This window comes from Falseniella ignava, assembly GCF_002847645.1.
Taxonomy (GTDB): domain Bacteria; phylum Bacillota; class Bacilli; order Lactobacillales; family Aerococcaceae; genus Falseniella; species Falseniella ignava.
In genome coordinates, this window is the sequence record NZ_PKHE01000004.1 from 1 (window position 1) to 57,671 (window position 57,671).

The 57,671-nt window shown below is 37.9% G+C and carries 57 protein-coding genes and 1 other RNA gene (1 of these 58 running past the window's edge); 14 read left to right on the forward strand and 44 right to left on the reverse strand.

Going from position 1 to position 57,671, the window contains the following annotated elements:
- Positions 1 to 196: 196 nt before the first annotated feature.
- Positions 197 to 340 (forward strand): DUF4044 domain-containing protein, encoded by a 144-nt coding sequence (locus CYJ57_RS02195; protein WP_006701362.1) that lies wholly within the window; start codon positions 197 to 199, stop codon positions 338 to 340.
- A gap of 66 nt (positions 341 to 406) precedes the next feature.
- Here CYJ57_RS02195 and CYJ57_RS02200 read toward each other — a convergent pair whose 3' ends face one another.
- The 5 genes from CYJ57_RS02200 to rpmG form a co-directional block, all read right to left on the reverse strand.
- Positions 407 to 802, reverse strand: coding sequence for a rhodanese-like domain-containing protein (locus tag CYJ57_RS02200; RefSeq protein ID WP_101953903.1), 396 nt, complete (start codon positions 800 to 802; stop codon positions 407 to 409).
- A 15-nt stretch (positions 803 to 817) separates the two neighbouring features.
- On the reverse strand, positions 818 to 1,789 hold the full coding sequence (locus tag CYJ57_RS02205) for an ROK family glucokinase (RefSeq protein ID WP_101953904.1): 972 nt from the start codon (positions 1,787 to 1,789) through the stop codon (positions 818 to 820).
- A gap of 10 nt (positions 1,790 to 1,799) precedes the next feature.
- Positions 1,800 to 2,486 (reverse strand): rhomboid family intramembrane serine protease, encoded by a 687-nt coding sequence (locus tag CYJ57_RS02210; protein WP_101953905.1) that lies wholly within the window; start codon positions 2,484 to 2,486, stop codon positions 1,800 to 1,802.
- On the reverse strand, positions 2,479 to 3,033 hold the full coding sequence (locus tag CYJ57_RS02215; protein ID WP_101953906.1) for a 5-formyltetrahydrofolate cyclo-ligase: 555 nt from the start codon (positions 3,031 to 3,033) through the stop codon (positions 2,479 to 2,481). The genes CYJ57_RS02210 and CYJ57_RS02215 overlap by 8 nt, the downstream gene beginning before the upstream one ends.
- Before the next feature lie 88 nt (positions 3,034 to 3,121).
- Positions 3,122 to 3,274: a 50S ribosomal protein L33 gene (gene rpmG / locus CYJ57_RS02220; RefSeq protein ID WP_101953907.1), complete on the reverse strand. Its 153-nt coding sequence runs from the start codon at positions 3,272 to 3,274 to the stop codon at positions 3,122 to 3,124.
- Positions 3,275 to 3,466: 192 nt separating this feature from the next.
- Here rpmG and CYJ57_RS02225 point away from each other — a divergent pair, with 192 nt between their 5' ends.
- Both CYJ57_RS02225 and CYJ57_RS02230 read left to right on the forward strand, forming a co-directional pair.
- A complete protein-coding gene (locus tag CYJ57_RS02225) occupies positions 3,467 to 3,907 on the forward strand; it encodes a hypothetical protein (protein WP_006701369.1) in 441 nt (146 codons plus the stop codon).
- 14 nt (positions 3,908 to 3,921) lie between these two features.
- Positions 3,922 to 4,488: an endolytic transglycosylase MltG gene (locus tag CYJ57_RS02230; RefSeq protein ID WP_006701370.1), complete on the forward strand. Its 567-nt coding sequence runs from the start codon at positions 3,922 to 3,924 to the stop codon at positions 4,486 to 4,488.
- A gap of 74 nt (positions 4,489 to 4,562) precedes the next feature.
- Here the strand turns inward: CYJ57_RS02230 and CYJ57_RS02235 are convergent, their stop codons facing one another.
- Entirely contained in the window at positions 4,563 to 6,689 is a 2,127-nt protein-coding gene (locus CYJ57_RS02235) for a peptidoglycan D,D-transpeptidase FtsI family protein (RefSeq protein WP_101953908.1), read from the reverse strand.
- A 182-nt stretch (positions 6,690 to 6,871) separates the two neighbouring features.
- On the opposite strand from CYJ57_RS02235, the gene CYJ57_RS02240 reads away from it, so the two are divergent.
- Positions 6,872 to 7,861 (forward strand): DUF1189 family protein, encoded by a 990-nt coding sequence (locus CYJ57_RS02240; RefSeq protein ID WP_101953909.1) that lies wholly within the window; start codon positions 6,872 to 6,874, stop codon positions 7,859 to 7,861.
- Between the two features lie 86 nt (positions 7,862 to 7,947).
- Here CYJ57_RS02240 and CYJ57_RS02245 read toward each other — a convergent pair whose 3' ends face one another.
- The 6 genes from CYJ57_RS02245 to tgt all read right to left on the reverse strand — a co-directional run bounded on the left by CYJ57_RS02245 (position 7,948) and on the right by tgt (position 14,410).
- Positions 7,948 to 9,267 (reverse strand): DEAD/DEAH box helicase, encoded by a 1,320-nt coding sequence (locus CYJ57_RS02245; protein ID WP_101953910.1) that lies wholly within the window; start codon positions 9,265 to 9,267, stop codon positions 7,948 to 7,950.
- Between the two features lies 1 nt (position 9,268).
- Positions 9,269 to 10,249: a DHH family phosphoesterase gene (locus CYJ57_RS02250; protein WP_244896569.1), complete on the reverse strand. Its 981-nt coding sequence runs from the start codon at positions 10,247 to 10,249 to the stop codon at positions 9,269 to 9,271.
- A gap of 10 nt (positions 10,250 to 10,259) precedes the next feature.
- Positions 10,260 to 11,582, reverse strand: a complete 1,323-nt coding sequence (locus CYJ57_RS02255; RefSeq protein ID WP_101953911.1) for a DRTGG domain-containing protein — start codon at positions 11,580 to 11,582, stop codon at positions 10,260 to 10,262.
- Positions 11,583 to 11,652: 70 nt separating this feature from the next.
- Positions 11,653 to 12,762, reverse strand: coding sequence for a DNA polymerase IV (gene dinB, locus CYJ57_RS02260; protein WP_101953912.1), 1,110 nt, complete (start codon positions 12,760 to 12,762; stop codon positions 11,653 to 11,655).
- A gap of 100 nt (positions 12,763 to 12,862) precedes the next feature.
- Entirely contained in the window at positions 12,863 to 13,207 is a 345-nt protein-coding gene (yajC, locus tag CYJ57_RS02265; protein WP_006701378.1) for a preprotein translocase subunit YajC, read from the reverse strand.
- A gap of 57 nt (positions 13,208 to 13,264) precedes the next feature.
- Positions 13,265 to 14,410 carry a tRNA guanosine(34) transglycosylase Tgt gene (gene tgt / locus CYJ57_RS02270; RefSeq protein ID WP_101953913.1) on the reverse strand — a complete coding sequence of 382 codons (1,146 nt, stop codon included), beginning with the start codon at positions 14,408 to 14,410 and terminating at the stop codon, positions 13,265 to 13,267.
- An 86-nt stretch (positions 14,411 to 14,496) separates the two neighbouring features.
- On the opposite strand from tgt, the gene CYJ57_RS02275 reads away from it, so the two are divergent.
- Entirely contained in the window at positions 14,497 to 15,126 is a 630-nt protein-coding gene (locus CYJ57_RS02275) for a lysophospholipid acyltransferase family protein (RefSeq protein WP_006701380.1), read from the forward strand.
- 54 nt (positions 15,127 to 15,180) lie between these two features.
- On the opposite strand, the gene CYJ57_RS02280 is transcribed toward CYJ57_RS02275, so the two are convergent.
- From CYJ57_RS02280 to CYJ57_RS02295, 4 genes are all read right to left on the reverse strand, one after another.
- Entirely contained in the window at positions 15,181 to 16,968 is a 1,788-nt protein-coding gene (locus CYJ57_RS02280) for an ABC transporter ATP-binding protein (RefSeq protein WP_006701381.1), read from the reverse strand.
- On the reverse strand, positions 16,968 to 18,725 hold the full coding sequence (locus CYJ57_RS02285; RefSeq protein WP_101953914.1) for an ABC transporter ATP-binding protein: 1,758 nt from the start codon (positions 18,723 to 18,725) through the stop codon (positions 16,968 to 16,970). Before CYJ57_RS02285 ends, CYJ57_RS02280 begins: the two co-directional genes overlap by 1 nt.
- 75 nt (positions 18,726 to 18,800) lie before the next feature.
- Positions 18,801 to 19,019, reverse strand: a complete 219-nt coding sequence (locus tag CYJ57_RS02290) for a YneF family protein (protein WP_006701383.1) — start codon at positions 19,017 to 19,019, stop codon at positions 18,801 to 18,803.
- Positions 19,020 to 19,116: 97 nt separating this feature from the next.
- Complete coding sequence (locus tag CYJ57_RS02295; RefSeq protein WP_006701384.1) at positions 19,117 to 19,317, reverse strand: DUF896 domain-containing protein; 201 nt, start codon at positions 19,315 to 19,317, stop codon at positions 19,117 to 19,119.
- A gap of 91 nt (positions 19,318 to 19,408) precedes the next feature.
- Here CYJ57_RS02295 and lexA point away from each other — a divergent pair, with 91 nt between their 5' ends.
- Positions 19,409 to 20,026 (forward strand): transcriptional repressor LexA, encoded by a 618-nt coding sequence (lexA, locus tag CYJ57_RS02300; protein ID WP_101953915.1) that lies wholly within the window; start codon positions 19,409 to 19,411, stop codon positions 20,024 to 20,026.
- Between the two features lie 42 nt (positions 20,027 to 20,068).
- Here the strand turns inward: lexA and CYJ57_RS02305 are convergent, their stop codons facing one another.
- The 13 genes from CYJ57_RS02305 to rpsU all read right to left on the reverse strand — a co-directional run bounded on the left by CYJ57_RS02305 (position 20,069) and on the right by rpsU (position 34,144).
- Entirely contained in the window at positions 20,069 to 20,581 is a 513-nt protein-coding gene (locus CYJ57_RS02305; protein WP_101953916.1) for an adenine phosphoribosyltransferase, read from the reverse strand.
- Between the two features lie 3 nt (positions 20,582 to 20,584).
- Positions 20,585 to 22,915: a single-stranded-DNA-specific exonuclease RecJ gene (recJ, locus tag CYJ57_RS02310; RefSeq protein ID WP_101953917.1), complete on the reverse strand. Its 2,331-nt coding sequence runs from the start codon at positions 22,913 to 22,915 to the stop codon at positions 20,585 to 20,587.
- Positions 22,912 to 23,865: a ribonuclease Z gene (gene rnz, locus CYJ57_RS02315; protein WP_101953918.1), complete on the reverse strand. Its 954-nt coding sequence runs from the start codon at positions 23,863 to 23,865 to the stop codon at positions 22,912 to 22,914. Before rnz ends, recJ begins: the two co-directional genes overlap by 4 nt.
- Before the next feature lie 24 nt (positions 23,866 to 23,889).
- Positions 23,890 to 25,734, reverse strand: a complete 1,845-nt coding sequence (locus CYJ57_RS02320; RefSeq protein ID WP_101953919.1) for an acyltransferase family protein — start codon at positions 25,732 to 25,734, stop codon at positions 23,890 to 23,892.
- Between the two features lie 8 nt (positions 25,735 to 25,742).
- A complete protein-coding gene (gene obgE, locus CYJ57_RS02325; RefSeq protein WP_101953920.1) occupies positions 25,743 to 27,050 on the reverse strand; it encodes a GTPase ObgE in 1,308 nt (435 codons plus the stop codon).
- 22 nt (positions 27,051 to 27,072) lie between these two features.
- Positions 27,073 to 29,115, reverse strand: a complete 2,043-nt coding sequence (glyS, locus tag CYJ57_RS02330) for a glycine--tRNA ligase subunit beta (RefSeq protein ID WP_101953921.1) — start codon at positions 29,113 to 29,115, stop codon at positions 27,073 to 27,075.
- Positions 29,116 to 30,018 carry a glycine--tRNA ligase subunit alpha gene (gene glyQ, locus CYJ57_RS02335; protein WP_101953922.1) on the reverse strand — a complete coding sequence of 301 codons (903 nt, stop codon included), beginning with the start codon at positions 30,016 to 30,018 and terminating at the stop codon, positions 29,116 to 29,118.
- Between the two features lie 250 nt (positions 30,019 to 30,268).
- Positions 30,269 to 31,018 (reverse strand): DNA repair protein RecO, encoded by a 750-nt coding sequence (recO, locus tag CYJ57_RS02340; RefSeq protein ID WP_006701393.1) that lies wholly within the window; start codon positions 31,016 to 31,018, stop codon positions 30,269 to 30,271.
- A 15-nt stretch (positions 31,019 to 31,033) separates the two neighbouring features.
- Positions 31,034 to 31,939: a GTPase Era gene (gene era / locus CYJ57_RS02345; RefSeq protein ID WP_101953923.1), complete on the reverse strand. Its 906-nt coding sequence runs from the start codon at positions 31,937 to 31,939 to the stop codon at positions 31,034 to 31,036.
- A 13-nt stretch (positions 31,940 to 31,952) separates the two neighbouring features.
- Positions 31,953 to 32,339 carry a diacylglycerol kinase family protein gene (locus tag CYJ57_RS02350; RefSeq protein ID WP_006701395.1) on the reverse strand — a complete coding sequence of 129 codons (387 nt, stop codon included), beginning with the start codon at positions 32,337 to 32,339 and terminating at the stop codon, positions 31,953 to 31,955.
- A complete protein-coding gene (gene ybeY, locus CYJ57_RS02355; protein ID WP_101953924.1) occupies positions 32,323 to 32,796 on the reverse strand; it encodes an rRNA maturation RNase YbeY in 474 nt (157 codons plus the stop codon). The genes CYJ57_RS02350 and ybeY overlap by 17 nt, the downstream gene beginning before the upstream one ends.
- A gap of 14 nt (positions 32,797 to 32,810) precedes the next feature.
- Entirely contained in the window at positions 32,811 to 33,776 is a 966-nt protein-coding gene (locus tag CYJ57_RS02360) for a PhoH family protein (RefSeq protein WP_180764355.1), read from the reverse strand.
- Positions 33,777 to 33,970: 194 nt separating this feature from the next.
- The gene (rpsU, locus tag CYJ57_RS02365) at positions 33,971 to 34,144 is read right to left on the reverse strand and encodes a 30S ribosomal protein S21 (RefSeq protein ID WP_006701398.1); all 174 of its coding nucleotides are present in this window, start codon (positions 34,142 to 34,144) and stop codon (positions 33,971 to 33,973) included.
- A gap of 167 nt (positions 34,145 to 34,311) precedes the next feature.
- Between rpsU and CYJ57_RS02370 the strand changes: the two genes are divergently transcribed.
- Positions 34,312 to 35,142, forward strand: a complete 831-nt coding sequence (locus CYJ57_RS02370) for a pyruvate, water dikinase regulatory protein (protein ID WP_101953925.1) — start codon at positions 34,312 to 34,314, stop codon at positions 35,140 to 35,142.
- A gap of 59 nt (positions 35,143 to 35,201) precedes the next feature.
- On the opposite strand, the gene CYJ57_RS02375 is transcribed toward CYJ57_RS02370, so the two are convergent.
- Genes CYJ57_RS02375 through hisS form a run of 3 tightly spaced genes read right to left on the reverse strand, consistent with a single transcriptional unit; the run spans position 35,202 to position 39,221 of the window.
- A complete protein-coding gene (locus tag CYJ57_RS02375; protein WP_101953926.1) occupies positions 35,202 to 36,107 on the reverse strand; it encodes a deoxyribonuclease IV in 906 nt (301 codons plus the stop codon).
- A gap of 25 nt (positions 36,108 to 36,132) precedes the next feature.
- A complete protein-coding gene (aspS, locus tag CYJ57_RS02380) occupies positions 36,133 to 37,899 on the reverse strand; it encodes an aspartate--tRNA ligase (RefSeq protein WP_101953927.1) in 1,767 nt (588 codons plus the stop codon).
- 2 nt (positions 37,900 to 37,901) lie between these two features.
- Positions 37,902 to 39,221, reverse strand: coding sequence for a histidine--tRNA ligase (hisS, locus tag CYJ57_RS02385; RefSeq protein ID WP_101953928.1), 1,320 nt, complete (start codon positions 39,219 to 39,221; stop codon positions 37,902 to 37,904).
- Between the two features lie 379 nt (positions 39,222 to 39,600).
- Between hisS and CYJ57_RS02390 the strand changes: the two genes are divergently transcribed.
- Positions 39,601 to 40,971, forward strand: coding sequence for an N-acetylmuramoyl-L-alanine amidase family protein (locus CYJ57_RS02390; RefSeq protein ID WP_101953929.1), 1,371 nt, complete (start codon positions 39,601 to 39,603; stop codon positions 40,969 to 40,971).
- Between the two features lie 42 nt (positions 40,972 to 41,013).
- On the opposite strand, the gene dtd is transcribed toward CYJ57_RS02390, so the two are convergent.
- The 6 genes from dtd to CYJ57_RS02420 form a co-directional block, all read right to left on the reverse strand.
- A complete protein-coding gene (gene dtd / locus CYJ57_RS02395; protein WP_101953930.1) occupies positions 41,014 to 41,466 on the reverse strand; it encodes a D-aminoacyl-tRNA deacylase in 453 nt (150 codons plus the stop codon).
- Positions 41,467 to 41,478: 12 nt separating this feature from the next.
- The gene (locus CYJ57_RS02400) at positions 41,479 to 43,617 is read right to left on the reverse strand and encodes a RelA/SpoT family protein (protein WP_101953960.1); all 2,139 of its coding nucleotides are present in this window, start codon (positions 43,615 to 43,617) and stop codon (positions 41,479 to 41,481) included.
- A gap of 97 nt (positions 43,618 to 43,714) precedes the next feature.
- On the reverse strand, positions 43,715 to 44,359 hold the full coding sequence (gene deoC / locus CYJ57_RS02405; RefSeq protein WP_101953931.1) for a deoxyribose-phosphate aldolase: 645 nt from the start codon (positions 44,357 to 44,359) through the stop codon (positions 43,715 to 43,717).
- A gap of 16 nt (positions 44,360 to 44,375) precedes the next feature.
- A complete protein-coding gene (locus CYJ57_RS02410; protein WP_101953932.1) occupies positions 44,376 to 45,119 on the reverse strand; it encodes a 16S rRNA (uracil(1498)-N(3))-methyltransferase in 744 nt (247 codons plus the stop codon).
- Positions 45,120 to 45,125: 6 nt separating this feature from the next.
- On the reverse strand, positions 45,126 to 46,028 hold the full coding sequence (locus tag CYJ57_RS02415) for a 50S ribosomal protein L11 methyltransferase (RefSeq protein ID WP_180764356.1): 903 nt from the start codon (positions 46,026 to 46,028) through the stop codon (positions 45,126 to 45,128).
- Positions 46,029 to 46,093: 65 nt separating this feature from the next.
- On the reverse strand, positions 46,094 to 46,552 hold the full coding sequence (locus tag CYJ57_RS02420) for a hypothetical protein (protein WP_101953934.1): 459 nt from the start codon (positions 46,550 to 46,552) through the stop codon (positions 46,094 to 46,096).
- A 184-nt stretch (positions 46,553 to 46,736) separates the two neighbouring features.
- Between CYJ57_RS02420 and gpsB the strand changes: the two genes are divergently transcribed.
- The 3 genes from gpsB (at position 46,737) to CYJ57_RS02435 (ending at position 48,682) form a co-directional block, all read left to right on the forward strand.
- Positions 46,737 to 47,093: a cell division regulator GpsB gene (gene gpsB, locus CYJ57_RS02425; RefSeq protein ID WP_006701413.1), complete on the forward strand. Its 357-nt coding sequence runs from the start codon at positions 46,737 to 46,739 to the stop codon at positions 47,091 to 47,093.
- A gap of 15 nt (positions 47,094 to 47,108) precedes the next feature.
- Positions 47,109 to 47,471: RNase P RNA component class B (gene rnpB / locus CYJ57_RS02430), an RNA gene on the forward strand.
- A gap of 65 nt (positions 47,472 to 47,536) precedes the next feature.
- Positions 47,537 to 48,682 (forward strand): THUMP domain-containing class I SAM-dependent RNA methyltransferase, encoded by a 1,146-nt coding sequence (locus tag CYJ57_RS02435; RefSeq protein ID WP_101953935.1) that lies wholly within the window; start codon positions 47,537 to 47,539, stop codon positions 48,680 to 48,682.
- Here the strand turns inward: CYJ57_RS02435 and CYJ57_RS02440 are convergent.
- Positions 48,646 to 49,092: a ribonuclease HI family protein gene (locus CYJ57_RS02440; protein WP_180764357.1), complete on the reverse strand. Its 447-nt coding sequence runs from the start codon at positions 49,090 to 49,092 to the stop codon at positions 48,646 to 48,648. The genes CYJ57_RS02435 and CYJ57_RS02440 overlap by 37 nt on opposite strands.
- Before the next feature lie 100 nt (positions 49,093 to 49,192).
- Here CYJ57_RS02440 and CYJ57_RS02445 point away from each other — a divergent pair, with 100 nt between their 5' ends.
- Positions 49,193 to 50,119 (forward strand): hypothetical protein, encoded by a 927-nt coding sequence (locus CYJ57_RS02445; RefSeq protein ID WP_219525546.1) that lies wholly within the window; start codon positions 49,193 to 49,195, stop codon positions 50,117 to 50,119.
- Here the strand turns inward: CYJ57_RS02445 and CYJ57_RS02450 are convergent.
- A complete protein-coding gene (locus CYJ57_RS02450; protein WP_101953938.1) occupies positions 50,097 to 50,999 on the reverse strand; it encodes a diacylglycerol/lipid kinase family protein in 903 nt (300 codons plus the stop codon). The genes CYJ57_RS02445 and CYJ57_RS02450 overlap by 23 nt on opposite strands.
- Before the next feature lie 194 nt (positions 51,000 to 51,193).
- Between CYJ57_RS02450 and CYJ57_RS02455 the strand changes: the two genes are divergently transcribed.
- Positions 51,194 to 54,139 (forward strand): transglycosylase domain-containing protein, encoded by a 2,946-nt coding sequence (locus CYJ57_RS02455; protein ID WP_101953939.1) that lies wholly within the window; start codon positions 51,194 to 51,196, stop codon positions 54,137 to 54,139.
- 99 nt (positions 54,140 to 54,238) lie between these two features.
- On the opposite strand, the gene ccpA is transcribed toward CYJ57_RS02455, so the two are convergent.
- From ccpA to CYJ57_RS02470, 3 genes are all read right to left on the reverse strand, one after another.
- Positions 54,239 to 55,237, reverse strand: coding sequence for a catabolite control protein A (gene ccpA / locus CYJ57_RS02460; RefSeq protein ID WP_006701419.1), 999 nt, complete (start codon positions 55,235 to 55,237; stop codon positions 54,239 to 54,241).
- A gap of 155 nt (positions 55,238 to 55,392) precedes the next feature.
- Complete coding sequence (locus CYJ57_RS02465) at positions 55,393 to 55,941, reverse strand: YtxH domain-containing protein (RefSeq protein WP_006701420.1); 549 nt, start codon at positions 55,939 to 55,941, stop codon at positions 55,393 to 55,395.
- 24 nt (positions 55,942 to 55,965) lie between these two features.
- Positions 55,966 to 56,550 (reverse strand): DUF948 domain-containing protein, encoded by a 585-nt coding sequence (locus CYJ57_RS02470; protein ID WP_244896570.1) that lies wholly within the window; start codon positions 56,548 to 56,550, stop codon positions 55,966 to 55,968.
- 122 nt (positions 56,551 to 56,672) lie between these two features.
- Between CYJ57_RS02470 and CYJ57_RS02475 the strand changes: the two genes are divergently transcribed.
- Entirely contained in the window at positions 56,673 to 57,548 is an 876-nt protein-coding gene (locus CYJ57_RS02475) for a mechanosensitive ion channel family protein (RefSeq protein ID WP_006701422.1), read from the forward strand.
- Here the strand turns inward: CYJ57_RS02475 and cbpB are convergent.
- Positions 57,545 to 57,671 carry the end of a cyclic-di-AMP-binding protein CbpB gene (cbpB, locus tag CYJ57_RS02480; RefSeq protein WP_083857158.1) on the reverse strand. It continues 389 nt past the right edge of the window, so only the last 127 of its 516 coding nucleotides appear in the window; the start codon falls outside the window, past its right edge — the gene reads right to left on this strand; it ends in the stop codon at positions 57,545 to 57,547. The two genes, CYJ57_RS02475 and cbpB, sit on opposite strands and share 4 nt — an antisense overlap.

Genomic DNA, 57,671 nt, shown 5'->3' on the forward strand with positions numbered 1-57,671 from the left:
TCTACAAGAAAATATATTAAGTTTGATCAATGAGTGACCGGTAAAACATTGTATAGTATTTTACACAGGATTGTGGACTTGACTTATTAAAACTCTCATTTTATTCATATTTTACTCATTATCTTGTTAATTACAAAAATAAATGTTAATTTATTACATAGATGATAAACCTTATTAAAAGTTAGGAGATTATTAGTTGAAATTTAATAAATCAAACAAACGAAAAAAATTAAGTAAAATGGATTATATTGTTAGATTGATTGCGATTGTAATGGTAACGATTATGCTAGGCACGATGTTATTTAGCCTCGTAATGAACGCAATTCCAATGTTTAAATAATTTATCGCATACAAAAAGGCTGCATCATGCAGCCTTTTGTACTTTTCATTTTTAAAATGTTATCGATTATAAATCAGATTTTGTTTTCCCATTCCAACCTTCCATGCCACCTTGAAGAATATATACGTCGGAATGATTTGCTTTACGCAAAAGATTGGCACACCGAGAAGCACTATTGATTCCGAAGTCATACAAAACCACAGGTTGGTCCGAGCGTATCTCATTTAATCGCATTTTAAATTGAGTGCTTGGAATATTCCGTGCGCCTAAAATATGATTGGCTTTATAATCAGCATGCTCTCTTACATCAATCAATTGAACCTTGCGGATAATTTTTGAAAGTTCAACTTCACCAATCATTTCTGCTGAGCGTTGACGCATTACCCATAAAACAAACCAATAAATAGCATAAGCGATTAATAATATTCCAATAAATGTTAATAATATATTTAATAATGTCATCCTTCTCTACCTCTCCTAGTTATTGATATAATTATGAACTAATCTTGCTGCTCCATATATCCCTGCATCATTTCCTAGAGTCGCTAATACCAATTTAGCGTGGTTACGGATGGCTGGGAATGTATACTGCAGCATATAAGATTCTACTTTTGCCCGCATCATTTCTCCCGATTGCGCAACGCCACCACCGAGAATAATACGCGAAGGATTGAGTATACAACTTAGGTGACCACATGCAAGCCCTAAATAACGACAAAATTGATCAACAATTTGTTGACTTAAAGTATCTCCAGATTGGGCACAGTCAAATATTAGTCGAGCATCCAAAGGTAGACCCACTTCAACAGCTTCTTTTAATTGACTCTCGATATCTGTTTCTTCCATATACTTTTTAGCGAGATTTACGATTCCCGTAGCAGAAGCAAGCGCTTCAAGACAACCGTGATTGCCACAAGTACATTGAATATCTGTATCAGGATCCACAATAATATGACCAATTTCACCAGCAGATCCGTAAGTACCGTGTAGCAAATCTCCTTGAACTACAATACCTCCTCCGACGCCAGTTCCTAAGGTGACCATTACTACGTTTTGATGTCCTTTTCCGGCTCCCATCCACTGCTCTCCCAAAGCTGCAATATTTGCGTCGTTATCGATACAAAATGGAGCATCGAAAGCATTCTTAAATTGTTCACCTACATTTTGTTCAGTTTCCCAGTTTAAGTTATATGCTCCAATAACAGTTTGAGCTTTGTGATTAACTGCTCCCGGGCTACCCATCCCTATTCCAATGAGCTCCTCGGCGGATAAATCTAACTCATATATTTTCTCTTTAATTGACTGAATAATATTTGGGACAATATTTTGCCCTTGTTGTTCAATATCAGTAGGAATTGACCACTTTGATAAAATCTCACCCTCTGGTGTAAGGACCGCCATTTTCGAAGTGGTTCCCCCTAAATCAATTCCAATAACAAATTGCGACATAACGATCTCCTTATCTGACAGTATTCATATATCCGAAATAATACAAAGCGCATGTTAATATAATTAGCACGAACACCGCAAATATTCGATGCCGTTGGCTAAAGAATTCTTTTGAAGAAGGTCCAATGACCAGCGTAATTAATGCACCATATACCGCCCCTCCTAAATGCCCCCAAGTATCAATCCCTACCGAGAATAATCCCGTCACAAATTGTAAAATAAGTAAAGTCATAAAAGTGATTGAGCGAGATTTTAAGGTGTAGGAATCAGGGTTCAAATAACTCAAAATAATATAGCAAGCAAACAGACCAAAGATACCTGTACTTGCCCCTGCAGAAACATTCAGATTTGCTAAACTTGAAAATAAATTGCCGCCAACACAGGCGAATAAATAAATACAGCTAAAGTTAAAATGTCCTAATAACGCTTCAATATCTTTACCTAGAAAATAAAGAGTAATCATGTTAAAAATAAAATGTTCAAACCCAATGTGAATAAATGATGCCGTTATAAAACGCCACCACTCATTTTGAAGATAGACGAGTGGACTGTACATTGCGCCAGTTTGAATTAACGCATCAATCGACTCAGTGGTCCGGTAATGGTACAACATCCAGCCATAGACGGCAATATTTAAAGTGATTAAGCCATAGGTTACAAGCGGTACATTAAAGTACTTAGAGATTCGTTTATTCACTGATAGTCTCCCGTTGATCAATTATTACTTGTTGAACTGGTAGATCGAATTCATTTAATTCCCAAACACGTTGTTGATTCCATTGTTCTTTGAATATCAAAGATACCGTAGGTGTATTCAGGTCTTTTAATACACGATCATAATAACCTCCACCAAACCCAACGCGATACCCTGCAGGCTCAAATGCTACTCCTGGAACAATTAATAAATCTAACTCATTCACATCTAAATCTGGAGCTGATTCAATTGGTTGAGGAATTCCCCATTCTTCTTCGAGGGAATCGCCAACTTTATAAAGGTGAAAGCGCAGCTGACGTTTCGGCATAATTCTTGGTAAGTAAAAATCAATTTCTGGAAATTTTTCAAAGAATTTTGTAGTCGTTAATTCCGGAAATTTACCATAGTAGAATCCAATTTTTCGGTATCCTCGTTGCTTAATTAATGTTTCAAATTGGTTCATTAAGTTCAATTCTGCTGCTTCGCGTTCACTCCCTGTGAGATTAGCTAGTTGTGTTAAAGTATTTTGTCTTAGTTCTGCTTTATCCATACAGCTCTTCCTTTCTCATCATATATATCCCTAGTATAGCAAAAAAAGGTATAACAAAAAACCGTTACAAGAGTAACGGTTTGACAAATTATTTCTTAACTTCTCTATGAAGCGTTACTTTACGACGACGTGGACAATATTTCATAACTTCTAAACGATCTGGATTGTTACGACGGTTTTTTGAAGTTAGATAATTGCGGTCTCCACATTCAGTACATTCTAAATTAATATTTACTCGCATTTATGGACCTCCTTTTTGCTGCCTTAAGCATAAGTACTGAAATATTGTATCATAGGTCTTCAAATAAATAAATACTTTTTTATCATTTATTGGAATTTTCACCTTACTGTAAAGTAAAAACAATTGATTCTTTCGTGACATTTGATAATATATTTAATTGAGGTACTATTAATTTATGAGAGAGGTGTTACTATGGAAATTTGGATTTTAATTATTGTATTACTTGCGATTGCCATCATTCTACTTATTGCTTCATTCTTTACTCAAGATACGAATGATATTGATCGTGAATTAAGTGAATTTACGGTACAACAATCAGAAGAGATGTATCAACTGAAACAACGTATTGCTCATTTAGAGCAACATCAAGGAATTACCCCGCCTTCTTTCTCTTTAGAAACTGAGCCAGACGAGTTAATTGTTGGGCAAGAAGAGGCAGTTTTAGTTACCGATAATCATGGCAATGAAGAATTGATCGAACATATTACAATTGATGATATTGATGATAATACGTACGAAGAAATCATCCGTCTTTATTCACAAGGTTATACAATGAGTGAAATTAGTCAACAAATTGACCTATCCACTCAACTCGTCCAATCGGTCATTGATAATTACATCGAGAATAAATAAAGAAGGTGAAATTAATGAAGAAGCAAACATTGCGTATGATGGGCGCTGGCTTTTTAGCTGCTGCAATCATCACCATGGTCTTCGCTTTATTACAAGGACATGTTCCTGTTTCAGGAAATACCGTCGGATCTATTTTCAATTCGGTCGATCAAGAAGAATTTAATCAATTAAAACAACAAAACGATAAATTGACAAAAGAAATTGAAAAACTAGAAAAAAATCGTAATGACTTAAATGCTGAAATTGTCGCACTTCGAGAAAAAAATAAAAATGCACAAAATCAGCCAACACAAAATGAAAACAATACCTCACAGACGACTTCTACTCAAGAAGAAGCCTCTGAGAATATACAGTATGAAAATACTCATGCGTTTACGATCGACCCTGGTGAAACGGCAGATGAAATTGCACAACAACTTGAATCAAATGGAATTATTGACTCAGCCGATGAATTATATCAACTCATCGAAGAGTGGCAACTTGAATCTGTAATGCAAAGCGGAACATTCGAATTAAGTCCAGATATGTCCTTAGATGAGATTGCGAATATTATTACAGGCGGCGCGTATTATTACAACTAAAAAGAACGTTTTATAAAGCCTTAAACGAAAACAAACCCCAGAAGTTTATTCTAAAAACTTCTGGGGTTATTTGTTTAATCAACCGTGGAAGAGGCTGGTGAGTTCATATAGTCCTCTATCAATTGTTTTGTTTCTGCCTTTAATTCAAAATATGCATTCATTACTTCTCGAGCAATCTGGGTACTAATCCGTCCCCAGTTCTCTTCTTCTAGAAATGGAACTACCACACTGATTGCAATTTCAGGGTCATCATAAGGTGCAAAACCAATAAATGTAGCATTCGTTACAGGTTGATTTTGTGCATATTGAATTGGACCTGAATAGAAAGCTTCTGTTGTACCCGTTTTAGACCCGACTGTAATCGGATAGTTTTTGAATAAATAACGTGCTGTACCCTCATCAGCATGAGAAACTTGTCGCATCCCCTCGTGGATTCGCGCCATTTGCTCTGGACTGACTGGGATAATATTCATCACTTTAGGCTCGATGGTTGATTTGACATCACCTAAATTACCATCTGCATCTGTTCCGCGAATTTCTTTAACTAATCGAGGTGCATATCGAATTCCACCATTTGCAATCGTTGAGACATACTGAGCCATTTGTAGTGGCGTATATAAGTCAAACTGCCCGTATGATAAGTCTATTGCGTTAACGAGTTGATCGCTTTCTGGAAGAAAACCAGCAGATTCATTCGGTAAATCAATTCCTGTCTCGACACCTAGCCCAAATAAAGCAAAATATTGACGTATTTTTTCTAATGTTTCAGGCACAATGCTTAAGCGCCCTTCTTCTTCATAAGTATACTGACCACCGATACGCATTGCCAATTTAATCATATAAATGTTCGATGATTTTTGTAGCGCGGTAATTTCATCAAGTTCAATTTTCTCATTCTGTTCAGGCCGGTTAAATACCGAACTCTTCCATTGGGAACCTTGAAATTTTATTGGTTCATCAATGATTTGATTATTGTCGATTGAAATTACATTTTCCATATAACCAATCAGGTCCATCGCTGGCTTGACACTCGATCCCATACCAAAGTTCGAATTAATTGCACCCAGCGTATCATCGATAATTTCATCTTTATTATAATTGTCTGCATTGGCATCATATTCATACCGCTTGCCTGAAATACCTAGAATATCACCATTTTTGGGATTCATTGCAACAACATAAGCTCGGTCGTTCAGCCCTTGTTGCGGCATATCACGTAGAGCATTTTCTAGAATGTCATCAATTCGCTTTTGAAAATCAGAATTAATAGTCATCACGATGTTGTCGCCCTTCGTTCCTTCGAATAGCTGTTCTGATTTAATAATACTATCCGAAGAATCCGTCACAAAATTATAAAGTGATTTTGTTCCTCGTAATGAATCTTCATATTGTTGTTCTAAATAACTAATTCCGACTCGGTCATTCATTGCATAACCTCTAAGTAAGTATTCTCCGGCCACTTCACTTGGAATACCTCGTCGTTCAGAAGAAACTTGTCCTAAAATCGACGTTAACATATCTTCTTGTGGATAGATTCGTTGCCAATCTGTTCCGATACTAATTCCTGGCAGATTTCCTAACTGCTCGGAAACACGGGCAATCTCTTCCGGCGTCACATTTTGGTTTTTAACTGGTACAGTGGAGAAAGCATACGCTGCATTCATTTGTCTGAATAAAGCAGCAATTTTTTCTTCAGCATTTGAAAACTGAATGTCTTCGGAGGTAACTTTATCTAACTGTGCTTGGTAAAGATCTGTTCCTTTTAGTTGTTTTTCTTCTTTAGATAACCGATCATTGACAGTCTTTGTATTTTTAACAATAAAATAATCCTTTAAATCTCGCTCGGTTAAATGAGTATTTGGCACCTCGATCAATGAGGCAAGTTGGGTTGCAATATCTACTAAGTCATTTGGGGAGACCACCGAGTCGCTATTTCTCGTATAAAGTATTGCTTGTTCTGGTCGATTACCGACTAATACTTTACCAAAGCTATCATAAATCATTCCACGTGGCACCGTTCCGGTAGAAAGTGTGGATTCTGTTCGTTGAACCATATTTGAGAATCGTTCACCACTATAGAGTTGGATATATGCTAATCGAACAAACAGTGCTGCAAAACAAAGAAAGGTGACAAAAAATAAAAAATTGAGTCGCCCTGGAATATGAGATTTATTCTGTTTTTTAGAGATGGATTGATTCAATGCTTGACCCCTCTTTACTATAAAAATTAAGCTGTTGCTAGTTTATCAAAGTACAATTGATAAATCAATCATTGCCGTATGTTTGATTAATTAACAAAAAATAGTATAGTAGAACTATTCAGAATATTTATTAAGATTTTATGAAATAATTGTTATCAATCTCTCGAAAGAAGGTTTTGTCAATGCGCAATTTAATTAATATTGTTCGCCATGGTGTGCGTAACCCACGCTATTATATTGAATCACTCAATATTAATTGGTGGATACTGCAACTTGGAATGGCACTTGTTACACTTATTTTAGCTATCTCTACCATGTTAAAAGTAACTCCTCTAATTCAACAAATCAGTACTGAAATGTCTGAAGCCATTGAGTATCTACCGAACTATGAAATTCAAAATAATGTGTTACAGCTTGAAGAAAACAGCAAGCCACTTTATTACGAAGGTAGTTACTTTAAACTTATTATTGATGATGATTTAAAGCGTGATTCACTAAATCAGCGCACGTTGAATGAAGAACGTCCATCCACATTGAACAGTACTAAATTTTTATCACTTTTTATCTTACAAGATGATGTTACAGCCGTATTAAATCAACAAGTTATTACAATTCCTAACGGACAATATCTTGTAGGGAATCCACATCGACTCAAGTTATTATTAGATTATCCACAAACTAATCAAATTAGTATGTTCCTATCCATTGTCTTCAGCTACTTTATGATGTTCTTTATTCGATATTGGTTTGATTTGATTCTAATCAATGGAATTGCTGGATTATTTAACTTTCGTCTCACTCGCCCGATTCTATGGCGCGATCGCTTAAAAATTATGACGGTTATTTCATATGCTCCAGTTTTATTATTAGAAGCGGTATCTTGGATTTTCCCACTAATATCCTCATCTTTTCTTATTTTGTCAACGTTATGCTTGGTGATTTTCTTTATCTGTTTAAGAAATCACACACAATACATTCAATTTATCATGAAAACACTAGATATTGACATCGATTCGGTCCAAGATGAAATTAAACGTCAGATGGATGAACTCAATCAACGCGAAAATTCAAATCAACAAAACAAAAAAACCGATCAAAAACGTTCTACTGATGTTGTGGATCTATATCCTAAAAATGAAGATAATCCCTCGGACAAAGATAGAGATAAATAAATAGAAGACTCAAACTGCATAGTTTAGGTACTGACTTCTCTTATTATGAAGCGAGTGCTTGAACTAAATACAGTTTGAGTCTTTTTTTAACGTTTCTTATTATTCTTTTGTCGACGTAAATGTTGTTGTCTCGATTTAATTTGCTCTTTCATTTTCCGCTTATAACCCGGTTTGACTTTCTTTTTACGTGTCTGATTGATAATTCGGTTAATTTCTTTATCATCGCGATATTGTGGACTGACTGTCGTGTTAACGGGTCCTGGTTTCGAATCGATAGCTTTGAAATCCCCCTGTACAATATCAATCCATTCAAATGGGATACCTCTTGATCGAAGTGAATCAATGTCGTCCATATCGTCAGGAGCAATCAATGTATAAGCTTCACCCGATAAATTATGACGTCCCGTCCGGCCAATTCGATGAACAAAGAAATTCAAATCTGTTGGAATCTCCATATTTATAATCATAGATGTTCCTGGAATATCAATTCCTCTTGCTGCCAAATCTGTTGCAACAACAAATTGATAATCCATATTTCTTATTTGACGCATCACACGCTTACGCTCACGCGAAGAGATGTCCCCATGTATCTTTGCAACTTTCATTCCTTGTTGCATTAAGTAACGATGAATTTCATCAACATATTCAATTGTATTCGCAAAGATGAGGACTAAGTAAGGTTGACCAATTGTTAACAATTCATGGAGTAATGCTAATTTATCCCTACCCCGCACATTAATTAAGTAATTCGTAATATTTGAAGAAATGACTTCTCCAGAATTTAAGCGAATAACCTTCATTGCAGGCATATATTTATTTAAGAAAACTTGAATTTCTTGTGGAATTGTTGCAGAAAAGACCATCATTTGCAAGTCTTGTGGCATTCGCGAAGCAATTTCATCAACAATCGGTAAAAATCCTAAATCCAATGTCATATCCGCTTCATCCACAACAAAAATACAGGTTGTTTGCACATGTAGTGCATTCTCAAACATTAAATCAAAAATTCGTCCTGGAGTTCCAATAACCATTTGTGGTTGGTTTTTCGGCGATAGTCGTTCTATTTGGCGCTGTTTATCTGTTCCCCCCACATAGCAAACGATTGAAACCGGTTCTTCTAAATAATTATTAAGCTGATTTGCCGCTTGATAGATTTGATCTGCCAGTTCACGGCTCGGTGCTGTAATGACGACTTGAACTTCATCTTTTTCTCGATCAATTTTTTGAAAAATCGGAAGCAAGAAAGCGTGAGTTTTACCAGTGCCTGTGTGAGATTGGACCATTAAATTTTCGCCTTGCAATGCTAAAGGCAAAACTTGAGTTTGGACCGGTGTTAATTCTTTAAAATTCAAAACTTTTAAAGCAGCTTGAATATCCTTTGGTAATTCTAACAATAGATTATCCATTTTATTCACTCCTTTCAAATGTATTTAAATAATATTGAACTTGTTCTTTTAAATCTTCTATAAATTGATTGATAACGTCTTCGTTAGCAGCATTTGCACCGCTTGCTTTAGGGTGTCCCCCACCGTCATACTTTGCGGCCAGCTGATTAATCACTGGTCCTTTTGAACGGATTCGCATGCGCCAAGTGCCATCCTTCTGTTCCACCAACATCACCCATGCGTAAACTTCTGCTAAAACACTCGGTAAATTAACAAATGCATTGGTTTCTTCTTCAGTGATATCAAATTTTTGTAGCACTTCTTGCGTAATCTTCATCCAGGCAATTCCTGGTTCACTTACATTCAGTTGATCGAGCAAATAACTTTGGAATTTTAACATCGGAAAAGACAATGTGTTGAAGGTAGTATGTATTTTAAACAAATCGACTTCATATTGCATTAAAAATGATGCAGATTCAAAGGTAGACTCCGTCGTATTATCAAACATGAATCGGCCTGTATCTCCCACAATTCCTGCATAAAGCAGTGAGGCAGCCGCGTGATTCATACGAAACATCGATGGATTTTGTTGAATCATTTGGGTAATTAATTCGCACGTCGAGCTCGCTTGAGGATAGACTAGCGATAAATCACCGTATTCATCCACTAATGGATGGTGGTCGATTTTAATTAAACAATCTCCATGTATATAGCGATCATCATCAATACGAGGACGGTTTGCTGTATCAGTAATAATTACTAAACTCCCAGAATAATCATTTTGATGAATCCGATCCATTTCGCCCATCCACTGTAATGTCTCCGCGGTATTGCCCACCGCATAAACTTCCTTGTGAGGAAAATTATATTGGATCAATTCCTTTAATCCAAGTTGAGATCCAATTGCGTCAGGGTCTGGATTAAGATGGCGGTGAATGATAATTCGATCATATTGATGGATGTAGCTCATCAAGTTTTCTATATCTTGTTTTAAAATATACATGCTAATCTCCTTACATACTTTCAATAATTTGTGCTGTAATAATTGCTTTAGCGCACAATGAATTTTCATAAAAAATATCAATTTGAGCATGCGCATTACGGCGATTTTGATGGAATATATCAACTTTAAAATGAATCTCATTATAAAGTTGAATTAAATTAAATGAGTTGAGGTGAATCTTTTCAATAATACTACTATAGCCTGTTACATAATTAATTTTTTGATTCGTAATATAAGATAGTAATTCGCATAAAACACCATTAGATAAGGTTCCGTATGTATTTAGCATCTGAGGTTGAACTGTAATCGAGAAGTCATAAGGATTCTCATTATCCGTTACCATTAAATGATTCAAATGTGTAATGACTTCATCTTCATAAGTATTAGAATATTGTGGTTGATTTTCAATTGAATGCATGGCGCGCATTACATCTTGTCGTGAAATTACCCCAATTAATTCAAGGTTATCGGCCACAACTGGGAGCATTTCAATGTCTTCACGGACCATCAAATGCGATACGTTGGCAATCGTCATATAATCTCGAACCGTTACGACTTCTCGTGTCATAACACGCTCGATAAGTGTCTCCTCTTGCTTTCCGATGACATCCTTTGCAGTGACAATGCCTACTAAACGTTTGTTGTAATGTACTGGAAACCGAGAAACACCGGTAGATTTTGTTAATTGATTAAAAGTTCGAACTGAATCAGAACCGACTAAAGAATTTGCCTTGTCAATGGGTATATAAACATCCTTAATCGTCATGATTTCCTTTTCAATTTCTTGATTCGTCATCATACGATTGATGCGTGAAGCAACCGTAAACGTATCGAATGGGGACGTGATAATTGGCAACTCTTTTTGATTTGCTAGTGCAATCATCGAATCATTTGGCTTAAACCCCCCCGTAATCAAAACAGCGACATTATGTTCCAACGCTTGTTTTTGAACATTTGAGCGGTTACCAACTATTAAAAGCGTATTGGGCAAATAATATTTTTCAATTTGATCCAAGGTCATCGCACCAATAATAAAACGATTTAAATGACGATCTACCCCCGTCTCTCCTCCTAAAATTTCTCCTTCAATAATAGGTACGATTTGACGATAAGTTAAATAAGTTGGATTTGATTTTTGATTATTTTGTTCAATTCTTATCGTACCCACTCGATCAATTGTTGAAACAAGCCCAATTTGCTCTGCTTCTTTTATCGCTCGATAAGATGTCCCTTCACTCACACTTAATTTTTTTGAAATTCCACGAACAGAGATTTTTTGTCCAATCGGCAAAGATTTAATATGTTGTATCACTAATTCATGCTTAGTTGACATCTGGATGCACCTTTCTTTTATATTTATACGGTCTATTTTTCAGTCTCGTGATGCTTTCGGATGATGTTTATTAAAAAAGACGCATCGGGCTATAAAGTGGATCATCAAAGTTAGATAAAGTAATACCCAATAATCTGACCGATCGAGTAGCATCACCATGCTCTTGCCATAATTTGCTTACCACCTGCACAACTTCTTCGGGTGTGGTAACGGGCTGGAACAATTGTGTTTGACGGGTCAGTGTATCAAAATTTTCATAGCGTACTTTTAAAGTGACGGTATAAGCTCGAAGCTCTTTAATTCTTCCATTACGGTCAAGTAATTGCGCTAGACGTTCTAATTGATCGTTTACTGCAGCCGGTGTCACTAAAAATGGCGCAAAGGTCCGTTCACGACCATATGATTTTCGATGGTTTCTAGGTTTAACTTCAAAGTTTGATACACCTCTAACCTTATAATATAAAGTATAGCCCAATTTCCCAAAATGCTGAATTAAAAATTCTAGGTCTTTTTCATACAGATCGGCACCTGACTCGATTCCCAATTCAATAAATTGTGGATAGGTTTTTCTTCCGACACCGGGAAATTTTTTGATATCTAATTGTTTCAAAAATTCGGCTGCATCAGTGGGTTCTACCACTGTAATACCATGTGGTTTTTTGAAATCAGAGGCAATTTTAGCAATATATTTATTATATGAGACACCCACCGAACAAGTAAGATGTAACTCTTCTTCAATTTGAGATTGGATTTGTTGCGCAATAATGGTTCCGCTATTAATCTTCTTTTTGTTATCTGTCACATCTAGGTAGGCTTCATCTAATGAAACAGGTTCAATTAAATCTGTATATTGTCTAAATATATGATGAATCGACTGCGATATTTGTCGATAATAATCTATATTCGGAGGGATGAATACGGCATGGCGACATCGATCATAGGCTTCTTTAGCACTCATCGCTGAATGAATCCCATATTGTCTAGCAATATAGTTGCAGGTGGTTACAATGCCCCGACCTTGAGTTAGTTGAGGATGACGCGCAATCACCACGGGTCGATTTTTCAAGGCAGGATTATCTCGAATTTCAATACTGGCATAAAATGCATCCATATCGACATGCAATATTTTATGCGATATGTCAGGTTTAGGTTCTTGAAAAGTCAAAATACCATATCGCATCAATATCCTCCTCTACTCATTTTATTTCATAAATAAAACCCAAGTAAACTATCCCAAATTAGGTAATACTTTACTTGGATTATGTGAAAAATCTTTTAGATTATTCTTGAGTGTCTTCAACACCCTCGACATCTTCAACAACATCAACTTCTTCAACAACAATACCATCTACGACGGGCTCAACTGGCTCAACAACTTGTGCAATCGCAGGAAGGTTGAATGTTAAGTACACACCCTCACAGTCAATCACAGCAATGCCTTTAGTATGATTTACTTCATCGACTACACCGTGAAGTCCACTGATTGTGATAATATGATCACCTGGCTTTAAATTGTTAAGCATGTTCAGCTTTGTTTCTTGTTGTTTTTTCTGTGGTCGTATCATTAAGAAATACATAATCCCCATCAAAACAATAAATGGTAAAAAAGCTTGAAGTAATTCCATTTATACTCCTCCTTCACTATATATTAAATTGTAACAAATTTTAAATTAAATGACTATCTAAAAATCTTTTGCATTAGGTTTATTATAACCATAACGCTCAAAGAAATATTCGCGATAATCTAGTAATTGATCGTCTCGAATGGCCTGACGAATATTTGCCATATGATTTAACAAGAAATGCGTATTATGAAGCGAGGCTAATCGCAAACCAAACATCTCATTCGTATGAATCAAGTGACGAATATAAGCTCGTGTATAATGACGACAAGCGTAGCAATCACAATCTGAATCGATTGGGGTAAAATCATCTTTATACTTTGCATTTTTGACAACAAGTCGGCCATCATGTGTCATACAAGTTCCATTACGACCAATTCGCGTTGCAAGCACACAGTCAAACATATCAATTCCACGAATCACACCGTCAATTAAAGAGTCTGGTGTTCCAACCCCCATTAAATAGCGAGGCTTATTTTTTGGAATGACGGGCGTAATATAATCTAAGACTTCATTCATTTCTTCTTTGGTCTCACCGACAGAAAGTCCCCCAATCGAATACCCTGGGAAATCCAGTGAAACTAAATCTTTAGCATGTTGCAAGCGTAGATCCTTATAGCCCGCACCTTGAATAATTCCAAATAAAGCTTGTTGATCTGGTTTTTGGTGAGCTTTCAGTCCCCGCTCGGCCCAGCGTGTCGTTCGGTTAATCGATTTTTCGACATAATCGTGTGTTTGATCAAAGGGCGGACACTCGTCAAAACTCATAATCATATCCGCTCCAAGCGCATTTTGAATTTCAATCGAACGCTCTGGTGTTAAAAATAATTTAGAGCCATTTAAATGATGGCGGAAATGAACGCCTTCCTCAACAATTTTACGATTGGCACTCAGCGAGAAAACTTGAAAACCACCCGAGTCAGTTAAAACTCCTTGCGGCCAATTCATAAAGGAGTGCAAACCACCTGCACGTTCCACAATATCTTCTCCTGGTGTTAACCATAGATGATAAGTGTTACTTAAAATAACTCCTGCGCCAGCATCGATTAATTCCTCTGGTGACAGACCTTTAACAGTTGCTAATGTCCCTACAGGCATATACATAGGTGTTTCATAACTTCCATGTGGTGTATGCAAAATGCCTAAGCGGGCCCCTGTATATTTTTCTTCTTTAATTAATTCGTATGTTACTGCTGGTTTACTCATAGTGACCTCTCAATCATTTGTTTTTATTTGCTAGATATGCTTTAATATAGTCAATATTTGAACCCAAATAAAAAGGTAGGTTATTTATGTATTATATCATACTACACATCTTAAAATTTATAATATTATTATTTCACGGTCAACCTGGTGTGATTGGTCGAAAAAATATCTCAGATCGACCGGTTATTTATGCTGCTACACACCGCTCATGGATTGACCCAATTTATTTAATATTAGTTCTTTTACCCCAAAAAACTGCAATGATGGGCAAAGAATCTCTATTCAAAATACCAATTATTGGTTGGATCATAAAACAGATCCATGCATTCCCTGTTAACCGCGAAAAACCAACCACTCGAACAATTCGACAAGCAACGAAGATTCTCACTGAAGATCAGATGAATTTAGGAATATTCCCTACAGGATCGCGGTATTCAACTCAAATTAAATCGGGTACGGCATTTATCCAAAAACTAAGTAAAGCAGATATCGTTCCGGTAGCCATTCAACCACCAAAAAATTTATGGCAAGTCCTTACCCATCAAACAGGTTGGATTGCCTTTGGCGATCCGATACCCTATAACAGCAATTTAGCTTATAATAAAGAGGACTTCGCCAACATTGATCAACAAATTCAAGCCGAATTCGATCGCCTTGATGCCTTAATCAATCCAAATTATCAATACCATATTCCTGAAGACAAACGACGTGATTAATATGACAAATAATAACAGGCTAAGATTTTTCGTTTAAAATCTTAGCCTTTGTTTTTAATTCATTGTTTGCAATTGATACATTTGATAGTATGTTCCTTTTTGAGCAATTAGCTGATCATGTGTACCTTGCTCAATAATTTTACCTTGATCCAATACAATAATATTATCTGCATCTTTAATGGTGCTGAGTCGGTGCGCAATCGCAATGGTCGTTCGATTCTTACGCATCTTACTTAAACTTTCTTGAATGTATTCCTCAGTTTCAGTATCAATGTTCGCTGTCGCTTCATCAAGAATTAAAATTTTCGGTTGGCGGACCATGGTTCGAGCAAATGAAATCAATTGTTTTTCTCCACTTGAATAACTTGCTCCACGCTCAATTACGCGTCGTTGATAGCCTTCAGAATATTTATTAATAAATTGATCGGCATTGACAAACTCTGCAGCCTCTTCAACTTCTCGATCAGTAATTGTTTGATCGAGCAAACGAATATTCCGACTGACATCCCCGTAAAACAAGAATGAATCTTGTAAAACCAGTCCAACCTCTTGACGCAATGTATCATATGAGAAGTTACGGATTGACTGACCATCGATTAGGACATCTCCAGATTGAAACTCATAAAATCGCATTAAAACATTAATAATCGAGCTCTTACCACTACCGGTATGTCCAACAATCGCTACGGTTTCTCCTGGAGGAACCTCAAAACTAACATCATCTAATACATTTTGTTCCCCATCATACGAAAAGGTTAGATGATTAAAAACGATATGCGCGTTGGTAATCGTGGCAGGATGTGCTGGATCAACTTGTTGATGTGGAACTTCCTCTTGGTGATCTAACACTCTCAGAATTCGATAAGATGAAACAACCCCCTCTTGCAACATACTCAAGCTATCCATCATCATTCCCATCGGACGGAAAAATTGAATACAATATTGAGTAAATGCATATATCATTCCTACTTCAACCAATCCATCAAAGAACTGCCCCCCTAAAATATAAATAACTAGGGCTAAGGCAAGACTCTCTAAGAATCCGATTAAGCTCATTAACAGTAAAGCATTCATCCGGATCATTTCTTTACGCGAAGCAAAATGTTGATCGTTCATCCTATCAAATTCTTCCATCATACGATGTTCTTGTCGGAAAACTTGAATAATATTCATCCCCAAGATTGTCTCATTGATTTTCGAATTCAAACGACTGACAATTTCTCGCATTGATCGATAGACTCGAGAACTATAACTTTGGTAATACCAAATAATTAAGAACATGATCGGAATAAACAGTAGAAAATACAGTGCCATCTGTGGGTTGAGTAAATACATCCCGATAAAGACACTAATAATCGTCACAATGCCTTCAAATACCGAGAAGAAGGTTAACCAAAAGTTCTTTAATGTTTCAGTATCATTAGTCACTCGTGTCACAATTGACCCCGCAGGGGTTTGATCAAAGTAACGCATTCCAAGTTGATTAACTTTCGTAAAGATAATCGTCCGAATATTTTGAACCGTCCGTTCGGATGCCATATTAAAAATATACGTCGTCAGATAGTTAAACAATGATTGTAGTACCAATAAAACTAAATAGATTACAGCAAACATCAATGCAATCCGAAGGGTTACATTACTGGTTTTTAAATAACGGTCAATATATAATTGGACGAGTCTTGGCAGCACTACGGTAATTCCAATACTTATAATTGAAAAGACAATTGCCATTAGAAATTGTTTTAGATATGGACGAGTATACTTGGAGATACGCTGAGTCACTTCGATTTGTTCTTTAATCGGAATTTTTTGTGACCAAACGGATTGTTTTTCTTGCACCATTATACCTCCTCCTCTTCGAATGTCTCGGAAGCTTCTAGTTGTTGATGTTCAAACATCTCTCTGTACCAGCCGCCTATTGCAATCAATTCATCGTGATTACCTCGTTCAGTAATACGACCTTGATCAACGACAATAATTTCATCAGCATGCATAACACTACTCAAACGATGAGCAGATATAATCGTCGTCTTATTCGATCGATTTTGTTTAATCGACTGAACAATACGCTCTTCCGTTTTTGCATCTACCGCAGATAAAGAATCATCTAAAATTAAAAGTGCCGGATCAATAATCATTGCCCGTGCCATCGCAATCCGTTGTTTTTGTCCACCGGACAACGCAACACCACGCTCACCCACCAGTGTGTCATAACCTTGACTAAACCGTAAAATATCATCATGAACACTCACTAATTTGGCTGCTGCTTCTACTTCCTCTTGGGTAGATTCCATATTCGCAAAACGAATATTATCACGAACGGTTGTCGAGAATAAGAAATTGTCTTGTGGTACATAACCGATTCGACGGAGCAACGCATCTAATGAATAGTCTTTAATGTTTTGATGATCATACTCGATCGTTCCCTTAAAGCGATCATACTCTCGAAGTAATAATTTAAAAATGGTTGTTTTACCAGAACCGGTCTTCCCAACCACACCCAATGTTTGACCTGCTTTCAAATTAAATTGAATATCTTGAAGTGCGGGAGCACTCTCACCTGGGTAAATAAATTCTTGAATGTCCACAGAAAGTGAACCTCGGATTGGCGCCTCAATGGCATTCGGTGCTTCAATAATATGACTCTTTTCATCTAAAATTGATTGAATCCGATCATAACTTGCCGCGCCACGTTCTAAAATATTAAATAACCGGCCGATGGCAATCATTGGCCACATTAATCGCGTTAAATAGCTGATGAAAGCAACAAGCAATCCAATCGTAATTTGGCCATTAGCCACTAGAAAACCACCATAAAAGATACTGATTACGGTCGCAAGCCCCATAATCATTCTACCCACTGGCATAAATGTCGCATCATATTGATAGACTTTTTGGTTTTTATCGACGACTTGCTGAGTTAACCGGTTAAAATCTTCAATATCCAGTTCTTCCTCACCAAACGTCTTAATTACTTTGACCCCTGTCACACTTTCTTGTACCTTATTATTTAAATTTGAAAATGCTGCTTGAGCTTTGCGTGAATGGTAGTTTAATTTAGATCCGACATGACGAATTAAGAAGTATAAGAGTGGTATCGGAATAATTGAAACAAGGCTCAAACGCCAGTCAACTAAAAAGAACATCATAAATAAGGTTAACAACCCTTGAGACATGGAATCAACTAACGTTAAAATTCCAGCCCCTGCTACCATTTGAATCGCACGCAGGTCATTCGTACAACGAGCCATTAGATCCCCTGTACGATATTTTTGAAAGAATATCGCGTCCATTTTGGTAAAATGTTCAAACAATTGACGTCGCAATATATTTTCTAATTTAGCAGCCGTTCCGAATATTTTAGTACGCCAAATATAACGCATAAAATATTGAGCAATCGCAATAAACAATAACATTCCTGCATATATAGTAAGATCGTTTCGAGTTAATGTGCTCGCATTCATTCCATCGATAACTTGTCCAATAATAATCGGAACATATGCTGTAATCAGACTAATTAGAATCAGCATCAAAATTCCTACCATATATTCACGAATATGTTGTTTAAAAAACCATCCTAATTTACTAAACATATTCATTCTATACAATCCTCACAATCTGATTTAGAAAAGATATTATGAAAGAAGTCCCACTATGGGGACTTCTCATTTGTTTTAAGAATTTCGTGTTCGCATTGAGTTCATAATTTGTTGAACTTTGCGTTTTGAAGGTTTTTGGCCCATCTGAGCCATCATCATCGTAATCATTTGTTCATCAATTGGCGGATTTTCTTTAAGATAGTTCATAATATACTTACGTGCTGTAAAATATCCTAATACTAGTCCTCCAATAAATGCAAGAATTGCTATTAAGATCCAACCCCATTCTGGCATAGAATCCCTCCTCATCTATTTTATCTACCTTATTATCATACCCGATATAATTTATAAAAAAAAGAATTATGCTGGGAAAAACAAAAGAAATTTGAATCTACTTATTTGGTGTAATGTCGTTACCTTCTGGATCAATGACTTTTAGATGATCCAGTTGTTGACGCATCGATTGACGAAAAGCTTGCAAGTATTCTTGATGTAAAACTTCACGTTCTACTTGTTCACTTTCTGTCAAATCACCTGCTTTTTTCTTTTGAGAGAGCTCTTTAATTCGTCTTAATTTTTCTTCACTTAACATGGGATACCTCCTGTTTTTGATACGAACATTTGTTTGCGTCGCTTGTTTAAATTTGTTATACTATATAAAACCCTAGAAATGAGTGACATCCATGAAACGAATATCTGACAAACAGCGTACTATTTTAGAAACAATCTATCAAGAAATTCAAAGCAATGGCTATCCACCTACTGTGCGAGAAATTGCCAGTGCCGTTGGACTGGCTTCAACATCCACAGTTCATGGCCATCTTGCTCGATTAGAGTCTAACGGTTACCTAATCAAAGATGCGAGTAAAACTCGGGCGCTTGAACTCACAGACAAAGCTTTAGAACTCGTTGGGGCGCAACCACAATCAATCCCGTTGCTTGGTCGGGTCGCTGCAGGCAATCCCATTCTCGCAGTTGAAGAAGCCACAGACTACTACCCCATACCTGAACCGCTCAAACGCTACGATCCTAGCCAATTATATATGTTAGAAATTGCAGGAGAAAGTATGGTCAATATCGGCATTATGGATGGGGATATTGTGACCGTTTTACGTCAATCCTCAGCCAATAACGGCGATATCGTTATCGCCATGACTGATGATGATGAAGCCACCTGTAAGACTTTCTTCAAAAAACCAGATCACTTTATCCTTCGACCTGAAAATGATAATATGGATGATATCATCTTAAATTCAGTCACCATCTTAGGTAAAGTTGTTGCACTCTTTAGAGAATTTTAAATAATAAAACATTCAAGTTGTTCGCTTGAATGTTTTTTATTTTTAATAGACCATAAGTGATTTGTAAGGATAACCTTTAAGTAGTTTTGCACCCTCTAACTCTTCAAGTTCAATCAAAAAAGCACACCCTACAACTTCTCCTCCGAGTTTTTCAACAAGCTTAATGGTTGCTTCAATCGTTCCACCCGTTGCTAATAAGTCATCAATTATAATAACTTTTTGTCCTGGACTGATAGCATCCCGGTGCATCGTTAGAATATCAGTCCCATACTCTTTCTCATATTCTACTTCAATCACTTCACGTGGCAATTTTTTAGGTTTTCGAACCGGTGCAAATCCTATTTCCATTGCATAAGCTACCGGACAACCAATAATAAATCCTCGAGCTTCAGGACCAACAACTAATTCGGCACCAACTTCACGAGCATAGTCAACGATTTGTTGTGTTGCATAAGCAAATGCCGGTCCATCTGCCATCAATGGCGTAATATCTCTAAAAAGAATTCCTTCTTTTGGATAATCAGGAATAGTTGCAATATAATCTTGTAAGTTCATAATTTACCTCTCTTCAAAATAGTTCTTAATATCATTCACCGTGCTGACATAGAGTAGCTCTTCACTTTGAATATAATCTTCAAATTGCTGATATGATCGTGTTTTAGTATAGTCTGTTTTGATATGTTGCTCAATCGGATTTAGTCGCAATTGTCCTGCCTCAATTCTAACAAACTGTAACTCAACAAACATAATAAAAATTTGTCGCACCTTAATAAGTGGAATTGACAATTTGATAGCTATTTCATTTAAATAATGATTATAGTCCATTTGAGGGTACTGTAACATAAACCGATAAACTTTAGTTACTTCTTCTCTTTCAATAGGACCTGCCCAATAATATAAAGGATCTTGGGTACAGCCTAAATAAATCGCATTCCATGTTAGATCTTTAATGATGGTTGCCAAATCCTCAAGCCGTTCAGGGGATTCCATAATCACCAATGGCACCGGATTCGTAAAGGATGCCATGACTTGATTTATATTAGAGTATAATGCAATTATGGCATCTTTTCGTATCTTAGCTTGAAATCGTTCTAAGACAGACTGCGATCGGAAGAGGTACACTGCTTCAGGGAGCTTTGCTAACATTGTTTCCGATTGTTTACTACGAGCATCGATCCAACGTGTTCCATCACTCCCTATATCCTCCAAGTTTAACTGCACTTGAGTCTGCCCATTCCATCGATTAATATTCAACGTTCCAATCGCACTCACTTCTTCATTAAGCTGAAACTGATCGAAAGATTCACCCTTAAAGAACCCGATGGCATTCAATTCATCTTCAGCTTGTTCGAGCGTCAAGCGAATATGTTGCTGATTCTGACCAATACGACGCTTTGAATTAATTTGTACATGTTCGATACAAAAAATAGGTTTAGCATTATCCATCCCAAAGGGGGCCAATTGATTGACTTCTTCGATAAATTCTTGGTTGATTCTTTCAATCGGTACCGTTAAATCAACTTTAATCGAATCGGGTTGATCAATGACGGATTGATATTTTGCAAAATGACTTTCCAACTCCGTTTTTAAAGTTTCATAGTTGGACTTTGTCAATGTCATCCCAACAGCTTGAGCATGGCCTCCAAAATGCTGCATTAGCGACTTAAAAGGGGTTAGATTATCAAAGAGATCAATCCCCTCGATACTTCGTCCACTTCCTTTATATATGGCTTTATCTGCTGATTCTTGAAAAAGTAGTGTAGGTCGATGGTACAGCCGAGAAATTTTTCCTGCTGAAATACCTAAAACACCACTCAACCAGTGAGGGCCACTCATCATAATAATCGGTGGGATTTTTTCAAGGCTCTCGAGTGTTTCTATCACTTCGGACTCGATTTGCTCGGTTAATGCCTTGCGCTGGTCGTTAATCAACTCAATTTTTTGACTTATTTCCTCGATCCGGACCGGATCGTACGTATGAAGTAACTCTAAACCTTCTTTAGGGTCATCCATCCGACCTAATGCATTTAATTTTGGAGCGATGGAGAATGAGACGGTTTCTTCATCGAAATACTCAAAATCTTGAGGGCTTTGTTCAATTAATTTGATTAACCCTGGTCGTTCCGTGCGCCGAATTGCTTCGAGACCCATTTTGACAATCGTTCGGTTCTCATCAATCAAAGGTACCATATCCGCGATTGTACCTAAGGCGGCTAACTCTAGAGCATCGGAAGGGACTTCTTGCAATAATGCACTTATAACCTTTAAGGCAACCCCTGCTCCACTTAATTCTTTAAAGGGATAATTTCCATCGGGATGCTTTGGGTGAATCACCGCGATTGCGGGCGGTAATTCTCCTTGAATCTCGTGGTGATCAGTAATAATAACATCCACTTGATGTTCTTTCATCTTTTGAACCGCACCGTGATCAATTACACCATTATCACAGGTAATAATTAAATTAAGTTGATGTTCATCAATGAGTCTTTCCCATGTTTTGATATTGGGTCCATATCCATCTGTATATCGATTTGGCAAATGATAGAAGACATTGGCTCCTAGTGTCTGCAGTCCTTCATAGAGAATTAAAGTACTAGTAATTCCGTCCACATCATAATCACCATAGATCAAAATTGCTTCTTGGTTCTCAATAGCCTGAGTAATTCGTTCGATTGCTAAATCAATTTGGTACAACTGATTTGGATGGTGATATATTGGTTGAGGAGACACAATTTTTGCTTCAAATTGCTCAACTGTTTGAATACCACGCTGTATCGCTAGAGTAATAAATTCTTCTGAATAAGACGAATATCGTTCTTTGATTGCTGCAATTGTTGTTTGGTCCGGGGTTTCTGGCCATTGCCAGTCATATATCGAATGGGTTATCACATCGAATCACCTGCTAAACCAGAAGCCATTGGAATATCAAATTCCTTTAAATCCGCTGCGATATACGTTTCCTGAAATACTTTTCGCGTTTCTGCTAATATTTCTCGGATGTCTTGGTTTGTATATCGAGGACTAATATGGTTGAGTAATAATAATTTTACATTAGCTTCTTTAGCAACTTGTGCAGCATGTATGTTGGTTGAATGATAATACGCATAAGCCATCTGTCCCTCTTCCCCACTATGGGTTGCCTCATGGACTAAGACATCTGCATCCTTAGCCAGTATTCGACTATTATCACACAATCGAGTATCCCCTAAAATCGTAATAATTTTTCCTTTTTGATTGGGCGCAATAAAATCGCGTCCATCTAATTGTGTACCATCTGCTAATGTGACTATTTCCCCACGCTTTAATTGGCCATAAATTGGCCCATTTGGAATCGAATATTTTGCTAATTGATCTATCAATAACTCACCAGGCTTATCAGGTTGCTCAATGCGATATCCTAATGATAAGACACCATGCTGCAATGGCAAATACTTAACCAACCAGCCACTCGAAGTTGTCAGCTCTCCTCCCTTAGGATTTAATTCATCAATATGAATTGGATAGGTTAAACGACTTTTCGTTAATCTAAGATTCGATTGAATATACTCCTTAATACCAGGAGGACCGTATATATTTAACGATGTTTCTCCACCTTGAAAGGATCGACTGCTTAATAAGCCTGGGAGCCCAAAAATATGATCTCCATGCATATGTGTAATAAAAATATTCGCTATTTTTTTGGGGCGAATGGTCGTATGTAATATTTGGTGTTGAGTTGCTTCACCACAATCAAACAACCAAACTTCATTAATTTCATCATGGAGACGCAAGGCTAAAGAACTCACATTTCTAAATTTACTAGGAATGCCAGCTCCTGTCCCTAAAAATTGTATCTCCATTTATTCACCTACTTTCGTCCATCATTACCGCTGTCTAAATAATTCACTTGCAATATACTTCGCAAATTCTTGGGAGCCTTCTTCGGTTAAATGACCAAAATCATCCTCGTTCCATGACTGATGATTTTGAGAATAACTTGCCCAATCAATGACATGAACATTGCCAAATCGTTCTGCCGCCGCGTAAATCTCTCTGTTCGCATCCGCTACCCATGAACGATCCGCAGTAGCTGTTACAAAGAAAATATCATGATTTTTACCGATTGCATTAATATAATCATTAATTTGACCTGGTGTGAAAGTCCCATTATTGCCAAGTGTGGTTACCACTGTCGGTTTCATTAGATTCTGATTATTTAATGAATGAATCGTACTCACACTATTATAGAGTTGACGACCGACTTCTCCGTTAATGACCGACTTTGGAAAGACTTGGCGCACCTCATCCGCAGCCGCTAGTAAAACAGAATCTCCAATAAAAGTTACTTCAAGCCCATTAGCATATAATAATTCTTGCTGATCGAGACCTTCAATATTATTTACAATTTTAGTTGAGTCTGTATTTTCATTTTGTGTTTCTTCAATAAGTTTTTTGTTTTTCTCAATTACAGATTGAATATTATTCGCCGTATCTCCTTTGCTTTCAGGTGCAGCAATAATCCCCGCAAAACCCAGTATGGCTATTAATGCATAACTTGCGGTAAAAATCTTAATGGATTTTAATTTATGAGGATGATTTTTCAAAAACTTAAATTGGAATATACTCTTACGAATATTAAAATCTTGTCCTAACGGTAATGACACTCGTTGTAGTTCAAAGAATTGATAATTGATTTCAGCTAAAATCATCAAAATAATAAATTGACAAGCCATATTCATTCCAAATGACAGGTTCAAAGGCCGGATAAAACGAGCAATAATTAAATATACAGGATAGAACCATAAATAATATGAGTAGCTTCGCTGACCTAAAAAGGTAAATATTTTTAAACTTAAAACCTTGTGCCAAAAAGTATCTGAATGGATTGTTGCAATTAGGAATAATCCTGCCACTATCGTGTAGAGCGTCATTCCAAAGCGATACGCAAAAGGTTGCGTTCCATACATAAATTTCATCATAATAATCATCAAAATCAGGCAGACTGTTCCAACACTATTAAGAATCAATTTTGCTTGGCGTTGCAATGGCTTTGGATTTAGTTGGATTGGGAACAATAGACCGATTGCTGCCCCAAAAGTATAAGCCGATGCACGAGTTAACACACTATAATATACTCCCGTTGGATCCATGCCATCCTGGTAGCGAAACGCCATGTATCCAGCAGAAACAGCAGACACAATTAACAACATATTCGTTGCATACGATGGTTTTCGATGCCATGAATAAAATAAGAAGAAAAGAACTGGCGTTAGTAAAATTAACTGCGCTAAAATTCCAACATACCACAAGTGCGTAAATGGACTTGGATTAGCTGCCTGAACAAAATAGGATTGTTCGTTAAAAATTTGATAATAATTATTTACAAATAGTAATGAAGATAACGCCATATTCCTTAAATTGAACATAAAATCTCTCGCAAACAATAGGATGATTGTTCCCGTGGAGAGAATCATTGCCAACATCGGAAAGAATAATCGTTCAAAGCGTCGGCGATAAAAATTCAAGGGTGACAATGGTTGATGTTGCAGATCGCGAACATAAAAGTACCTAAAGTTAAAGAACCCTGCGACTAGTAAGAAAAAGTTAACCGCTAAATAGCCTCCAGGTAAAAGATGTTGATAGAAGTAATATAAAATAATCGCAATGATTGAAAAACCCTTATAGCCATCAAAAATGGCCAAACGTTGCTTAGTTTGATTGTTTCCCATAATATCACCTAATCTAAGAACTCGAATTGATAGCCTGAGATTGTGATAATATCACCATTTTGTGCTCCTTGTTCTCGTAAGGCATCATCAATTCCCATTCCACGCATTTGCCGTGCAAAACGCGCCAAACTTTCATCATGAGCTAAGTTTGTCATTGCAAAAAGTTTCTCAATACGAGCTCCTGTAATCTCCCATTCCGATTCACTTACCTGATGAATTACAAAGTCCGGTTCAGGTGTTTCAAGTTGATAGACCACTTGATCTTCTGCTTCCTCTTCAAACAGCGCAATCTCTTCAGCAGAAGCCAAAATAGATTGTGTCAATTGAATTAGTGAAGCCGTGCCTTTATTTTGCCAGGCACTAATCTCTATTACTGGTGGCTGATCCCGGTCAATCGATTGATAGTATTCTGCTAATGACGTTTTAAATAATTCTAGATTCTCTTTCGCATCGAATGTATCCATTTTATTCGCTACAATAATACTTGGGCGATCTAAAATCAGTTCATTATATTGACCAATTTCTTCTTGAACCGTTAAATAACTTTCAAAAGGATCGACATACTCTCCACTCATATCTAGGACATGCCATAATGCTTTCGTTCGTTCGATATGCTTTAAGAATTGAATCCCTAACCCAACACCTTCAGAGGCACCTTCAATTAATCCTGGCATATCCGCTACGATAAATTCATGGTCTGAATCAACCTTCACTACACCGAGATTTGGCTCTAACGTTGTAAAGTGATAGTCAGCAATTTTCGGTTTTGCATTACTTACTACAGATAGGAGTGTTGATTTCCCAGCGCTTGGTAAACCTACAATTCCGATATCAGCAATCATCTTCAGCTCTAAAATAACATCAAATTCTTCACCGGGTTCACCATTTTCAGCAATTGAAGGCGCTGGGTTTTTATGCGTAGCAAACTTAACATTGCCGCGCCCGCCACGGCCTCCTTTGGCAATCAGTGCCACTTGGTTGTGCTCCACCAAATCAGCAATTAATTGTTGATTATCTGCCCGTCGAACAATTGTTCCAGGTGGGACACTGATATAAGCATCTTCAGCATCAGCACCGTATTTATTTTTACTCATGCCATTCTCGCCATTTTTGGCTTTAATATGACGGTGATATCGGAAATCAAGTAAGGTTCTTAAGCCTTCATCTACTTGAAAATAGATACTCCCACCTCGACCGCCATCTCCACCTGCCGGACCGCCATCTGGAACATATTTTTCACGACGGAATGCAACCATCCCGTCCCCTCCCTTACCGGCTTTTACATTCACTTGAACATAATCGATTAATGAGGACATATTTTCACCTCCATTTTAATGATTAAAATTTATAAATAATTAATCTTGGATCCATTTCTTGACGAATATATTTTGATAAACGAGTCATCGTATTCATACGATTGATTCGAATTGTTTCGTCTTCATGGTTTACTAAATTCTCTTCAAAATATTCTTTAATTGGCTTAACTAGATCAACCCACTGTTGGATGGAATCTTCTGATTGTAATTGAGAAACTTTTTGAATTAAAATTTCTTCCGAATTACTCTGAGATAAGTCTGATTGAATAGAAATTTCACTTTCCTCTTTATCGCTAGCAATATTCATGACTCGGCTAAGTGCTTCAATCATAGACTGAAACAGTTCAGGCTGCTCTTGTTTAAGTTGTTGAAGTTTTAGTGCAAAATGAATTTGACGATACGGATTCAATTGATGGGCATGCGCAACGCCATCAATAATATCGTAATCGACTTGCAGATTTTGTAAGTGTTTTTCTAAGCGCGCACGAATAAATTCAACAAATTTTTTCTTTAAGTCTGATTGGGTAAGCGACGTATCCACAGCATGTATAATACGATCCATCGCATCAAGATTCAATGACCATTGATTTGCTACTAATATTTCGACCATCCCAATCGCTTGTCGACGAAGTCCATAAGGGTCACTTGATCCAGATGGAATAATACCTACGTTGAAGTATTGAATTAATGTATCAATCTTATCAGCCAATGCTAGAACGGAACCTGCAATTGATTTAGGCAATGCGCCACCACTTTGATTTGGTAAATATTGCTCTGAAATTGCTTGGGCGATCGATGATTCAATACCGAATTTCTCAGCATAGACGCCACCGATAATTCCTTGAAGCTCGCTTAATTCATCGACCATCAACGTCGCAAGGTCAAACTTATAGATTTTAGCAGCGGCTAATGCCGTCTCCACATCTGCAACTTCTAAATTTAATGGCTGAACTAATTGCTCGATAATTTTGATTACGCGCTCTTGCTTTTTGGCCAATGTATCTAATTGATAGTGTTCTTTAATATGACTTAATTTCTCCACAAAATAATCTACTGAATGCTTCATATCCTCACGATAGAAGAATAGCGCATCATCCAATCTGGCACGCAATACTTTCTCATTACCATGCACGACATTTTCAAGATGATCTGTATTGCCGTTACGTACACTAATAAAGTAAGGTAGGAGTTCATCCGTTGCCTTATCTAATACATAGAAATAACGTTGATGTTCCTTCATGGTCGTAGTTAAGACAACCGGAGGCAATTCAAGGAATTCCGGTTCAAAAGTCCCACAAAATGCGGTAGGCCACTCAATTAAATTATTCACTTCTTCAAGTAGTGATGCATCCATTGGAACAATCCAATGGTTTTCATTCGCAAGCTTCGCGATTTGCTCGCGAATTGTATTTTCTCGCTCTTGTACATCTGCCATAACGTATTGCTCACGTAACGTATCGAGAAACGCATTCGGATGTGATAGAAATACCCGTTCTCCAAGGAAACGATGTCCTTCAGTATAACGATCTGCGGTTAAGTACAAGTATTCAATCGGAATGACTTGATCGCCATATAAAGAGACAATCCAATGTAGAGGACGAATGAAAGGTTTTTTCTCCATTCCCCAAGTCATGCTGACTGGGAAAACTAATTTATCAAAAACTTGACTAATATTTTGAATAACCTCTTCGGCTGGAACTCCGGCCTCAAACTTATTAACGAAGATATAATCTTCTCCCTTAATCGATTGAATTTCAATATCATCTGTCGTCGCACCTTGACCACGAACAAAACCCTCTGCCGCTTTTGTCCATTGTTTTTGGTCATCTTGAGCGATTCTTAAAGCGGGACCTTTAACAAGTTCTTGATGATCCGTTTGTTTTTCTGCTAGACCATGCACAATCACTGCAAGGCGTCTCGGTGTTGAATAACGCGATACCGAATCAAACGATAATCGTTGCGCTTTAAAATAATCGCTCACTAATTGAGCCAATTGTTGACTTAAATCATCAATAAATCGTGAAGGAATTTCTTCTAAACCTAATTCTAATAGATATTCTGCCATTTATTTTGACGCTCCTTCCGTAAGGGATTCTTCATTTAAGAGCGGAAACCCTAATTTCTCACGCTCGGCAATAAATTGTTGTGCGATTTCACGAGCCATTTTACGGACTCGCGCAAGATAACCAGCACGGTCTGACACTGATATATAGCCTCTTGCATCCAATAAGTTAAAAGTATGACTGCATTTTAAAACATAATCATAAGCTGGATGAATCAAGCCTAATTCAATTAAGCGCAATGCTTCTTGTTCATACTGAGTAAAGAGTGAATACAACATCTCACCGTTACTTTCTTCAAAGGAATAAATCGAGTGCTCACGCTCAGGTTGTTGAAAGATATCACCGTATTTTACACCTGGAGCCCAGGGTAATTCATAAACATTATCCACATTGAGTAAATACATCGCTAGTCGCTCAATACCATAGGTAATCTCGCTCGTTACAGGATAACATCGTTGACCACCCACAGTTTGGAAATAAGTAAATTGTGTAACTTCCATCCCATCAATCCACACTTCCCATCCTAAACCAGAACATCCAAGTGAAGGATTCTCCCAGTTATCTTCAACAAAGCGGATATCATGTTCTAAGGGATTGATTCCAAGCTGTTCAATACTCGCCAAATACAATTCTTGAATATTAATTGGGGATGGCTTCATTACCACTTGAAATTGATGATGTTGATAGAGACGATTCGGATTCTCACCATAACGGCCATCAGCAGGACGTCTCGATGGTTCAACGTAGGCAGCATTCCAAGGCTCTGGGCCAAGTGAACGAATAAAGGTATAAGGACTCATTGTCCCCGCCCCTTTCTCACTGTCATAACTTTGCAAAATCAAACATCCTTGCTCAGACCAAAAATTTTGTAACGTTAAAATCATTTCTTGGACAGAATTAACCATGCTTTTCCTCCTCCATAAATATAAAAAGCGTCCCTATGATTATTAAATAATCATAGGGACGAATTAACTTCGCGGTTCCACCCTAATTCAGATCACGATCTGCACTTTAAAGTATATTTATATAAGTTTTAACGAGCTGCCATCGATTCAATCTAGCTCTCACTGTCCTAGATTCGCTTCATTATCTTCATTCAATGCTCTAACCAAATTTTATACATAATTCACTCGTTAGTCAATGCTAATCAACGGTTTACGTTAAATATTTTTGTAGTTTATCTAGATAAGATTTACTCTTCAATCGAATACCTACATACTCCTGGTAAAGCGCACTCATAAAATCGCGTAACATTTTCAATGTCTCATCAGAGACATCAATCGATCGAATTTGCTTTAACTTTGCTTTTGACAGTACTTGTAGCAAATACACCACTTTCGGTGAAAGTAGCCAACGCATTTCATCGAGATGGGCATGGTCCGAACAGAGCATCCCATTAAGTCGCATACTAAAATCCATCTCGTAATGTGGTTTATGGCAAACGACACAATGATGAAAATCGAAGTGCACCCCAAAATATGGCAGTAAAAACAACTCAACATAGGTTGCTATCACCGGATACATGGTCGACTTCACCATCAATTCAAGTGCATCTTGCAACAAAGCAAAGAGTTCCGGATGATTTTCTCGGTCATTGATTGACGCATCAATTAATTGCGCAAGATAGATACCGTATGCATGCTTTTCAATATCTTCATGAATTGGTCGGTAAAAATTTAGTGTCCGAGCTTCTTGCAGAAAAGACATCCCTTCTTGATTGATGGTTCCCCAATAATCATTATACGTGAGGGGAATCAATTGACTCTTTAAAGTATGCGTCGCTTGATTAAAACCGCGAACAAAGAACATCTGGGTCCCTTGATCTTCCGTAAAAATCTTAACCAAGCCATCTTTTTCACGGTAAGGTCGCGTAAATAAAACAATCCCTTTAAAATTTGTTCTCATGATGAACTTAATCCATTAATATTCATCCGGACGATAGCCGTATTCATTTAAGAAATGACGACGATCACGCCAACTATTTTGAACTTTTACCCAAATTTCAAGGTAAGCTTTCGAACCGAGTAAGACTTCGATATCTTTTTCGGCTCGTTTGCGAATATTGCGAATCATCTTACCTTGACTGCCAATAATGATTCCTTTTTGTGATTTACGTTCAACAATGATCACAGCCTGTATTTCAACCGATTGATCTTCCACATCGCGATGCATCGATTCCACTTGAACTGCCACTGAATGTGGAATTTCCTCGCGAGTTAAATGGAGTACTTTCTCACGAATTAACTCTTGAACAATAAAGTACTCCGGATGATCGACCACTTGGTCAGCGGGATAATATTGAGGACCTGTTGGCAAGATAGACATAATTTTATCTAAAAGAATATCGGTATTGTAACCTTCAGTTGCACTGATTGGAAAAACTTCATCGAATTCATACTCATCAGTATAAGTTTTAATAATATCAAAAATTTCACTTTGATCAATTAAATCCACTTTATTAATCACTAAAAATTTAGGGATATCTAGTAATTTAACATGATCAAGTACTACCCGGTCTCCGGGTCCAATGGGTTCTGTAGCATTAACGACCACTAAAACACCATCCACACCTCGGGTAGACTTTAACGCCGTCTGAACCATAAAGTCACCTAAGGCGTGTTTTGGCTTATGAATACCAGGTGTATCAATAAAGATAATTTGACCTTCTTCATTCGTTAAGACACCTTGAATTCGATTACGAGTCGTTTGTGGCTTATCCGACATAATTGCAATCTTTTGGCCTACAAATCGATTAATTAACGTTGATTTTCCAACATTCGGTCGTCCAATAATCGAAATAAAACCAGATTTAAAATTTGTGTTCAATATATCACCTCGTTCAATTTAAAAGATAAGGATAAAAAATTAGTACGCCAATTATCACTGTGACGATGGATGCTAACAAAACTGCCCCGGCACTAGCATCTTTGGCCCATTTAGCCAATTCATGATAATGATAATCCGATGCCAAGTCAACAGTCCGTTCAATCGCAAAATTTATCAATTCCAATGCTAAGACTAGCCCAACACACAGTATGATAATTATCCACTCAATACGTTGAATTTGAAAGTAAGCGCTCAATAGAATTGTACATAGTCCAAAAGCTAATTGTATCTTGAAATTCCGCTCTTTTAATATTGGGCCTGTAATCCCCTGAAGTGCACAACGAAAAGATTGGTATAACTTAATTTGCTGCTTGGCCTTTGAATTATCGTTCAAGTCCATAATCTTTCAAGACCTCCTCTTGCAGTTGGAACATTTCTTGTTCCTCTTCTACGGTCTGATGATCATAGCCATTAAGATGTAAGAATCCATGTACGGTCAAAAAGGCCAGCTCACGATCAAGAGAATGGCGATACTCTTCAGCTTGACGAACAGCTTGATCATAAGAAATAATAATATCGCCCAAATGACGATTTAAGCCAACATTCATTTGGCTCAATTCTGACCAAGAATCTGGTTCACCTTCTTCCAACGCAAAACTTAATACATCTGTCGGGCGATCAATCCCCCGATAATTTAAGTTTAGTTCATGGATCTCGCGATCCGTTACGATTGAAATATCCACTTCAATTTCTGGTTGTAGCGAGAGTCGTTCGGCAGTTAATTTAACAATTCTTTCAATCAATTCATATTGGTCTGAGTTTAAGCGTTCGCCTTCATCCATAATATCGATAATCAATGCAATCCCTCCGTTTACTCTTCATTGCTATACGCACGAATAATATCCGCAACGGCCGGGTGACGTACAACATCATAAGCATCAAAATAGACAAACTCAAGTCGTTTGAGACCACTCAATTTCTCTTCAGCATCAATCAAGCCAGATTTCACCCCTGGCATTAAATCAATTTGCGTATGGTCCCCGTTCACAATCATTTTAGAACCAAAGCCAAGTCTTGTTAGGAACATTTTCATTTGAGCGATTGTTGTATTTTGAGCCTCATCTAAGATGACGAAAGCATCATCTAATGTTCGTCCACGCATATACGCAAGTGGCGCAATCTCAATGACTTCACGTTCGATAAGACGTTCAGTATGTTCTTTACCTAAAACAGAATAAAGTGCATCATAGATGGGTCTTAAATACGGATCAACCTTCTCTTTGAGGTCTCCTGGTAAGAATCCTAAACGCTCACCTGCTTCCACAGCCGGTCGTGTTAAGATAATTCGCTTCACCTGACCATTTTTTAAGGCTTGTACCGCCAAAACTACGGCTAAATAAGTTTTCCCTGTTCCTGCAGGACCGATGCCAAAGACAATATCTCGTTTCCGTGTTGCTTGAACATAACTTAATTGCCCAAAATTTTTAGCATAAATTGGCTTACCATCATAAGTACGACTGATTTGTTCGGAATGAAGATCTACAAAATGATCAATCGTGCCTTTCTTAGCCATCTTAATTGCAGTGACAAAATCTACGGTCTTAGGTTGAAATCCTTTTGCTAGCAATTCAAGTATACTTAAATAAATCGAACGGACTTGCAGAACTGATGCTTCATCTTGACCTTGAATCGTAATATCTTCACCACGGTTACTAATCGCGACATCGTAATAATCTTCGATTAATTTAACGTATTTATCTTGCGTTCCTAATAAGCTCATTAACCATTCTGAATTCGTTACTTTGACGACTTGCGTATAAGATTCTGATGGATTCAAATAATTAACTCCTTTGTCTAATAGTCTTACCTTTATTCTACTACAAATTAGCCTCCCAACCCAATAAAAAAAGGCAAGATTCAACGAAATGAATCTCACCTTAATTAAATCATTATGATTGTGGGTCTTTAGAATGAATTCTCCCTCGAACAATTCAAACTAAATCAGACCTACTCATTACAGGTCGTAATGAATTAGTATTTACGCTTACGAGCAGCTTCTGATTTTTTCTTACGTCTTACACTAGGCTTCTCGTAATATTCACGTTTACGTGCCTCTCTTAGAGTACCTGTCTTAGAAACGTCGCGTTTGAAGCGTCGAAGAGCGTCTTCTAATGATTCGTTATCACGAACTACAGTTTTAGACATTATGAATCCCCCCTCCCGAGCTTGAGTACTTTATAGCTTTATAAAGTCTTTAACATTATAATGAATCCCAAGCAATAAATCAACCCCTCTTAATTAAATGTTATTATCTCTATGCAATTAAGCATATGTTGTGATAAAATAAGGTTACCAACACGCAGGAGGAGCTTATGTCAATCGATAATCAACTGCTACACATTCATATCATTTCAGACTCGATTGGTGCGACAGCGACGAAAGTCGCCCAAGCGACTGTCGCTCAATTCCCAGAAATAGAATACGAGATTCATAAACATATTTTAATCGAAAATGAACAACAATTAATTGAAGCGCTCGAATCAGCCAAACAAACTCACGGCATCATATTTATGACCATTTCAAACTCGCATCAAGCTTATATTGCAGAAGCTTTTGCGACAGAAAACAACCTAGTCCTTCATAATTTAATTCAACCTTTTACTAAGGATATTGAACAACGTACTGGGATTAAACCCGTTGGCTTAAAAGGTTCACAATTTGAGTTGTCAGATCAATACTTTAACCGAATTAAAGCGATTGAATTTACATTGAATAATGATGATGGTAAAAACCCTGAAGCGTTAAAAGAAGCAGATATCGTGATTTTAGGGGTGAGCCGGACGGGTAAAACTCCTTTGAGTATGTACTTAGGGACTTTAGGTTATAAAGTAACGAACTTACCTTTAATTCCTGAAAAAGAAATTACCCCAATATTATTCAAAATTCCTTCATCAAAAATTGTCGGCTTAACGAATAACGCGGATATTATTTGTAACCACCGTCAAAAACGTATGAGTGAATTTGGGTTAAGTAGTGCGACACGTTACGCATCGAAAGAGCGCGTTGACGAGGAATTAGCCTATGCTGAAAGTATCTATCAGAAGCTCCAATGTCCGGTGATTAATGTCTCGGAACGAAGTATTGAGGAATCTTCTGTCATTATTTTAGATGTTTTAAACTTGCCACATAAACCACGCTGGTAAAATAAAAAAATCGTTTAAAAGCCCCTAGCAATTCCATCGATTGCTAGGGACTCTTTTTATTATTGACCTTTTGTTTCAATAATTTGCTCTATCAGTTGAGGATTATGTACTTCTTTTCGTAGCATTTCAATTTCGAACTTATAAGGTGGATATTTCACCTTATCTTTTTCAGGATCTGCAACCCAAGGCGTTTCTAAAATTTTTGGAATAGCATTTAGTTGCGGATGATGGACAATATAATTTAAAGTATCAAAACCAATATTCCCTTCGCCTACATTGGCATGGCGGTCTTTATGTGATCCTGATGGATTCTTAGAATCATTAATATGGAGTACTTTAAGACGATCGAGGCCGATAATCTTATCGAACTCATTTAGCACGCCATCAAAATCATTTTTAATATCATAACCTGCATCAAAGACATGACACGTATCAAAAGTAATTGATAATTTATCGTTATGTGTGACCCCATCAATAATTTGGGCTAATTCTTCAAAGGAGCGCCCTATTTCTGTTCCTTTTCCGGCCATTGTTTCTAAGGCAATTTGTACAGTATCATCTGGCGAAAGAATCTGATTCAAACCGTGAATAATTTGTTGAATGCCAACATCTGCGCCTGCTCCGACATGCGCTCCAGGGTGTAAGGTAATTTGATTCGCTCCTAGAGCCATTGTGCGGTCTAACTCTTGACGGAGAAACTCAATCGCAAAGTCATGATAGCCTTCCTTCGTCGTATTCGCTAAGTTAACAATGTATGGTGCATGCACTGTGAAGAATTCAATGCCCACTTCTTTCATCAATTGATAACTCTCTTCAATATTGAACGTCTCAATTGGTTTACGGGTCGTATTTTGAGGAGCCCCGGTATAAACCATAAAAACATTACTACCATAAGACGCGGCTTCTTTAACCGATCCTAGTAGCATTTCTTTCCCTTTTAGAGAAACGTGTGATCCTAATAACATACGAACTCCTTTCTAAGCGATAAAACTAGTCTTTTTTCACCGTTAAATGTAATTCATCCAATTGATCTTGTGCCACATGGTTTGGTGCTTCCATCATTAAGTCATAACCACGGCCCGTTTTTGGAAAAGCAATCACTTCACGGATATTTGGTTCTTTTGCTAATAACATAATAAAGCGGTCTAATCCAAGGGCAATTCCTCCGTGAGGTGGGAATCCATATTCCATCGCGTCTAGTAAGAAACCAAACTGGCTCTGTGCTTGTTCAGGTGTAAAGCCGAGTAAGTTAAACATCTCGTCTTGTAAGGCTTTATCATTAATTCTGACACTACCGCCACCTAATTCATAGCCGTTAAGGACAATATCATAGGCATTCGCTAAAGCTTCTTTCGGGTTCGCTTTAAGTGCTTCAATATCTTTATTTTGTGGTGAGGTAAATGGATGATGCATTGCCACATAGCGTTGAGATTCTTCATCATACTCTAAGAGTGGCCAATCTACTACCCAAATAAAGGCGAATTCATCCTCATCATATAATTGATGAACTTTACCTAAATGATTACGTAGAGCACCTAATGCTGCTTGAGTGACTTCAAGTTGATCCGCTACAAAGAAGACAATATCCCCTTTTTCGAGTTCTAATTTCTCTTGGAATACGGCTAAATCTTTTTCATCAAAGAATTTTGCAATCGGTCCATTTAACCCTTCATCGGTTAATTTAATCCAAGCTAGACCTTTGGCACCATAAGGTTTCACAACCTCGGCTAATGCATCGGCTGTTTTACGTGAGTACTCATCCGCTAACCCTTTCAGGTTAATCCCTTGAACGACGCCTCCACTTGTCACAGTGTTTTTAAAGACGCCAAATTCACAGCCCTCAGCCCATTCGGTAACATCTCGTAACTCAAGGCCAAAGCGAATATCTGGCTTATCAACCCCATAACGCGCCATTGCTTCGGCATAGCTAATGGTTGGGAATGGCTGATCGAATTCTAAGTTCATCACTTCACGCATGACTTGCTTAATCATATCTTCAGCCAATTGTATAATTTCGCCTTGAGATAAGAAGCTGGTCTCTAGGTCCACTTGAGTAAATTCAGGTTGACGGTCACCCCGTAAGTCTTCATCTCTAAAGCAACGTACAATCTGATAATAACGGTCAAATCCGGCCGCCATTAACAATTGCTTAAATAATTGAGGCGATTGCGGTAAAGCATAAAACTCACCCGCCTCTCGACGTGTTGGCACTAAGTAATCTCGTGCACCTTCAGGTGTTGATTTCGTTAAGAACGGTGTTTCAACATCGACAAAGCCCGCATCATTTAAGAAATTACGAATCGATTGGACCACCTGATGTCTTAACTTTAAGTTTCTAAACATTTTCGGCCGACGTAGGTCTAAGTAACGATATTTAAGACGGACTTCTTCTGAAGCATCGAGGTCATCTTCAATATAGATGGCTGGTACTTTACTACGCGTGAGTATTTCAAATTCTTTTGCAACTAATTCCATTTTACCGGTCGGATGGTTTAAGTTAACTGCGTCTTCACTTCGATAACGAAGTTCACCGGTCACTTCAATAATATACTCCGTACGAATTTGATCGACGTCACTCATTTGGTCTTTTAAAATTTCAGAGTCAAAAACAATTTGACAGATTCCTTCACGGTCTCTTAAATCGACAAAAATTAATTTTCCTAAATCACGTCGCTTTTGGACCCACCCTTTTAAAGTTAAAGTTTGGCCAATCATCGATTCATTAACTAATCCTACATAAGTTGTTCGTTGTGTCATGTCTATTCTCCTTTAAAGTAGTTATCAATTACCGATGTATCCATCGTTATTTGACGGAAAAAAACATCCGGTTGTGTTAACCAATCTGATAAATTAACGCTAATTTGTTTTTGTGTTTCAGTATTTTTCAATGTAAAGCTTTGCGATTGAACTTCGTCTTCCCCGAGGACAATGACTGTTTTTGCTTTCAATCTATCAACTGTCTTAAATTGCGATTTCATACTGCGTCCCATATAATCACGGTCCGCTTTTAAACCAGCTTGTCGAGCTGCTTGAATAATCTCCATCGCCATCGCATCAATGGTTTCTCCCATACAAATAACGAAAACATCCACTGCTTCATTTTCTGGAACAGCAACTTTTTGATCTTTTAATAATAAAATTAATCGTTCTAAGCCAATTCCAAAGCCAAAACCTGGTGTTGAAGGTCCACCTAATTCTTCAACGAGTCCATCGTAGCGTCCGCCCCCACAAATGGTCGACTGACTTCCAATGGAATCATCTTCCACCATCATTTCAAAAATCGTATCTTGATAGTAATCAATACCTCGCACTAAGAGTGGGTCTACCTCGTATGGAATCTCTAATGCTTCTAACATTGATTGAACCTTTTGAAAATTATCGAGACTCTCTTGACTTAAATAATCAGAAATCTTAGGCGCTTTAACTAATAATTGTTGATCCTTTGCGTCTTTAGAATCTAAAATACGTAGAGGATTTGTCTCAAGTCTTCGGCGTGAATCTTCACTCAGCTCCTCTTGGTGCGGTGTTAAATATTCAATTAATGCGTCAATAAACTGACGACGCTCTTCTGGATGACCAATCGTATTAATAACGAGCTTTATATTAGTCAAACCTAATTCCTCAAATAAGTCCCAAGCCATCGCCATGACTTCCACATCCATCGCACAATTGTCTGTCCCTAAAACTTCGACACCCATTTGATTGAATTGACGTTGTCGACCGGCTTGGGGACGTTCATAACGAAACATCGGTCCCGTGTAATAGAGCTTATAAGGCTTTGGATATTCTGGTCCAAACAGCTTGTGCTGTACAAAAGCTCGGCAGATAGAAGCTGTGCCTTCTGGGCGTAACGCGATACGACGGCCTCCTTTATCTTCAAAATCATACATTTCTTTGGAAACCATATCCGTCTCATCGCCCACACCACGTTGGAATAACTCGTAGTCTTCGAAAATCGGTGTTCTGATTTCTTCAAAATTATAACTTTCAAATACATTTCGTGCTGTATCTTCAACGTACTGCCAAATATAAATCTCGCTTGGCAAAATATCTTCGGTGCCTTTTGGTTTCTTAATCATCTTATCAACCTCTCTATCATATTCATTAAAAAAGCCCTATGGCAAATAGCCATAGGACGTTCATTACAACGTGGTACCACCTATTTTTGTAATCAAAAAATGATTTACCTTCAAACGATAACGTCGTTAACGGAACTGAATCTTCTCCACAATGTCAAACAGAATGCTGACTACTTCACACCACCCAGTAGCTCTCTGATTTATTCTATATATAAGTTGCTTCATCGAATTTAAGTATATAGATATAATTTAAGCCTAAATCAAGCAATTGTCAACATTTTTCATTCTGGCGACATATATTACTATTCGATGACAAAGACGTTTTATATCGTAAAATACGTTATAATTATCTTTAACATCACTATAAGGTAGGATCCGTATGATTGAATCTTTGCAACGTTTTATTTTCAAAATTTATACCGAAAAATATTTTCCGTTATTTATTGCGATGACCTTTGCAATTGTGTCATTGCTGACCATTACCGCCCTGGTCCGTGAAGAAGTTTACACCATTGAAAACCAGACTATCACATTGAGAGTGGGAGCCGCTACGAACAGTAGTGCCATTACAACGTTAAATAAAGGGGACCGTGTTGAAATTCTCTCTGAACGGAACGGTTGGTATAATGTTGTCGTGAATGGACAACAAAATGGTTATGTGCCCAGTTGGTTATTGAATAAAGATCAACCTATCGATGACACAGAACTCGCAGTACATATTGAAAAAACGACACCGCTTTACCAAAGCGCCCATACTGACTCGACGATTATTCATCAAATCCCAGCTGATGAGTACCTTAAAGTTAACTTTGAGAATAATGGTTGGTTACAAATAAATTATAAAAATGATCAAGGTTATATTAAAACCTCTGAGGTCACTTTGATAAGTCAAAATGATATTCCGGATAAGTCCCACGAAAGTATTACGTCAAATAATGATTTACTAGCGGGTTTAACACCCGAAGAAGCCAGCAAAATCATTTATATGCGACAAAATAATCAAGCGCTCTATGAGTATCCTGATGGATTAAGTCCCGTGATTTATCACCCGACTTATAACCAACGCTTTGAATACTTGTCAACGAATCAAGATACAACAGGTCATGATTATTACTTTGTTCGCGATGATGAAGGTACTGAAGGCTACTTAAATTCAAGTCACGTGGCCTTTGCGAGCGATTATATTGGCCATGAAACACCCGAACGTCCTGCTTCAATCAGTGAAGCAGTTATCCACGTCGATGCCGGACATGGCGGAATGGATCCAGGAACTTCTTCTTTAGACGGTACTTTACATGAGAAAGATTACACTCTTCCTACCGCTTTATATCTAAAAGAAGCTTTAGAAAAAATGGGTGCTCGTGTCATCATGAGTCGTGAAGAAGATATTATGATTGGTTTAGAAGAGATTGCCCAAATGAGTAACGATAATCAAGTTGATGCATTTGTATCCATCCATTTTGATGCGCTCGATGACCCGACTTGGGGAGGTACCGCAACCTATTATTTCCATGAAAATGATTACGAGCTTGCTGAAACAATTAATGAGCGACTCAAAACCATCGAATTGGAAAATAACGGAATTGTCTTTGGTAACTTCCAAGTCTTACGTGATAATCATCGCCCATGTCTATTATTAGAACTCGGCTATATGACCCACGAAGCAGACTTGTCTTACTTTACGAAAGAAGAAAACCAACGTAAATTAGCTCAAGCAATTGCAGAAGGGTTACAAGATTACTTTAAATAAAAACCAAAGGACCATCAATCATTTAGATTGATGGTCATTGTTTTACCAGTCTCTATCTTTTGAATCAATTAACAATGTCATCGGACCGTCGTTAACAATCTTGACTTGCATATCCGTTCCAAATTCTCCCGTTTCAACTTTAAAACCTAGCGCTCTTAATTGCTCATTAAAGTCTTCGTAAAGTTGATTTGCATGGTCCGGTTGGGCAGCCCGGATAAAGCTAGGTCGGTTCCCTTTCTTAGTATTCGCAAATAAACTGAATTGACTAATGGACAATATCTCGCCTTGAACATCTTTTAACGAAAGATTTGTCTTTCCATCTTCATCTTCGAATAATCTTAAGTTGGCAATTTTTCGAACGCAATATTCGACATCCGACGCGTCATCATCATGGGTAACCCCAACTAAAATGACAAAGCCTTTATCAATCGAGCCAATCGTCTGTTGATTGACTTCAACCGAACTTTGTAGGCTTCTTTGAATCAATATACGCAATTTATTCACCCTTTAATTTGATAATCGACGAACTTCATAAACATTCGGAATATTTTTTAATTTGACCATTAACTCATCCAATTGCTGAGTATTTTTCACTAATACCCGTATCGTTACAATCGATCCGTTATTTTCATTAACTTTCCCATTAAAGCTATTTAAATTTGTCACAGTATGATTAATGACATGTAAGATATCATTTAGAAGCCCTGATCGATCAAAGCCCTCAATAATAATCTTGGCTTCATAGCCTCCCTCGTTCTCACTGTCTTGATCCCAATGCACTTCAATAAGACGATTTTCTAAATCATCTTCAGCATTTAAGTTAGGACAATCCATACGATGAACTGAAATACCACGACCACGCGTAATATAACCGACAATCTCATCACCGGGTACTGGATTACAGCATCGGCTGAGACGAATCATTAAATTATCAACACCCTCTACGACTACACCACTCTCATGAACAGAGCGAGGTTGAGTTTTTTGAGTAGTGGGCTTGACTTGTTTTTGAGTAAGGATAGCTTCTTTGGCTTTCGGTTTAATTTCTAAATAATTTATAATGCTGGCAGCACTGATTTCACCTAATCCAATGGCAGCATACACATCTTCAATCGTTGCAAAATTAAATCGCTCCAAAATCCCTTGCTCATTTTTCTTCGTAGTAATTACTTTTAGGGTACTACCAATTTCTTTGAGTTCGCGTTCTAAGATATCTTGCCCTATTTCGCTATTGAGCTCACGCTCTTCCATCTTGAAGAACCGTTTGATACGGTTTTTAGCTTTACTTGTTGCAGTAAAGTTCAACCAATCTCGGCTCGGTCCTTTAGAATTAGGATTCGTTAAAATCTCTACAATATCACCATTACGTAGCTTGTAGTCCAGCGGGACGATTTGACCGTTAATCTTTGAGCCCACTGTCTTATTACCAATCTCAGAATGGATGTGGTAAGCAAAGTCAATGGGGCATGATCCGGTTGGTAATTCAATGACATCCCCATTTGGCGTAAAGACATACACTTGGTCTTTAAAGATATCTTCTTTAACAAAATCCATAAACTCGCTCGCATCTCGAGCCGCATCTTGTAATTCTACTAAGTCACGGAACCAGTCTAATTGCTTCTTGATTGTGTCATCTTCTTCGACTTTATCGACTCGGCCTTCTTTATAAGCCCAGTGCGCTGCGACCCCATATTCCGCAACATGATGCATTTGATGGGTACGAATTTGAATTTCAACTGGCTTCCCATTGTTACCAATCACTGTCGTGTGAATTGATTGATACATATTGGCTTTTGGCATGGCAATATAGTCTTTAAATCGACCAGGCATTGGTTTCCAGCGAGTATGGACCGCACCTAAAACGGCGTAACAATCTTTGATGGTTGGCACAATCACCCGAATGGCTAATAAGTCATAAATATCATCGAAATCTTTCTTTTGATCAACCATTTTTCGGTAAATTGAATAAATATGTTTAGGTCTACCATAAATTTCTGCTTCAATATTCAAATCTTCAATTGAACCTTGAATATCTTTAATCGTTTGTTCAATAAAAGCTTCCCGTTCAACTCGCTTACTATCCATTTTCTTCACAATATCATAGTAAGCGTCTTTATTAATATAGCGTAACGCAATATCTTCGAGCTCCCATTTAATCGAGCTAATCCCGAGGCGATCCGCTAACGGTGCGTAAATTTCAATCGCTTCTTGCGATTTTTCAATTTGTTTCTCAGGGCTTTGATATTTCATCGTGCGCATATTGTGAAGGCGGTCAGCCAATTTCACGATAATTACCCGCATATCTTTTGCCATCGCTAGTAGCATTTTACGATGATTCTCAGCTAAGGCTTCCTGTTTACTTTGAAATTTCAACTTCCCTAACTTTGTAACCCCGTCGACTAAAAAAGCGACAGTTTCGCTAAAGCGTTCCGCAATTTCATCGAGTTCAATCTCTGTATCTTCAACCACATCGTGTAAGAATCCAGTTGCAATCGTATCCGGATCCATATGTAGCTCTGCTAAAATTCCAGCAACTTGGATACTATGAATGATATAAGGTTCTCCAGATAGTCGTAGCTGGCCTTCGTGAGCTTGGGTGGCAAACTCGAGTGCCTTTTTGATGAAAGCTACCTTAGTCTCATTCATATATTCACTACATAATTGGATGACTTCTTCTGCACTTAAATCATGACCTCTCACTCAGCTCGCCTCCTTCTATTGATTGATATTTTGTATTGGGTTTTTATTCACTAACAATTTGAATTCCTTTTGAAGCGCCAATTCTTGTCGCACCAGCTTCAACCATATTCAACGCATCTTGGCGATTGCTTACGCCACCGCTCGCTTTGATGCCAATTCTGCCTTGAGTAACAGTATTCATTATTTGAACATCATTTAAGCTAGCACCGCGATTTGAGAATCCAGTTGAAGTCTTCACAAAATCGGCTCCTGCATTAACAGTTGCTTCCGTTGCGTTTTTGATTTCTTCATCTGTTAAAAGCGCTGTCTCAACAATCACTTTTAAAATAGCTTTGCCTTTAACAGCTTCTGCAATTTGTTTAATTTCTTCTTCAACAGCTTCCCATTGTCCATCTTTCGCTTGACTAATATTGATTACCATATCCACTTCAGTGGCACCGTTCGCAATCGCATCTTTCGCTTCGAAAATCTTCGTTGCGGTCGTATTCGCTCCAAGAGGGAACCCAATGACGGTACAAACTTCAACGTCACTCCCCTTTAATAATTCAGCCGCTTGTGGTACAAATGCCGGATTAACACAGACAGACTTGAAGTCATAGTCTTTTGCTTCTTGACAGAGTTGTTTAATTTGTGCTGAAGTTGCATCAGCTTTTAATAATGTGTGGTCGATTAATTTATTTAATTTCATAAAGGTACTTCCTCTCTTATAATTCTAATTGATAACTTAAAGCACTTAATAAATAGATTGGCGCTGTCTCTGCTCTGAGAATACGTGGACCTAAACTACAACTTAAGTAGTTTTGTTCATTTAAATATTGAATCTCCGATGGATCAAATCCTCCTTCAGAACCAAATACAGCGATAATGCTGTCAGTGGATTTAACGGATTCGAAGGCTATTTTTAATGCCCCATGTTGCCCACTTTTTGCGGTATCTTCATACATTACCCAGCGATGATCTGCTTGGATCATCTTCGTCATTTCTTGTAGCGTCATCAGGTTATGGACGTAGGGAATTATTTCTCGTTTACTTTGTTGCGCTGCTTCTTTAGCAATTTTTTGGAGTCGTTCAACACGTTTTTGAGCTTTTTTGGGCTCCCATTTCACTACATCTCGTCTTAATACTAATGGAATAAATTCCATCATACCTGTTTCGGTTGCTTTTTGAACAATCCAATCTAGCTTATCATTTTTAGATAAACCACAAGCTACAATGACTTTAACTGGTAATTCACGTTCAAAATAAACTTGGTCTAATGTCTCAAGTTCCCATTCTTTTTCCGGTAGTGCTTGGAGCTGACAGCGATACGTCTGACGCTCTGAATCAACTACATGAATAATCTCCTGACTTTTTAATCGCATAACATTAATGATATGGTGCATATCATCTTGATTAAGTTGAAATCGGTCCCCTGTCTGTAATCGATCAGAATAAAAATATTGTTGCATCCAAATTCACCTCGAAATTCGACGATATACGATGGATACCCAATCATTTAATGGATATGATGCTACCCATTCAAAAGGATACGTCGTTAAATCCTCTTGGATAGATGGTAATTTATCTTGTAGAATTCCACCCAATATCAAGTAGCCCCCCTCACTGAGTAATCGGGTTGCATCTTCGAACATTCGAACAAGAATATGCGGTAAAATATTGGCTACAATCAGATCAGCAGGTTGGTCAATATCAACCAATAAATCATTTTGTTTAAAGTTTAACCGATTACTTTGTACCAAATCACAAATTGCTGTATCGGTTTGATAAGCCATATTTTCCTGAGCTGATTTTACCGCCATTTCATCCAAGTCTAACCCGAGCACTTCACTCGCACCTAAGGCCGCACTCGCAAAACTCAAAATACCCGTACCACAACCGACATCGATAACTTTATCACCGGGTTGCAATACCGATTGAATTGCTTGCGTAATCGTTTCAGTGGTTGCATGATGTCCCGTACCAAATGACATTCCTGGGTTCAATATAATCACATGTTCTCCCGGTTGGCATTCATAACTTAGCCACTTTGGCACAGCTACCAAGCGATCAGTTAGATGCTTAATTTCGTAATAGTCCATCCAATTTTGTTGCCAATTTTCTTCTTGCATTTTTTCTACTTCTAGAACATATTCCCCAAGAAGTCGTTGTTCCAACCACCCACACCACTCAGCTTGAAAATCATCTTTTTCATAGTAGACGATGAGTTGAATGGGTTGTTCGCGTTGACTCTCTGAAAGTTCTAGTGGAATCTCACCAAACCAGTCTTGATCGGATGTATTCATATATGTGACAGCATTTTTCACTTCGACTCCGCTCGCACCTAACTCGTTTGCATAATCAGTGATTTCTTCAATCAAGAGATTGTGTCCTTGCGGAATAGTGATAATGTATTGATACCAATATTTAATTTTAACCCTCTCCTTTAATACGGGAAATAAACCCGTTTGGGATTATAGCGACCCGACTGCTTCATCGTCTGAACGAGGCGTTGATACTCACAGTTATTCCACTGAATCAAGTTGAGCTCCTCACTAAAAGGCTGTTCATGGAGCTGAAGTCTTATCTTAGCCACTTGCCGTCGAGTATATTCTACAATACAGTACAATTCTCCAATCGCAATCCCTTGCTTATCATCGATGGGAATCGTATGAGATTGATGAAATTGCAACTGATCAATCGCATTTGAATTGTATAAAATTAATTGATAAACATACACAGGTGTTTCAAACGGATGGTTCGGCAGCAATTCATCTTTTAAGGGGTATTGAAATTGAATCGTAATAAATTCTTGGTTGTTAACCCAACTAATTCCCCACTCACAATGAAAGTAAGCTGCCTCCATTAAGTCTTCTAAAACATCCAATATATATACATTATACATCACTTCACCTCGCTTATCATAATACTATTATGAATGACTCGTGAATGTTTAGCAATCCAATATCGACCAACTTATTTTTTATTTGCTATTTAGAAGGAATAACGATATAATTTTTATGACTTTATGATTGGCCAAATGCCATAAATTAAGAGATATTAGTCCAAAGAATTATGAGGTGATCGACATGGCAGAAAAAAATTTAACGGCAAAAGATATTTTACAAAAAGAATTCAATCGCTCAATGCGTGGATATAATACCGCTGAAGTTGATGAATATTTAGATAGTATTATTCGTGATTACGATTCTTTCCAAAAAGATGTCGCCTATTTAAAAAATGAAAATGAACGATTAATTAGCAAAGTTGATGAATTATCTAAACAGCTTGCTTTAGCTAAAAAGAATGTCCCTACTTCACCAGGTAGCGGCGTCACCAACTTTGATATTTTGAAACGTTTATCAAACCTTGAAAAGCATGTTTTCGGTTCAAAAATCGATAATACCGACAATACGATTGATTACACACAATCAACCAAATTTTAATTTTAAGCTATAGTAAATTTCGGATAATCGCGGCGTATCAGCTGAGGAAAGTCCATGCTCGCACAAGCTGAGATGCTTGTAGTGTTCGTGCTTAGCGAAACAATAAGCTAAGGGAGTATTTATACTTACGGCAGCTAAACAACCTAAGGCCTAGTGCAATGGTTTAGTCAGCTCTAAGGTGCCACAGAGACGAGTCTTATTAGAAATAATAAGAATGGAACGGGTAAACCCCTCGAGCGAGCAACCCAAACTAAGGTAGGGGCACTCTCTCTAACAGGAATTCAACTTACGAGAGAGACAAATTTATTTGTAGATAGATGGTTATCCCATCACGATGATTCCTATGTCTTCGTGATGGACAGAACATGGCTTATAGAAATTTACTACTCATAGGTAATGACTCTGGTTATCAGAGTCTTTTTTAATAAGAGAAGGAGGCACTTATGCAACAATATCAACTTATTGCAACGGCTGCAGCAGGAATCGAAGGACTAGTCGCTAAGGAATTACAAGCCTTAGGCTATGAAACTCAGACTGAAAATGGCCTTGTCAAATTCCAAGGCAACGCCCACGATATCGCTCGGACAAACTTATGGTTACGAACAGCTGACCGTGTCAAAATATTATACGGAGAGTTTCAAGCAAAAACGTTCGAATCCTTATTTGATCAAACGTACGCTCTACCTTGGGAGGATATCATCCCACTAGACGGCGAATTTCCCGTAAGTGGTAAATCCATCAAATCAACCTTGCATAGTGTGCCAAACGTTCAACGGATCGTTAAAAAAGCTATTAGCAAGAAATTACAAGATTACTATCACCGCCGACAATTCTTGCCAGAAACAGGAGACTATTACCCAATCGAAGTAGCGATTCGAAAAGACGTCGTCCGAATTACACTGGATGCGAGTGGAACAAGCTTATTTAAACGTGGCTACCGTGAAGAAAAAGGAGGCGCCCCACTAAAAGAAAATATGGCTGCAGCCTTAATCCAACTGACGACTTGGTATCCTGACCGCCCCTTATATGATCCGATGTGTGGTTCCGGGACAATCCTAATTGAGGCGGCATTAATGGGGCATAATATCGCGCCAGGACTGTACCGTCATTTTGCTGCTGAGAAATGGCAACTCCTCAATCAAACTGAAAACCCCTGGGAACAGCAACGTATTGAAGCACGCCAATCTATAAATCACGACGTGGCGCTACAACTTTATGGTAGTGATATTGACCATCGCATGATTGAAATTGCGAAAGCCAATGCTGATCAAGCGGGTGTTGGAGAATCCATTCAATTCAAGCAGATGCAAATTAATGATTTCTATCCAACGGATGAATATGCTCTACTAATCACCAATCCACCATACGGAGACCGTCTAATGGATGAAGAAAGCGTTCATGAACTGTACCGAACGATGGGTGAACGTCTAAATCCGCTGACGACTTGGAGTAAATATATCTTAACCAGCGACGATGACTTTGAAACTTATTACGGCCAAGTCGCGAATAAGAAAAGAAAATTATACAACGGTGCACTTAAAGTCACTTACTATCAATTCTGGTCACAATCAAATCGCAGCCATAATTGATCAATGGGAATCCCCTCTTTCGCTTGATGCAATGCTTGCCGTGCTAGTTGATCGGCGTAGCGATTGTCTCGCTCGCTGACCCACTTTGCAAAGAACAAAGAATACGCATCAATATACCGAAGTAAATTCTCAAGGAGCCGTTCATAGCGTTCTTTTTTAGCATAACGCTTGTGAATCGAATCAATTACGATTTGACTGTCCGATTGATACTGAATTAACTCTATTGGGGATGCAATGCCCTTTAAGTGATGCATTGCGATTATCGCAGCCGCAAATTCCGCTTGATGATTATCATCCACATCGGTTAAATAATATTGATATTGGTAGCGTTGAGCGCCATCGATGACAATCCCAATTCCTGCGGTTTTTTGGACGGGATGATAGGCAGCATCCGTATATATTTGAATCACATTGTCTCCCCCTAAATTCTTATTAGAAAGGTTGTTTATGAATCCAATTCCTTTCCCTCACTCTAGTGAAAATGATTTAAAACGAAGTCAAAATTTACTAATGAATCATAAAGTTGCGCAAGCCGAACTAATCCTTCGCCAAAGCCTTGAACATCAGTACGATATGAGTATTTTTAACGAATTAGTTGCAATCTATCTCGATCAAAAAGATCACAAAGCAATCAAACAACTATGGCAGGACTATCCTGCATCAACCGATGATTTTATTCAATCAACTTCTTTGGCGAAAAGTTATATTGAGTCGCAAGCTTTGATGCCTTATCGATCACAGTCTTTATTGACACTATATGCCTTGAAAGACCACTATGCTGATACAGAGCTCTTATCGTCGATTAATTTTGCGATCGAGCGATTTCGACAAATTGAATCCCTTGAATCGATACTCGATACATTGAATTTATCGACTGATAATCCTGACGATATTTTCCAACAATTCACGCAAAAAACGAACTTATCACTTCAACAAATCTTGCAATACTTGAGACAATCAAACCACGAAAATTTACCTGCGCTAATGCAACAACTCTTACTACTTGAATCTCTCGATAATTATAATAAATCATTCATCCTAGAATGGTTTATCCAAAACCAAGCTCCTACTGAATTGGAGCTTTACTGGTTTGGTGAAAGAATTGAAGTCAATACGTCAAAATTACCGATGCTCAGCGAAAGCTCTCAATATCTGCATGGATGCGATATTTTTCAAGACTTCTTTGATCAATTTGATCCCCATTTGGCAGAGAGCACCTTTGATTTATTTCAATACAGTGCTCGGAGTTTCTATCCGAAGTTGGACGAATGGCGAGATTATTTACCGACCTGGCTGAATCAGTTATTTCAGCACCAATCCTCTAAATCAGGCACCATTCAAAATGATCCCACTACTGCGCAACATTTTTCGCGCATCTTAAAGGACTATGCGGCATTTTTACTCGAACACGAGACTACTCCCCCTGAGGGACAATAACTTGTAAAGCAGATGGAAGTGCCTCTAATTCAATGGGCAATACAGGTCCACTATTACCATCAACATTCACAAACCGCTCCATACCATCGACTTGTTCGATGGTTATTTTTTGACTTGATAGTGTTAGATAATGAGATTGGTCTGTCGTGTCTCGCTTATAATCAACGGCGGCACGGATCGTATCCAGTGTTGTATCTCCTTTAACTGCGATAAGATGAATCAATCCGTCATCTACCTTTGCATGCGGAATCATTTGCTGGAAACTCCCCACGCTATTTGTTAATCCCACAATGACTAAATTTGTTGTAAGTTGATGCAGCTCGCCCTCCATAGATTGAATTCGCAGCGTCATGCCATCTTGATCAAAAAATGTCTGCACCCCTTCTCGGACATAAGCCATAAAGCCCATTCGCTCTTTATCTTCACTTGACGTATTCATCACTGTATCAGGAAGCGCCCCAATCGCTACAACGTTAATAAAGTATTCATCATTAATTCGTCCCACATCGATAAATTTTGTTGTGACCTTGGAATATTCTTCGATCAGTTGGTTTGGATTTAAGTTTAATTTCAAAGCGCGCGCTAAATCGTTCGCTGTTCCTAACGGGATAAAGCCAAAAATAGGACGCTCAGAATTTTGCATCAGACCATTCGCAGCTAGCGTTAAGGTACCATCACCCCCAAGACAGATTACTGTCTTGTATCCTCGATTCGAAGCCGTCATACACTCGCGATAGATATCTTCGGCGGATTGTGAAATTTTGATATGACAGACTGCCCCATAATGCTCTTTTAATTGTTTTGCAAGTAACTCCCCATATCTTGGAGACTCGCCTTTACCAGCTGATGGATTACATACAATTAATACTTTTGAGAACATAAGCTTCCCCCGATATTCATAACATGAAATAAAATAAAAAAACTGTTAATATATCATTTAGATTACACTTTAACAAGTTTTCATTCAACTCATTTCATTTATAGTATAATTGAAAGCGACAATGTGCGATTCACTAATATAGTGTATTCGATATGTATATTTTATATTATTGCGAAAGGATGGTGGATATTGGCATGGATTCAAAAGATTCGAATCAAAATAATCTTCAATCAAAAAATAAAATAAATCAATCCAAGCATAAGGCACCTGAGATCAAAGAGAATTTAGAAGCGACTCAAGTCCATAAATTCTCACCTCCAAAAAAATCGGATGATACTAATCAAGAATTAACTAAAGTCATCGATCGAAAAGCACTCAATAAAAAATTAAATAAACAAGACGCGATTAAAGCTGCGCATCGTCAAAATCTTGAGAAACGACAACAAGCTAACTCGAACACGATGTCGGAGAAACATCACATAGACGGTCGTCGAACAACGGAGCTCCCATCTCGGCGAAACCGCAAAAAAGCTCGTCCTTCTTTAGAAAGTTGGTTTAAGCGTCCTACTTCTCAGACTGGGGCTGAAGAACCCTCTAATGATTCACAAAAGAAAAAAGCTCGTTCAAGATCAAAAACTAGCTCAAAAGATACTGGTCCATCGAACTATTCTTTAAGCCAATATACTGCGAAAGAAAAAAGTCAGATGATTTTAAATATTGTCTTAGGAGTATTTGGAAAGCTATTACTCATCGCTCTTGTAATCCTTTTATTAGGTGGAGCTCTTGTTGGAGGTATTGGCATTGGTTACTTTGCGAACCTAGTCTCTGATACCCCACCACCAAGCCGTGAAGAAATGGCCGCTAAGATTAACCATTTAGAACAACAGAGTACGTTATATTATGCGAGCGGCGAACCGATTGCGAATGTTCGAACGGATATTGTACGCTCGATTACAGAACTTGAAGATATTTCACCATTCATTATTGATGGATTAATCGCTACAGAAGACGAGCACTTTAGAGAGCATCCTGGCGTTGTGCCTAAAGCCATTATCCGAGCGACCATTGAAAATCTACTCACAGGATCAGGTACCGGAGGATCTACCTTAACTCAACAATTAGTGAAACAACAATTATTGACTGATGAAGTTACATTCTTCCGGAAAGCCAATGAGATTCTATTAGCTTTACGTGTTGAGAATTACTTCTCTAAAGATGAAATTTTAACCGCTTATCTCAACGTTGCTTCCTTTGGACGCAACAACAATGGTGATAATATTGCGGGAATTGGCAAAGCTGCAGAAGGTATTTTCGGAGTTAAGCCAAGTGAGGTTACCCTTCCCCAAGCAGCATTCCTAGTGGGATTACCTCAAGCTCCTTATAACTATACGCCATATAATCAATATGGTCATTTACGTGAAGATTTAACCGATGGTATTGAACGAATGCATGAAGTTTTATTCCGGATGTACCGTGAACAAAAGATTACTAAGGAACAATACGAAGAAGCTAAGCAACACGATATTACGAAAGACTTCTTACCGATGGTTCCGCGTCAAGAAGAACGTCAGTCCTATCTCTATAACACCATTATGAAAGGTGCAATTGAGAAATTAATGCTGATGAAGATTCAAGCCGATAATCTATCTTGGCAAGAAGTCTATCAAGATGATGATTGGTATAATGAGTATTACTTTGAGGCTGAAAAACAACTGCAACTCGGTGGTTATAAAGTCTATTCAACCATTGACCGAGAAATTTATGATCAACTACAAGTCTCTGCCCAAGCCTATAACGACCAAATTGGTGTTACCTATGACGGTATCTATACCGATCCTGAGACTGGCCATGAGACTTACTATGTAGAATCTGTTCAAACTGGAATGGTTGTAATTGAGAATGCTACCGGTAAAGTCTTAGGCTTTGTTGCCGGAACAGACTTTGAAAATAACCAGATTGACCATGCTTTCAGCATGCGACGTTCACCAGGTTCAACCATTAAGCCGCTGGCAGTTTACGGACCCGCGATTGAAAATAATTTAATTAACCCGGCCACTGTTGTACCCGATACAGCCTTTATCGAAGAATACGAAGATGGCAGCTACTGGGCTCCAACTAACTATGGTAATGCGATAAGTAATACAAATATTACCGTTCGTAGAGCCTTACTACGTTCAGACAACTTACCTGCGATTCGAGTCTACAACGATCTCATTCAACGTGGTGTGCCAATTATTGACTACTTAGCGCAAATGGGCTTCAACACCGTCGATAGTTACACCTATGAGGATACACAGAACTTAGCCTTCTCCATTGGGGGTGTCACAACTGGACCGACCGTCTTCGAAGAGACCCGGGCCTTTACGACCTTTGCTAATGGGGGTAAGTATATTGAAGGTTACTTTATTGAACGAATTGAAGATGCGTTTGGTAATGTGATTTTCCAACAAGATACGCCGGCTAAAGATGTCTTCAGCGAAGATACCAATTATTTAATGGTTGATATGTTACGAGACACCTTGTCTCAAGGGACAGGACGCACAGCCAATGAAAATCTTGCCTTTACTGCAGACTGGATTATGAAAACCGGAATTAGTGAGCACTCAAAAGATATTTGGGTTCTCGGTTCGACTCCTAAAGTAACCATTGGTTCTTGGATTGGCTATGATTCAAGATATCAAGACTATACGATTGATGTAAATGATGGATTCGGATTAGAATCCGTTCGAAGCCAAATATATTGGGCTAAGATTGTTAATGATCTTTACAATTTACGCCCTGATATCTTTGGTACAGAGCAAACCTTCCAGCAACCTGAATCGGTTATCCAACAAGAAATCGTTGAACTTACCGGTACACTACCTGGAACTACCATCGTTAACGGTCAAACTTATAATCTCTCTGGACCGCTGAAGAGTGAGCTCTTCAAGATTACCAACCCGGCCCCACCCTTAACAAGTAATTTCTTATTTGGGGCGACAGAAGAAGAACAATATTCATTCTGGTCACAACAAGCCAGCCTAGAGTATAAGTTAAGACAACAGCAGCAACAACAAGAAACGACGACTGAAGATGATGAAGAAACGACTCAAGAAGCTTCAGAAGAAGTCTCTGAAGATACTTCAAGTAATGATCAATAGGCATTTAACCACATTAACGCCCCAAAATTGGGGCGGTTTTTTTACAATAAAATAAGGTTGATGGATACATTTCCATCAACCTTTTATTATCAAATTGATTTATTCTTCTGTTGTCTTACGATGCTTAATTTTATGTGGTAAGTTCACCCTTCTCTCGTCGACTTCCTCATTATTCATAACTTTCGTCAACAGACGCATTGCCACAGCTCCAATATCATAGAGTGGCTGTTGAATACTTGATAAGGCTGGGCGAACAATTTCAGAGATTAATGAATTGTCATTGGAGATAATTTCAAAGTCTTCAGGAACTTGAATACCACGATCTAATAATTCAGACATCACTGCCGAAGCAAGTGCATCATCTTTAATAATCGCTGCATCGGCTTTCGCTTGCAACAGTTGCTCCACAATATTACTTGCATCTTTATAAGTCAATGAACCTTGAATTAATAATGAATCATCAAAGTCCACTTGATGCTCGGATAACGCACGTTTATACCCCTCAACTTGTTGAGTTGATAATAAGATATGTGGGCGCCCCGTTACAAGTGCAACGCGCTTCTTATGGGTTAACAGGTTCGATGTTGCATCATGATAAGCAGCAATCATATCGATATTTACACTATACGCGTCTTCAATGTCATTCGCTGTTCCAGCAAATACCACTGGTGTATTGGTCCGTTCAATCTCACGTTTAATTGAATCGGTCACATTCTCCGCCATAAAGACAATCCCATCTACTTGATTATCTAACATGGTATTGAAGACTTGAATTTCTTTTTCTTTACTTTCATCAGAGTTCGCTAAGATAATGTTATACTTATACATCAACGCAATATCATCAATTCCTCGAGCGAGTTGCGCGAAGAACAAATTGGTAACGCTCGGCAAAATAACGCCAACCGTCGTCGTCTTCTTACTTGCTAATCCTCTTGCCACTGCATTTGGACGATAGTTTAATTTTTCGATTACATCTGAAACTTTCTTACGGGTACTTGGTTTAACATTTGGGTTTCCGTTAACTACACGTGAAACCGTAGCCATGGACACACCCGCTTCTCTTGCAACATCATAAATTGTAATAGTTTGTTTCGCCATGCCGGCATCACCTCTTTCATTCTAACATATCCAATGTAGCATAAAACCCAAAGGGTTGCAAGCGCTTAATTCCCTTTTGCGATATCTTTTCATTTATTTTCATAGAAAAAATGCTCACATTTGGTGAGCATTTCTTAATTCAACTTTCAATCGAATTATTTAGCGTCCTTGGCAGCTTTTTGAACTTTATCAGCAGATTCTTTAGCTGAGTCTTTTAAGTCTTTTGCTGCATCTTTTGTTTCATCTGCTAAGTGCTTAGCTTCTTTTTCAGCTTGTTTAGCACCAGCTTCGACTTTATCTTTAGTTTCTTTTGCTTCAGATTCAAGTTCTTGACCTGCAGCCTTAGCTTCTTTTTTCGCTTCTTCTGCTACATCTTTGGCATCAGATTTAACGTCTTCCCACTTATCTTCAGCTTTGTCCATTGCTTGGTCAAATGAATGTCTTACATCATACGCTGTTTCACGAATTTGAAGTTCAACATCATCTCTCATCTCAGCTGCTTGGTCCATTAGATCTGCACCGCGATCCATTGCGTAATCTTTGTATCCCTCTGCTTTGATTAAGAACTCATCAAATTCGTCTGAGATATCTTGACGTAATTCTGCCCCTGATTTAGGAGCGAATAATAAAGCTGCAATACCTGCTACAGCAGCACCAAATACTGCTCCTAATACAAATTGTCCATCATTGTTTGATTTTCTCATGAATAATCCCCCTTTAGAATTTAATTATTTTTTAATAACAACTTCGCCCGCTGTTTTAGACGGTTGTTTATCCGTTAAATTAAATAAATCGTTCTCTTCTTGAGTCCAGTAATGTTCTGTCGAACGTATTGGCTGTTGTTTAACCGGCTGTCCCTTTCTTGAATAGTCGGTCGCATAAGTTCGTTTACGATTTATCGTTGGCTTGGCAATTCGAGCAATTCGACTGAGTGTATTGGGCTTTTTCTTTCTAAAACTTGCACCACTTAAAAAATTCGATGCCATCGCTTTAGTTGAATCATTAACCTCAGAAACTGTTTCACCCAAGTCACCAATGGCAGTGAATAAAGGGTCTGTTTTGTTTAATTTACCACCAACATCATCTACCAATGCATTTGTCTTATTCAATAGCCCTTCGACTTCAATCGATAAATTATCGACGTCTTTAGTAACAATATCAATCGTATTATTTAACTTATTGACCGTTACACTGACTTCTTTAATCACATCCGCTACTTTTGACAAATTGAGACAAATAAATGCAACTAGCACTGCAAAAGAGATTGCAGCAATTAGTCCTGCTAATCCACCTAATGACACGCTATACTTCACCTCTTTTCACTGTTTGTATTTATTATACATTGATTTACTTTCAACTACAAATAATTCTTACCGACATTTCATCCGTCAGTATGGTACACTGAAGAAGTAAATAGTATGAAAGGAGCACTATTTTGAACTTATTTAACTACTTCGAATCCGTTCTTCGCAGTCGTCTGCCTGAACAATTATCCGAACATTCAATTGATTTGATTATAATTATTTCTTCAATGATTGCTTGTACATTGCTAATGTTGATTGCTCGCTATGTCATTAATAAATTAATGAACGAGAACTTAATCCAAAAAATTAGTCTCAATCGATCACGTTCAATTAGTCGTATTCGGACGATCAACAGTATTTTGCGAAATCTTTTTATGTATTCGCTTTACTTTATCTATGCTTATACCATTCTTGATTTACTAGGTCTGCCTGTTCGAACATTGGTAGCAGGAGCTGGAATTGCGGGGGTAGCAATCGGTCTTGGTGCCAAAGACTTAATCAGTTCGTTTATTACGGGGTTCTTTATCTTATTCGAGAATCAAATGGAGATTGGTGATTTAGTTGTAATTAACCAAGAGATTATGGGGACGGTTACAAAAATCGGAATCCGAACGTCAACCATTCGGACCGCTACTGGGGATAATTATTATATTGAAAACAGTGAAATATCAATAATTAATAATATGAGCCGCAGTATTCGCCAAATTAACATCGACTTACCCGTCAGTGATTTGAATGATCTCTCAGCTTTTGAATCTGTTATTCACCAGACAACCGAGGAGATTTGTCAAAACTATAATAGCGTCATTACTGATGAGCCTACTTATATTGGTCTCGTTCGAGGCGAAGGGCAATCTTTTAATTATCGAATCTCGATTCGCGTTCAAGTAGGAGAGGATTATGTCCATTCAGGTATTTTCTACCGTGAATATTTTCGCGCTCTTCAAGCACATCAATACCATATCCCTTACTCAATTTACGACACCATTCCAGCTACCGATATTTAATCGGCAAGCTGGGATGCTGTCTTTTTAATTTTTTCAATTTGTTGATCTGTCAATGTTAAATCCTTCGAATGAAGTAAATGATTTAAACGAGATAACAAATTACGTCGGGTCACAATCCCTAGG

Coding starts and splice junctions, on each gene's coding strand:
- CYJ57_RS02250 (WP_244896569.1), bottom strand. CDS start 10,249: ATGTATATTTTAAAACAAGATATAGAAAACTTGATGAGCTACATCCAT.
- hisS (WP_101953928.1), bottom strand. CDS start 39,221: ATGATTAAGAAACCAAAAGGCACCGAAGATATTTTGCCAAGCGAGATT.
- ccpA (WP_006701419.1), bottom strand. CDS start 55,237: ATGGCGAAACAAACTATTACAATTTATGATGTTGCAAGAGAAGCGGGT.
- rpsU (WP_006701398.1), bottom strand. CDS start 34,144: ATGTCTAAAACTGTAGTTCGTGATAACGAATCATTAGAAGACGCTCTT.
- tgt (WP_101953913.1), bottom strand. CDS start 14,410: ATGAGTAAACCAGCAGTAACATACGAATTAATTAAAGAAGAAAAATAT.
- CYJ57_RS02455 (WP_101953939.1), top strand. CDS start 51,194: ATGGATTCAAAAGATTCGAATCAAAATAATCTTCAATCAAAAAATAAA.
- CYJ57_RS02280 (WP_006701381.1), bottom strand. CDS start 16,968: ATGGTGCAAGAAAAACAATCCGTTTGGTCACAAAAAATTCCGATTAAA.
- CYJ57_RS02285 (WP_101953914.1), bottom strand. CDS start 18,725: ATGAATATGTTTAGTAAATTAGGATGGTTTTTTAAACAACATATTCGT.
- CYJ57_RS02400 (WP_101953960.1), bottom strand. CDS start 43,617: ATGAATGAGACTAAGGTAGCTTTCATCAAAAAGGCACTCGAGTTTGCC.
- deoC (WP_101953931.1), bottom strand. CDS start 44,359: ATGAAATTAAATAAATTAATCGACCACACATTATTAAAAGCTGATGCA.
- obgE (WP_101953920.1), bottom strand. CDS start 27,050: ATGTCCTCATTAATCGATTATGTTCAAGTGAATGTAAAAGCCGGTAAG.
- CYJ57_RS02465 (WP_006701420.1), bottom strand. CDS start 55,941: ATGAGAAAATCAAACAATGATGGACAATTTGTATTAGGAGCAGTATTT.
- CYJ57_RS02225 (WP_006701369.1), top strand. CDS start 3,467: ATGGAAATTTGGATTTTAATTATTGTATTACTTGCGATTGCCATCATT.
- CYJ57_RS02350 (WP_006701395.1), bottom strand. CDS start 32,339: ATGGACTTGAACGATAATTCAAAGGCCAAGCAGCAAATTAAGTTATAC.
- lexA (WP_101953915.1), top strand. CDS start 19,409: ATGAAACGAATATCTGACAAACAGCGTACTATTTTAGAAACAATCTAT.
- rpmG (WP_101953907.1), bottom strand. CDS start 3,274: ATGCGAGTAAATATTAATTTAGAATGTACTGAATGTGGAGACCGCAAT.
- rnz (WP_101953918.1), bottom strand. CDS start 23,865: ATGGAGATACAATTTTTAGGGACAGGAGCTGGCATTCCTAGTAAATTT.
- CYJ57_RS02245 (WP_101953910.1), bottom strand. CDS start 9,267: ATGGATAATCTATTGTTAGAATTACCAAAGGATATTCAAGCTGCTTTA.
- CYJ57_RS02390 (WP_101953929.1), top strand. CDS start 39,601: ATGATTGAATCTTTGCAACGTTTTATTTTCAAAATTTATACCGAAAAA.
- glyS (WP_101953921.1), bottom strand. CDS start 29,115: ATGGCAGAATATCTATTAGAATTAGGTTTAGAAGAAATTCCTTCACGA.
- CYJ57_RS02320 (WP_101953919.1), bottom strand. CDS start 25,734: ATGGGAAACAATCAAACTAAGCAACGTTTGGCCATTTTTGATGGCTAT.
- CYJ57_RS02290 (WP_006701383.1), bottom strand. CDS start 19,019: ATGCCAGAATGGGGTTGGATCTTAATAGCAATTCTTGCATTTATTGGA.
- CYJ57_RS02200 (WP_101953903.1), bottom strand. CDS start 802: ATGACATTATTAAATATATTATTAACATTTATTGGAATATTATTAATC.
- CYJ57_RS02370 (WP_101953925.1), top strand. CDS start 34,312: ATGTCAATCGATAATCAACTGCTACACATTCATATCATTTCAGACTCG.
- CYJ57_RS02375 (WP_101953926.1), bottom strand. CDS start 36,107: ATGTTATTAGGATCACACGTTTCTCTAAAAGGGAAAGAAATGCTACTA.
- CYJ57_RS02215 (WP_101953906.1), bottom strand. CDS start 3,033: ATGGATAAAGCAGAACTAAGACAAAATACTTTAACACAACTAGCTAAT.
- CYJ57_RS02230 (WP_006701370.1), top strand. CDS start 3,922: ATGAAGAAGCAAACATTGCGTATGATGGGCGCTGGCTTTTTAGCTGCT.
- aspS (WP_101953927.1), bottom strand. CDS start 37,899: ATGACACAACGAACAACTTATGTAGGATTAGTTAATGAATCGATGATT.
- glyQ (WP_101953922.1), bottom strand. CDS start 30,018: ATGGTTAATTCTGTCCAAGAAATGATTTTAACGTTACAAAATTTTTGG.
- CYJ57_RS02420 (WP_101953934.1), bottom strand. CDS start 46,552: ATGTATAATGTATATATATTGGATGTTTTAGAAGACTTAATGGAGGCA.
- CYJ57_RS02275 (WP_006701380.1), top strand. CDS start 14,497: ATGTATTATATCATACTACACATCTTAAAATTTATAATATTATTATTT.
- gpsB (WP_006701413.1), top strand. CDS start 46,737: ATGGCAGAAAAAAATTTAACGGCAAAAGATATTTTACAAAAAGAATTC.
- CYJ57_RS02435 (WP_101953935.1), top strand. CDS start 47,537: ATGCAACAATATCAACTTATTGCAACGGCTGCAGCAGGAATCGAAGGA.
- yajC (WP_006701378.1), bottom strand. CDS start 13,207: ATGGAATTACTTCAAGCTTTTTTACCATTTATTGTTTTGATGGGGATT.
- CYJ57_RS02205 (WP_101953904.1), bottom strand. CDS start 1,789: ATGTCGCAATTTGTTATTGGAATTGATTTAGGGGGAACCACTTCGAAA.
- CYJ57_RS02240 (WP_101953909.1), top strand. CDS start 6,872: ATGCGCAATTTAATTAATATTGTTCGCCATGGTGTGCGTAACCCACGC.
- CYJ57_RS02255 (WP_101953911.1), bottom strand. CDS start 11,582: ATGTCAACTAAGCATGAATTAGTGATACAACATATTAAATCTTTGCCG.
- CYJ57_RS02450 (WP_101953938.1), bottom strand. CDS start 50,999: ATGTTCTCAAAAGTATTAATTGTATGTAATCCATCAGCTGGTAAAGGC.
- CYJ57_RS02295 (WP_006701384.1), bottom strand. CDS start 19,317: ATGTTAAGTGAAGAAAAATTAAGACGAATTAAAGAGCTCTCTCAAAAG.
- CYJ57_RS02305 (WP_101953916.1), bottom strand. CDS start 20,581: ATGAACTTACAAGATTATATTGCAACTATTCCTGATTATCCAAAAGAA.
- dinB (WP_101953912.1), bottom strand. CDS start 12,762: ATGCGATATGGTATTTTGACTTTTCAAGAACCTAAACCTGACATATCG.
- CYJ57_RS02445 (WP_219525546.1), top strand. CDS start 49,193: ATGAATCATAAAGTTGCGCAAGCCGAACTAATCCTTCGCCAAAGCCTT.
- CYJ57_RS02410 (WP_101953932.1), bottom strand. CDS start 45,119: ATGCAACAATATTTTTATTCTGATCGATTACAGACAGGGGACCGATTT.
- recO (WP_006701393.1), bottom strand. CDS start 31,018: ATGAGAACAAATTTTAAAGGGATTGTTTTATTTACGCGACCTTACCGT.